Annotated in this window: 49 protein-coding genes, 1 other RNA gene and 1 pseudogene (1 of these 51 running past the window's edge); 30 read left to right on the top strand and 21 right to left on the bottom strand. The window is 40.9% G+C overall.

Annotated features, from left to right (window positions below; genetic code table 11):
* Positions 1 to 1675 carry the 5' portion of a fatty acid oxidation complex subunit alpha FadJ gene (fadJ, locus tag NE535_RS15615; protein WP_261299530.1) on the bottom strand. Its footprint begins 452 nt before the window's first position, so 1675 of the gene's 2127 nt are visible here — the first part of the coding sequence; its start codon is at positions 1673 to 1675; the stop codon falls past the left edge of the window.
* Positions 1676 to 1680: 5 nt separating this feature from the next.
* On the bottom strand, positions 1681 to 2991 hold the full coding sequence (gene fadI, locus NE535_RS15610) for an acetyl-CoA C-acyltransferase FadI (RefSeq protein ID WP_261299529.1): 1311 nt from the start codon (positions 2989 to 2991) through the stop codon (positions 1681 to 1683).
* Between the two features lie 536 nt (positions 2992 to 3527).
* Here fadI and NE535_RS15605 point away from each other — a divergent pair.
* The 14 genes from NE535_RS15605 (at position 3528) to NE535_RS15540 (ending at position 20550) form a co-directional block, all read left to right on the top strand.
* Positions 3528 to 4484: an AAA family ATPase gene (locus tag NE535_RS15605; protein ID WP_261299528.1), complete on the top strand. Its 957-nt coding sequence runs from the start codon at positions 3528 to 3530 to the stop codon at positions 4482 to 4484.
* A gap of 3 nt (positions 4485 to 4487) precedes the next feature.
* The gene (locus NE535_RS15600; protein ID WP_261299527.1) at positions 4488 to 5423 is read left to right on the top strand and encodes a DUF58 domain-containing protein; all 936 of its coding nucleotides are present in this window, start codon (positions 4488 to 4490) and stop codon (positions 5421 to 5423) included.
* Complete coding sequence (locus tag NE535_RS15595; protein WP_261299526.1) at positions 5424 to 6005, top strand: DUF4381 domain-containing protein; 582 nt, start codon at positions 5424 to 5426, stop codon at positions 6003 to 6005.
* Positions 5999 to 7003, top strand: coding sequence for a vWA domain-containing protein (locus tag NE535_RS15590; RefSeq protein WP_261299525.1), 1005 nt, complete (start codon positions 5999 to 6001; stop codon positions 7001 to 7003). Before NE535_RS15595 ends, NE535_RS15590 begins: the two co-directional genes overlap by 7 nt.
* The gene (locus tag NE535_RS15585) at positions 7000 to 9078 is read left to right on the top strand and encodes a vWA domain-containing protein (protein ID WP_261299524.1); all 2079 of its coding nucleotides are present in this window, start codon (positions 7000 to 7002) and stop codon (positions 9076 to 9078) included. Before NE535_RS15590 ends, NE535_RS15585 begins: the two co-directional genes overlap by 4 nt.
* Positions 9072 to 10691, top strand: a complete 1620-nt coding sequence (locus NE535_RS15580) for a BatD family protein (protein ID WP_261299523.1) — start codon at positions 9072 to 9074, stop codon at positions 10689 to 10691. Before NE535_RS15585 ends, NE535_RS15580 begins: the two co-directional genes overlap by 7 nt.
* A 122-nt stretch (positions 10692 to 10813) precedes the next feature.
* On the top strand, positions 10814 to 11377 hold the full coding sequence (locus NE535_RS15575) for a sigma-70 family RNA polymerase sigma factor (RefSeq protein WP_261299522.1): 564 nt from the start codon (positions 10814 to 10816) through the stop codon (positions 11375 to 11377).
* Positions 11370 to 12077 carry a DUF3379 domain-containing protein gene (locus tag NE535_RS15570; RefSeq protein ID WP_261299521.1) on the top strand — a complete coding sequence of 236 codons (708 nt, stop codon included), beginning with the start codon at positions 11370 to 11372 and terminating at the stop codon, positions 12075 to 12077. Before NE535_RS15575 ends, NE535_RS15570 begins: the two co-directional genes overlap by 8 nt.
* Before the next feature lie 148 nt (positions 12078 to 12225).
* On the top strand, positions 12226 to 13689 hold the full coding sequence (putP, locus tag NE535_RS15565; protein ID WP_261299520.1) for a sodium/proline symporter PutP: 1464 nt from the start codon (positions 12226 to 12228) through the stop codon (positions 13687 to 13689).
* 380 nt (positions 13690 to 14069) lie between these two features.
* A complete protein-coding gene (locus NE535_RS15560; RefSeq protein WP_261299519.1) occupies positions 14070 to 15332 on the top strand; it encodes an OmpP1/FadL family transporter in 1263 nt (420 codons plus the stop codon).
* 203 nt (positions 15333 to 15535) lie between these two features.
* A complete protein-coding gene (locus NE535_RS15555) occupies positions 15536 to 16612 on the top strand; it encodes an efflux RND transporter periplasmic adaptor subunit (protein WP_261299518.1) in 1077 nt (358 codons plus the stop codon).
* 15 nt (positions 16613 to 16627) lie between these two features.
* A complete protein-coding gene (locus NE535_RS15550) occupies positions 16628 to 19882 on the top strand; it encodes an efflux RND transporter permease subunit (protein WP_261299517.1) in 3255 nt (1084 codons plus the stop codon).
* Positions 19883 to 19905: 23 nt separating this feature from the next.
* Positions 19906 to 20118, top strand: coding sequence for a YgaP family membrane protein (locus tag NE535_RS15545; RefSeq protein WP_188840697.1), 213 nt, complete (start codon positions 19906 to 19908; stop codon positions 20116 to 20118).
* Between the two features lie 48 nt (positions 20119 to 20166).
* On the top strand, positions 20167 to 20550 hold the full coding sequence (locus tag NE535_RS15540; RefSeq protein ID WP_261299516.1) for a rhodanese-like domain-containing protein: 384 nt from the start codon (positions 20167 to 20169) through the stop codon (positions 20548 to 20550).
* 51 nt (positions 20551 to 20601) lie between these two features.
* Here the strand turns inward: NE535_RS15540 and NE535_RS15535 are convergent, their stop codons facing one another.
* A complete protein-coding gene (locus NE535_RS15535) occupies positions 20602 to 20988 on the bottom strand; it encodes a GNAT family N-acetyltransferase (protein WP_261299515.1) in 387 nt (128 codons plus the stop codon).
* A gap of 461 nt (positions 20989 to 21449) precedes the next feature.
* On the opposite strand from NE535_RS15535, the gene NE535_RS15530 reads away from it, so the two are divergent.
* Positions 21450 to 23882: a S8 family serine peptidase gene (locus NE535_RS15530; RefSeq protein WP_261299514.1), complete on the top strand. Its 2433-nt coding sequence runs from the start codon at positions 21450 to 21452 to the stop codon at positions 23880 to 23882.
* 694 nt (positions 23883 to 24576) lie between these two features.
* Here the strand turns inward: NE535_RS15530 and der are convergent.
* From der to rlmN, 8 genes are all read right to left on the bottom strand, one after another.
* Positions 24577 to 26043: a ribosome biogenesis GTPase Der gene (gene der / locus NE535_RS15525; protein ID WP_188840694.1), complete on the bottom strand. Its 1467-nt coding sequence runs from the start codon at positions 26041 to 26043 to the stop codon at positions 24577 to 24579.
* 101 nt (positions 26044 to 26144) lie between these two features.
* The gene (gene bamB, locus NE535_RS15520) at positions 26145 to 27377 is read right to left on the bottom strand and encodes an outer membrane protein assembly factor BamB (protein ID WP_261299513.1); all 1233 of its coding nucleotides are present in this window, start codon (positions 27375 to 27377) and stop codon (positions 26145 to 26147) included.
* Positions 27378 to 27388: 11 nt separating this feature from the next.
* A complete protein-coding gene (locus NE535_RS15515; protein WP_261299512.1) occupies positions 27389 to 28009 on the bottom strand; it encodes a tetratricopeptide repeat protein in 621 nt (206 codons plus the stop codon).
* Between the two features lie 15 nt (positions 28010 to 28024).
* Positions 28025 to 29299 (bottom strand): histidine--tRNA ligase, encoded by a 1275-nt coding sequence (gene hisS / locus NE535_RS15510; protein WP_261299511.1) that lies wholly within the window; start codon positions 29297 to 29299, stop codon positions 28025 to 28027.
* Between the two features lie 112 nt (positions 29300 to 29411).
* Complete coding sequence (ispG, locus tag NE535_RS15505; protein ID WP_261299510.1) at positions 29412 to 30527, bottom strand: flavodoxin-dependent (E)-4-hydroxy-3-methylbut-2-enyl-diphosphate synthase; 1116 nt, start codon at positions 30525 to 30527, stop codon at positions 29412 to 29414.
* A gap of 91 nt (positions 30528 to 30618) precedes the next feature.
* Complete coding sequence (locus NE535_RS15500) at positions 30619 to 31665, bottom strand: RodZ domain-containing protein (protein ID WP_261299509.1); 1047 nt, start codon at positions 31663 to 31665, stop codon at positions 30619 to 30621.
* Positions 31666 to 32451, bottom strand: a complete 786-nt coding sequence (gene pilW / locus NE535_RS15495) for a type IV pilus biogenesis/stability protein PilW (protein ID WP_261299508.1) — start codon at positions 32449 to 32451, stop codon at positions 31666 to 31668.
* Positions 32452 to 32482: 31 nt separating this feature from the next.
* Positions 32483 to 33604, bottom strand: a complete 1122-nt coding sequence (rlmN, locus tag NE535_RS15490) for a dual-specificity RNA methyltransferase RlmN (protein WP_261299507.1) — start codon at positions 33602 to 33604, stop codon at positions 32483 to 32485.
* Between the two features lie 148 nt (positions 33605 to 33752).
* Between rlmN and NE535_RS15485 the strand changes: the two genes are divergently transcribed.
* From NE535_RS15485 to NE535_RS15470, 4 genes are all read left to right on the top strand, one after another.
* A complete protein-coding gene (locus tag NE535_RS15485) occupies positions 33753 to 34811 on the top strand; it encodes a CNNM domain-containing protein (RefSeq protein ID WP_261299506.1) in 1059 nt (352 codons plus the stop codon).
* Between the two features lie 142 nt (positions 34812 to 34953).
* Positions 34954 to 36687 carry a bifunctional metallophosphatase/5'-nucleotidase gene (locus NE535_RS15480; RefSeq protein ID WP_261299505.1) on the top strand — a complete coding sequence of 578 codons (1734 nt, stop codon included), beginning with the start codon at positions 34954 to 34956 and terminating at the stop codon, positions 36685 to 36687.
* Between the two features lie 79 nt (positions 36688 to 36766).
* Positions 36767 to 37069, top strand: coding sequence for an NrfJ (locus NE535_RS15475; RefSeq protein WP_261299504.1), 303 nt, complete (start codon positions 36767 to 36769; stop codon positions 37067 to 37069).
* Between the two features lie 109 nt (positions 37070 to 37178).
* A complete protein-coding gene (locus NE535_RS15470) occupies positions 37179 to 37664 on the top strand; it encodes a GNAT family N-acetyltransferase (protein WP_261299503.1) in 486 nt (161 codons plus the stop codon).
* Here the strand turns inward: NE535_RS15470 and NE535_RS15465 are convergent.
* The gene (locus tag NE535_RS15465; protein WP_261299502.1) at positions 37643 to 37876 is read right to left on the bottom strand and encodes a DUF3820 family protein; all 234 of its coding nucleotides are present in this window, start codon (positions 37874 to 37876) and stop codon (positions 37643 to 37645) included. The two genes, NE535_RS15470 and NE535_RS15465, sit on opposite strands and share 22 nt — an antisense overlap.
* A 598-nt stretch (positions 37877 to 38474) precedes the next feature.
* On the opposite strand from NE535_RS15465, the gene NE535_RS15460 reads away from it, so the two are divergent.
* From NE535_RS15460 to NE535_RS15445, 4 genes are all read left to right on the top strand, one after another.
* Positions 38475 to 39221: an AAA family ATPase gene (locus NE535_RS15460; RefSeq protein ID WP_261299501.1), complete on the top strand. Its 747-nt coding sequence runs from the start codon at positions 38475 to 38477 to the stop codon at positions 39219 to 39221.
* On the top strand, positions 39181 to 39600 hold the full coding sequence (locus NE535_RS15455; protein ID WP_261299500.1) for a CopG family transcriptional regulator: 420 nt from the start codon (positions 39181 to 39183) through the stop codon (positions 39598 to 39600). Before NE535_RS15460 ends, NE535_RS15455 begins: the two co-directional genes overlap by 41 nt.
* Positions 39601 to 39777: 177 nt before the next feature.
* Entirely contained in the window at positions 39778 to 40602 is an 825-nt protein-coding gene (locus NE535_RS15450) for a M90 family metallopeptidase (RefSeq protein WP_261299499.1), read from the top strand.
* Between the two features lie 91 nt (positions 40603 to 40693).
* Positions 40694 to 41329 carry a nuclear transport factor 2 family protein gene (locus tag NE535_RS15445; protein WP_261299498.1) on the top strand — a complete coding sequence of 212 codons (636 nt, stop codon included), beginning with the start codon at positions 40694 to 40696 and terminating at the stop codon, positions 41327 to 41329.
* Positions 41330 to 41388: 59 nt separating this feature from the next.
* Here NE535_RS15445 and NE535_RS15440 read toward each other — a convergent pair.
* The 7 genes and pseudogenes from NE535_RS15440 to NE535_RS15410 all read right to left on the bottom strand — a co-directional run.
* Positions 41389 to 41682 (bottom strand): annotated as a pseudogene (locus NE535_RS15440) (IS66 family transposase); the annotation flags it as partial.
* A gap of 41 nt (positions 41683 to 41723) precedes the next feature.
* The gene (locus tag NE535_RS15435) at positions 41724 to 43187 is read right to left on the bottom strand and encodes an HDOD domain-containing protein (RefSeq protein WP_261299497.1); all 1464 of its coding nucleotides are present in this window, start codon (positions 43185 to 43187) and stop codon (positions 41724 to 41726) included.
* A gap of 310 nt (positions 43188 to 43497) precedes the next feature.
* Positions 43498 to 44820, bottom strand: a complete 1323-nt coding sequence (aceA, locus tag NE535_RS15430) for an isocitrate lyase (RefSeq protein ID WP_261299496.1) — start codon at positions 44818 to 44820, stop codon at positions 43498 to 43500.
* A 91-nt stretch (positions 44821 to 44911) separates the two neighbouring features.
* A complete protein-coding gene (gene aceB / locus NE535_RS15425; RefSeq protein WP_261299495.1) occupies positions 44912 to 46570 on the bottom strand; it encodes a malate synthase A in 1659 nt (552 codons plus the stop codon).
* A gap of 1695 nt (positions 46571 to 48265) precedes the next feature.
* Positions 48266 to 49867: a tetratricopeptide repeat-containing diguanylate cyclase gene (locus NE535_RS15420; RefSeq protein WP_261299494.1), complete on the bottom strand. Its 1602-nt coding sequence runs from the start codon at positions 49865 to 49867 to the stop codon at positions 48266 to 48268.
* Between the two features lie 145 nt (positions 49868 to 50012).
* Entirely contained in the window at positions 50013 to 50225 is a 213-nt protein-coding gene (locus NE535_RS15415; RefSeq protein WP_261299493.1) for a hypothetical protein, read from the bottom strand.
* Between the two features lie 29 nt (positions 50226 to 50254).
* Positions 50255 to 51097: an SAM-dependent methyltransferase gene (locus NE535_RS15410; RefSeq protein ID WP_261299492.1), complete on the bottom strand. Its 843-nt coding sequence runs from the start codon at positions 51095 to 51097 to the stop codon at positions 50255 to 50257.
* A 265-nt stretch (positions 51098 to 51362) separates the two neighbouring features.
* On the opposite strand from NE535_RS15410, the gene NE535_RS15405 reads away from it, so the two are divergent.
* On the top strand, positions 51363 to 51854 hold the full coding sequence (locus NE535_RS15405; protein ID WP_261299491.1) for an outer membrane protein assembly factor BamE: 492 nt from the start codon (positions 51363 to 51365) through the stop codon (positions 51852 to 51854).
* A 409-nt stretch (positions 51855 to 52263) separates the two neighbouring features.
* On the opposite strand, the gene NE535_RS15400 is transcribed toward NE535_RS15405, so the two are convergent.
* On the bottom strand, positions 52264 to 52599 hold the full coding sequence (locus NE535_RS15400; RefSeq protein ID WP_261299490.1) for an RnfH family protein: 336 nt from the start codon (positions 52597 to 52599) through the stop codon (positions 52264 to 52266).
* Positions 52589 to 53026, bottom strand: coding sequence for an SRPBCC family protein (locus NE535_RS15395; RefSeq protein ID WP_261299489.1), 438 nt, complete (start codon positions 53024 to 53026; stop codon positions 52589 to 52591). Before NE535_RS15395 ends, NE535_RS15400 begins: the two co-directional genes overlap by 11 nt.
* A 217-nt stretch (positions 53027 to 53243) precedes the next feature.
* Here NE535_RS15395 and smpB point away from each other — a divergent pair, with 217 nt between their 5' ends.
* The 6 genes from smpB (at position 53244) to NE535_RS15365 (ending at position 57666) form a co-directional block, all read left to right on the top strand.
* Entirely contained in the window at positions 53244 to 53741 is a 498-nt protein-coding gene (gene smpB, locus NE535_RS15390; RefSeq protein ID WP_261299488.1) for an SsrA-binding protein SmpB, read from the top strand.
* Positions 53742 to 53812: 71 nt separating this feature from the next.
* Positions 53813 to 54168: a transfer-messenger RNA gene (gene ssrA, locus NE535_RS15385) on the top strand.
* Between the two features lie 277 nt (positions 54169 to 54445).
* Positions 54446 to 55693 carry an integrase domain-containing protein gene (locus NE535_RS15380; protein WP_261299487.1) on the top strand — a complete coding sequence of 416 codons (1248 nt, stop codon included), beginning with the start codon at positions 54446 to 54448 and terminating at the stop codon, positions 55691 to 55693.
* A 53-nt stretch (positions 55694 to 55746) separates the two neighbouring features.
* On the top strand, positions 55747 to 56421 hold the full coding sequence (locus NE535_RS15375) for a hypothetical protein (protein WP_261299486.1): 675 nt from the start codon (positions 55747 to 55749) through the stop codon (positions 56419 to 56421).
* Positions 56422 to 56607: 186 nt separating this feature from the next.
* Complete coding sequence (locus NE535_RS15370) at positions 56608 to 56790, top strand: helix-turn-helix transcriptional regulator (protein ID WP_261299485.1); 183 nt, start codon at positions 56608 to 56610, stop codon at positions 56788 to 56790.
* Positions 56791 to 57012: 222 nt separating this feature from the next.
* Positions 57013 to 57666: an inovirus Gp2 family protein gene (locus NE535_RS15365; RefSeq protein ID WP_261299484.1), complete on the top strand. Its 654-nt coding sequence runs from the start codon at positions 57013 to 57015 to the stop codon at positions 57664 to 57666.
* Positions 57667 to 57671: the final 5 nt, after the last annotated feature.

The raw sequence follows: 57671 nt of genomic DNA, 5'->3' as shown, positions 1-57671 counted from the left end.
CGCCTAGCTCTTTTTCTAGAATAGGCGAAATTTTCGCGCCAACATCAATACCTACTTCATCCAGCAACGTCATAGGCCCTACAGGAAAACCAAACTTGATTAATGAACTATCAAGGTGTTCAACACGCTGACCTTCGAGCAGTAATTGCGCCGCTTCATTCATATATAAAGCAAGAATACGGTTAACATAAAATCCTGCGCCGTCTTGAACAACAATCGGTGTTTTGCCTTGCTTACGCGCAAAGGCAACTGTGGTTGCGATAGTTTCTGCTGACGTTGTTTTGTGGGCAATCACTTCGACTAAAGGCATTTTTTCAACGGGTGAAAAATAATGCAGGCCAATCACATTTTCAGGGCGAGTTGCAGCTTCTGCAATTTGGCCAATTGGCAATGAAGACGTATTAGATGCAAAAATAGTGTGTTCACCGCATTCACGCTCAACATCTTTAACCATTTGATGCTTCAAAGCTAAATCTTCAAACACCGCCTCAACAACGATATCAGCATCTTTGATGCCTTTATAATCGGTAGTGGTGGTCATCAAAGACATAATGTTGTCACGAACCGCGGGGGTCATATGACGGCGTTTGACACCTTTATCTAATAGTTTGTAAGCATAAGCTAGGGCGTTACTCAGCCCTTGCTCAGAAATATCTTTAACTCGTACCGGGATTTTGGCTTTGGTGGTTGTGACCGAAGCGATACCGCCCCCCATTAACCCCCCGCCTAACACCATGGCTTTTTTAACTTTACGAGGCTCAGCACCTGCTGCACCCGTTTCTTTTTTCATTTCAGTCGTGGCAAAGAAAATACTGCGTAACGCCGCGGATTCTTTAGACATCACAAGATTGCCAAAGTGAGTCGCCTCAACTTCTAAACCTTTAGCCATACCTTTATTTAGGCCCTGGCGAACACAATCAATAATCTTAGCCGGTGCCGGATAATTGCCTGCAGTTTTCTTGTCGACCTGTTTACGCGCTTGATCAAACATGATGTCACGAGTAAATGAAGTTGACTCTAAGAATTGATTTAACTTTGACTGTTTAACCGGTTTGGCAGCACTTTTGCCTTTTTTAGCTAGCTCAATTGCGGTCGTAAGCAAAATTGAGTTGGGAACAACGTCATTCACTAACCCCATTTTTAATGCTTGTTTTGGGCGCACTTGTTTGCCCGTTAACATTAAATCTAAGGCCGTTGCTACACCCACTAAACGAGGTAAACGCTGGGTTCCACCGCCGCCAGGTAACAAGCCTAATTGTACTTCAGGTACACCAAGAACCGTTTTATTGTCATCACTACATACACGTAAGTGACAGGCTAAAGCAAACTCTAACCCCCCACCTAAACAAGCACCATTAATGGCTGCTACCACGGGGATATTCATGTTTTCAAGCGCATTAAATACCACATGACCTTGCTGTGATAAATCTTTAGCATGTTGTTCGCTGGTACAAGCCGCTAACATGCTGATATCCGCACCGGCGATAAACGAGTCTTTTTTACCAGAAACAACCACTATGCCTTTAATGCTAGTATCACCTTTTACTTCAGCAATAATTTGCGACACTTCAGGGCCAAACTCAGGCTTTAAGGTGTTCATGGTTTCACCAGGAACATCCATAGTCAGGATTGCAATACCGTCTTCGCGACGTTGTAAGCTAAATGTCTTTTCCATTGTAATTACTCCACTTCCACGATCATTGCTGCACCTAAACCACCTGCGGCACACGCTGTTGCTAAACCAGTACCTCCGCCGCGACGCTTAAGTTCTTGACACACCTGAGTGATTAAACGCGTGCCTGTTGCAGCAAAAGGATGACCATAAGCCAAAGACCCACCTAAAACGTTAAACTTACTCATATCGATTTCACCGATTGCGCGATTACGGCCTAGCTTTTCTTCAGCAAACTTTTTCGAGCCAAACATCTGCATGTTCGCTAAGGTTTGTGCAGCAAAGGCTTCATGCATTTCAACTAAGGTAAGATCTTCTAATTCCATACCAGCACGCTTCAGCGCGAGTGGTGTCGCGTAAGAAGGACCCATTAGCATGTCTTGCCATACGTCAATTGCGGTAAAGGCGTAACTCTTAATGTAACCAATAGGCTGATAACCTAATGCTTTCGCTCTGCCTTCACTCATTAAAATAATGGCAGACGCGCCATCGGTTAATGGTGTGCTGTTTGCTGCCGTTACCGTGCCGTGCTTACGATCAAACGCAGGACGAAGCTTAGCGTAAGACTCAAGTACTGAATTTTCACGAATATTGTTATCACGGTCGATAAACTGTTTGTAGGGAGGAATGTGTGCAGCCATGACTTCTTGCTGTAACACACCTGAATTCCAAGTTTGAGTCGCAAGCGTATGTGAACGATGCGCTAATGCATCTTGATCGGCACGGCTAATACCATAGGTTTTGGCCATTTGCTCTGCGGTTTGTCCCATCGACAACCCCGTTGAATACTCAGCAACGGCTGGCGGAACAGGCATAAGATCTTTTAAACCTAAACGGCGCATAATCGCAAATTTTTGCTGGAATGTACGCGCTTTATTTAAATCCACTAATGCATGGGCCAGTTTTTTAGAAACGCCAATGGGTAACACTGATGAAGAGTCAGCACCACCAGCAATACCAATTTCAACATTGCCAGTCATGATTGATTCAGCAACGTTTACCGCCGATTGGAAAGATGTAGCACAAGCACGCGTCACACTGTAGGCATCGGTAGACACATCCATACCTGTACCTAAGACGATTTCACGGGCAATGTTTGGCGCGGCAGGCATCTGTACAACTTGACCATACACCAATTGTTCGATGGTTTTAGGGTCTAACTCTGAGCGAGACAACAACTCATTTACCACCATTTTGCCCATGTCTAGCGCTGATACGCCATGGAATGCTGTAGCCTGCTTTGCAAAAGGCGTTCTTAAACCTGCGACGATAGCTATACGCTCACCGCGGGCATTTGTTACTTGTTGTCTATCACTCATTTTTCACCCTCTTCTTATCGTTAACCTGGCGATACAAGCTCAAGTTGTAAATATCCGTTTCTGCCTAACCAGTGGTCAGACCATCAAAAATGTGATCTGATTCTAACTTTTTATTTGCTGGTTTTAAACACCTGTTTAGATATATCTTTAAATGTGCCATTTAAGACATAAAGGCATTGGCTAAAAATAGCAATAATTCAATTACTTTAATCTTGTTTAACCAGATCTTCTAATCACAGATAAAATTATTTTTTTGCTAAAAAGAATCAACTGAAGAGTTATTTTATCTCTCGTCCAATTCTCAAGGCGGCGTAAAAGTTAACGTTCAGATGAGCCTTAATCTCAACTGATAATCTCAAATGTCAGCCCCCTTAAATTCATAAAATGGCAATGCGAAATACATTAACGCCTCCGTATTAAAGGTTATTGGTTTCATTGAGGGTTAAAATCTGTTAATCCTACTAGCCAAATCCATAGAGAATTCATAACATAAGCGTCATCATGTTTATGTTGTTAGCAAATTATTGAGTAACCGTATGCCTTTAAGCCGATTTCATTCTTTAAGAACTTATCTCGACACAGTCATTTTAGGCCAACCCGTATTGACTGAAAATCTATTAATTGCATTGGTCGCTGATGGTCACTTACTCGTTGAGGGACCACCAGGTTTAGCCAAAACACGGGCAGTAAAAGCCTTGTGCGATGGCGTTGAGGGCGAGTTTCATCGTATTCAATTTACCCCTGATTTACTGCCTGCGGATTTAACTGGCACAGATATTTATCGCCAGCAAACCGGGACATTTGAATTTGAAGCTGGTCCAATATTTCATAATTTGATTTTAGCGGATGAGATTAACCGTGCTCCCGCAAAAGTACAGTCAGCATTATTAGAAGCGATGGCTGAAGGACAGGTCACGGTTGGCAAAACCAGTTACCCGTTACCGAAACTGTTTTTAGTTATGGCGACACAAAATCCGTTAGAAAATGAAGGGACATATCCATTACCTGAAGCACAGTTAGACCGTTTCTTAATGCACCTGAATCTCGATTACCCGAGTGCTGAAACTGAATGCCTTATTTTACGCCAGTCACGCAAAGAAGCGATTAGCCATCAACTGCCCACCATTGAACCTGTAGCGCAATCTGATGTGTTTGCTGCGCGTGATGAAGCATTAGAAATTTATCTTGCTGAGCCGCTAGAGCAATATATTGTTGAAATTGTCATGGCCACGCGTCAACCTGAGCGTTACAGCCCAGAATTAGCCAAGTGGTTAGAATATGGCGTGAGTCCTCGCGCAACGATTTCGCTTGAACGATGCGCACGTGCCAGAGCTTGGTTACAAGGCCGTGATTTTGTTTCTCCGGAAGATATCCAAGCTGTCGCGCCAAATGTTTTACGTCATCGTTTGTTATTGAGTTACCAAGCGCAAGCAGAAGGCGTTAGCGCGGAACGCGTTATCAGCAGTATTCTATCTCAAGTCGCAGTACCTTAATCTATGAGCTTAGCAGCATTATCACTGCCATTATTTAGCGATGGCATGAACTTAAATGAGCAGGAGTTAATTGCCTGCCAAAGCTTGTCTCATGTTATTGCTGATAGAAAAACACGAGCAAAAGCATCGATGTCAGGCCACAGGGCTAGCTTAGTTAAAGGCCGAGGCATGGAGTTTGCTGAAGTCCGTCATTATCAAAATGGTGATGACGTGCGCTCTATTGACTGGCGAGTGACGGCTAGAACAGGTGTGGCGCATACCAAGCTGTTTATCGAGGAGCGCGAACGCCCTATTCTACTATTAGTGGATTTAAGCCACAGCTTATATTTTGGTTCGCAGCTGTTATTGCAAGCGGTACAAGCCGCCCATGTTTGTGCCACTCTTGCCTGGAGCGCGGTGCAACATGGCGATAAAATCGGCGCACTGATCGCCAGTGAAACCAATCACCTAGAATTAAAACCGCGAAGTCGTAGACAAGGTATGCTGCAATTATCATCAGGGCTGATTGACGTTCATCAAAAGCAACTGAATCAATTTGATAATCTGCCTCAAGATCCAGACCATATTTTCAAAGCCTGTCAGCGACTGCAACGTATTGCCAAGCCCGGTTCATTGGTATGGATCATTACCGATGGACATCATTTCAATCAGCGGTGTCTGGCACCATTAACCCAACTTAAGCGTCATTGCGATATTGGTGCATTTGTTATCACAGATCCTCTTAGACAAGGTACCTTAGCTTTGCCAAAGCAATTTAGTTTTCCGGTAAGAGATGGCAAACAACAGCTAACATTAACCCGTGACAGTTATCAAAAATGGTTGGATGAGCAACAGGCGTCGCAACATGAATTTACCCAGTTAATGAAACAACTTAACGTACAGCCCAAATTTATTGATGCGGGTAAGCCTCTTTGTGATCAATTGGAATTATTACGCTAAATGTTATCCCTTTTATTTAACTCATTAATGGCATCAGCAACCTCAAATGTGCCACTTCCAGAAGTTAATCAGGCTTCATCGCCTTTAGCGCAGATGCATGACATTGCATTACCAGAAAAAGTGTCATCATTACCGATCGCACCAGGTTACTGGATTTTATTACTGCTGATCATATTATCGCTAAGCTGGATAGTAAAAAAAGTTCTTAAAAAATACCGCTATCATGCACCTCGAAGAACAGCACTAGTTATGCTTAATGCAATGGACAGCAATGCCAACACATTCGCATCGGAAGTGAACAGTTTATTAAAGCGCACCGCAATGACATATTTACCAAGACAATCATTAGCCCATTTAAATGGCCAACCCTGGTTTAATTGGTTAGATAAAAGACTGCCACATAAGCATCAGGGCGTGATCGGTCCATTACTATTTAAACGTCATCAACAAAAAGGACTTACCAGCGAAGATAATCAGCAATTGCTTGCTTTAGCGCGACTCTGGCTAGCTAATTCAGCCCCTTTTGAGCAAGTGAATATTGCAAATAACAACCAACAACAGATACCGGAGGCGCAATGTTAAGTTTAACTTGGCCTTTAGTGTTCCTATTACTGCCATTACCATTCCTTTTTAGGCAAACTAAAAATGTCGAACAGGGCGGTCATCTGCAGCTTCCTGGTGTCAGTCATGCCATCAAAAATCAAAGCAAACAGAATATAAAACACTCTCGTAAATTGTATTGGCTGATGTGGCTGTTTTTATTATGCGCCGTTGCCAGACCTCAATGGCTAGGCGAACCTATAGAGTTACCCTCTAAAGGACGTGACTTAATGATGGCTGTAGACTTATCAGGCAGTATGCAAATTGAAGACATGGTGATTGAGGGGCGAACCGTTGACCGATTTACCCTGATCCAACATGTATTGGCTAATTTCATTGAACGCCGAAATGGCGATCGACTCGGATTGATTTTATTTGCCGACCATGCTTATTTACAAGCCCCACTAACCCAAGATAGGCGGTCTGTAGCCAAGTTTTTAACCGATGCACAAATCGGCTTAGTCGGCAAACAAACAGCCATTGGTGAAGCTATTGCCCTAGCGGTAAAACGCTTTGATATGGTTGAAGAAAGCAACCGGGTATTAGTGTTACTTACCGATGGCTCTAATAACGCTGGCAGTATTGAACCTGAAGCCGCTGCTGAAATTGCGGCAAAACGTAATATCACCATTTACACCGTGGGCGTTGGTGCAGAGCTGCTTGAACGGCGTACCATTTTTGGTAAAGAGCGCATCAACCCATCGATGGATTTAGATGAAACACAACTACAAAAGTTAGCCGATATGACCAAGGGTCAATATTTTCGCGCTCGCAGCAGTGAAGATCTTGAAAAGATTTATCAAACCATAGATAAATTAGAGCCTGTCACCCGTGACCAATTGAGCTATCGCCCTAAAAAAGAATTGTTTTATTGGCCTTTATTGATGTCTTTATTATTGAGCATGTTAATTAGTTGTCGACAACATTTTCAAGCAGGAATGGTGTTACCTTCACTCAAACGTGGAGCTAAAACACTATGATCCATTTTATTCGCCCAGAATGGTTATTCGGTTTGATACCGCTAATCCTATTAAGTACGTTGTTTTGGCGCCGCCATCAACAACAATCGGCTTGGAAACAGTATATCGCACCACATTTAAGTTCAATGTTGATAAGTGACAACGTAGAACAAGGGCGCAAGCCTAAATGGATGCTCGCGTTTTGCTGGATAATTGCCGTATTGGCGTTATCAGGCCCGGCGATAACCAAGCAAAACCTACCCGTTTTTGCCACTGAACAAGGGCGTGTGCTGGTGATGGACATGTCTTACTCCATGTTCGCTACCGATCTTAGCCCCAACCGTTTATCGCATGCGCGCTTTCGCGCAACCGACTTGTTATCCGAAATAAAAGAAGGTGAAACAGGCCTTATCGCCTATGCAGGTGATGCATACACCATCAGCCCACTCACCCGAGATAACGCCACATTACTAAACTTATTACCCACATTAAGCCCGGACATCATGCCGTCAAGAGGCTCTAACTTAGCCGCAGCAATCTCGCTGGCTGAGCAGTTATTAGCCCAAGGTGGGCACATCACTGGTGACATTATTTTAATGACAGATGGTGTTTCTGATAATCAATTTAATCAAGTATATAGCCAACTTAAAAACAGCCGTTATCGATTATCCATTTTAGCGTTTGGGAGTCAAAATGGTGCGCCAATTAAGTTAGCTGACGGCCAATTAATGCGCGACAGCAGCAACGAAGTGGTCGTGGCTAAAACAGATATTGGTTTATTGCAAAAACTTGCCAAACGTGGGGCTGGAATAGTGATCCCCACCCAGGCAGATGGCAGTGATATAAAGCAATTAACCCAATGGTTAGCAGAAGATGGCAAGGCAAAAGCCACAGAGCTTGAAGGTGAATCATGGCAGGATTTAGGTCCTTACATCGCGATGTTGTTACTTTTACCTATGCTATTTAGCTTTAAACATGGGATATTGCCCAACTTTGTATTGCCTACAACATGGTTACCTTTAGCCGGATTGCTAGGCCTATTAACCTTGGGGAGTGCTTACAGCCCTAGTGTTGATGCTAGCGTGTGGGATGATTTGTGGCTGACGAAAGATCAACAAGCTCAGCAAGATTTTGAGCAAGGTGATTATGAACAGGCAGCTAAAAAATTTAGTGCTTCAAATTGGCAAGCTTCAGCTCATTATAAAGCCCAGGATTATCAAAAAGCCCTTGAAGGTTTTGAACAAGATGACACTGCTGAAGGCTTATACAATCAAGCTAATAGTCTGATGCAGCTTTCTAATTTATCTGAAGCGATTAAGCGATATCAAAAAGCCTTATCATTACGACCTGACTTTCCTGAGGCCCAAGAAAATTTAGCTCTGGCTGAAGAGCTGCTTAAACAGCAGTCACAAGATAAGCAACAAAATGGTCAACAAGGCGATCAGCAAAGTAATGATCAACAAAATAGTGATCAAAACAGTGACGAGCAACAAGGACAGCAGGATCAACAGCAATCAGGCTCAAATACAGATCCTAATGGTCAGCAAAGTAAAGATCAGCAACAGCAAACCCAGCAACAAAATGAACAATCACCTGATAACGCTGATCAGAGTCAAAATCCTAAAACAGATGAGCAAGAACAAAGCGCTGACACCAATAACCAATCAACAAGTGATCAGCAATCATCTACTAATGAATCAGATGGTCAATCTAAGCAACAAGCAGATGAAGAACAGTCTCAAGCCAGTGCTTCAGCTGACTCAAAAGCGTTAGATGAACAATCACCGGAAAATGAAGCTAGTATGCAAGCTAATACAGAATCAAAGGACCAAGAGCCAACCCAGGGTGAAAAGCAGCAAAGTGCAACATCGCAAGCATTAAAAACAACCGACGATGCAACTGACAAAGACGCTAAGCCAGTTGAGCAGGCAATAAGCCCTACTCAGTTAGGTCAGGAGCCATTACCAGAAAATATGGAACGAGCATTACGTGCAATAAGTGAAGATCCACAAGTATTAATACGCAATAAAATGCAGTTGGAATATCAAAAACGCCGTCAACAAAATCAACAGGTGAAGGAAACAGAGCAGTGGTAATTCGAATTTTATTAAGCCTGATACTGATTATTATTGCCCCTTCAGTCATGGCACTTAGCCAAGTAGAAGCGAGTATTGAAAAAAATCCTGTCATTGAGGGTGAATACTTTGTCTTGAACATCACTGCCGATGACGATCTTAATGCTGGAGCATTAAACACGTCGGCACTATTGGAAAACTTTATTGTTGGCCGAACCAGTGTTGGCAGAAGTACCCAGATGGTCAATTTCAATACCACTAAAGAAACTCGTTGGCAGGTCTTAATCGCGGCTAAATCTTCGGGAAACATCACCATTCCCGCATTTAATATTGAGGGTGTGAGTTCATCTGAGATTGTTTTGCAAGTTGCTCCCGCGGGAAGCAAGCCGCAAGAAAGCCAAAATCTGTACATTGAAGCGAGCACTAACGTTGATGAGGCTTATGTAGGGCAACTGATTAACTATAAAGTTAAATTGTATTTAGCCGTTGAGCTACAACGTGGTGTCCTTAGTGCACCTGTGGTGAAAGGCGCACAAATAAAACAAATTGGTGAAGACACCGACAGCACTGAAATTGTTAATGGTCGTCGCTTTAGAGTGATCGAGCGTAATTACGGAATTGTTGCGGGTTTACCCGGTGAAATTATTATCGATGGCGCTACTTTTTCCGGCGATGTGTTAATTGAAACTCAACGTCGTGGCGGCATGTTTGGTTTTAATGAAAGCATTCCAATGCAAACCGAAGCCGACCGCAAAGTTATTCAAATCAATAGCTATCCCCCAAGTTATCAGGGCGAATGGTTGGTCAGTGATTTAGTCTCACTACGTGAAGTGTGGCCTGATACTCAAACCACTTTTGAAGCGGGCAGTCCGATCACCCGAACCATTAGTTTAATTGCCATGAATGTGGATGAAAATAGCCTACCAGAATTGGCAATGCCCACGACGGAAGGGTTAAGAGTTTATCCTGAAAAACCACTGCGTCAAACCGGTATTCGTGATGGACAGGTAATATCACAATACAGTTTAACGGCCGCAATTGTTCCAACAAAACCTGGCACTTATACTCTTCCAGAATTAAAAGTACCTTGGTGGAATACGCAATTGAAGCAACAGGAATATGCCATTTTACCAGCCAAAACGATTACAGTTGTCGCAGGCGAAATGGCGGAAAACGCATTAACTATCACGCCGCAACAGCCGTCATATCAGTATGCGAGTTACTGGCCTTGGTTAACGGGTGTGTTTGCCACCTTGTGGTTAATCACGCTGATAATGTGGCGTAAAGCTGTTTCACAACAACACCGTCTGGTTACTACAAAAACCACTCAACGCCCTGTCGCAGATGTTGCCAGCCTGGCGACGATTACAGAGGCATGTGACCGCAATAATGTCAGCGATGTGATTAGCGCATTACAAGGATATTTTTCAGCATTATTAAACCGTCAGGTCACATTGGCTGAAATCAGTAAATTATCTGAGCCACTTAGCCAAGCCGTAACCGATTTACAACAAGATCGTTATAGCCAACACACCAAAGCGGTGAACAAGCAACAGTTAATGAGTGCGGTTAAGTCTTACCACCCTAACATTAATACCCCATCAAACTCAGTAATTGCCAAGTTAAACCCCTAGCCTTATCAACCTCCACCTGACAGTTTTGTCCCTCAAAACTGTCAGGTGGAAACCACAATTTGTGGTTGCGGTATTCTTTTGAACAAGTAAGCTGTTGGTAACAATTCTAAGAAATTTTTAAAATGTTTGAAATTCTACGAAAGAAAAAGACTGACACTGCGGTCTTATCTGACATGGTAAATAAACAACGACGCTACGATAGCCTTGTCAGGGCACTTCATACCGACATTTTCCGCTATGCCTTTTGGTTATGCGGCGATAAACATGTGGCTGAAGATATCACTCAAGAAACCTTTCTACGGGCATGGCGGGCTTTGGATTCTTTAAATGATGACAAAGCGGCTAAAGCGTGGTTAATCACTATTTTGCGTCGTGAAAATGCACGAAGATTTGAGCGCAAGCAATTTGATTACAGTGATATTGAGCAAGAACAACTTGAAGATGTGTTCTCCAGTAGCACTGAAGATGAAACCGAACATTATTGGTTACGCAGGCAAATTGGTAAGCTTGATATTGAATATCGTGAGCCTTTATTGCTGCAACTGATTGGTGGATTTAGCGGCGATGAAATTGCAGACATGTTGGAATTGAATAGAAACACGGTAATGACAAGATTATTTCGCGCCAGAAACCAGCTAAAAGACGCATTAGACACACCAGAAGTAAGAGGTCAATCAAATGGATGATCTACAATTTCGTCGCCAAGCCTATGGCGACCCCAATAATCAATCAGATGACTTTTTGCAACATATGGCAAGCCACCCGGATGACGCTAAATTGGTTAAAGAGTTAAAGGCCCTTGATACTCAATTAACTCAGGCACTGAACATTGCTGTACCGGATGATTTGGCGGAAAAGTTACTGTTACGTCAACAGTTGAATCAGCACCGCCAATCACAAAAGCGGACACGCTATTTAATGGCAATGGCTGCATCTATCGCTTTTATCGTAGGTGTAAGCTTCAGTATGTTACGTTTTACCCCTATTGATTTATCTGAGCACGCGTTAGCCCATGTGTACCATGAAACAAAAGCGCTTCAAATAGAGCAAGATATTGGTTTCAATGATGTTAACTTTAAGCTTGCCAGCATGTCAGGCTTGCAACAGTCTAAATTTATCCAACAGCCAGGTCGGGTATTTTATACTGCTTACTGTGATTTCCAGGGCGTGAAGTCACTTCACCTGGTAATGCAAGATGAAAATGGCCAAAAAGTGACCCTGTTTATTGTGCCAGCCGAAGAGCGTTTAAAGTTAGACACCGCTTTTGCTGACGCAAAATATAAGGGCCAAGGTTTTCAATCTGCAGACGCTTATATGTTACTTGTTGGTGAACAAAAGGCTGACCTTAATTACGTTAAACGTGAAATTGAGCAAACTTTTATTTAAGCCTTCAACCCTAGCTTAACAAGCTTGAAAAAGCTGCCACACTTTACAGTGTGGCTGAATTTTTTTTAACCAAGCTCCACTGCTAAAGTGTGAACTACCTCAAACTTCTGCTAGCATTGTCCCAGAATTATAATTAGATGGGATATTCATGGAAATTCAAGCACCAATTTTAATCACTTTTATTGGCTATTTAGCCGTAATGATGGGCATAGGTTTTTGGGCCTATAAAAAGACGGACTCCGTTGATGATTATATTCTCGGCGGCCGAAAAATGGGCCCTGCGGTAACGGCACTCAGTGTTGGCGCATCAGACATGTCAGGCTGGTTGTTACTTGGTCTTCCCGGCGCTGTCTACTTAGGCGGGATAGGCGAAGCCTGGATTGGCGTTGGATTAGTTTTCGGGGCGTGGCTAAATTGGCTTTTTGTCGCCAAGCGATTACGCATTTATACTGAAATGGCAGATAATTCGCTTACCCTTCCTGACTTTTTTGAACATAGATTTAATGATAATCATGGCTTATTAAAATTAGTCTCTGCGGTAACTATTTTGATCTTTTTTACCTTCTACGCTTCATCGGGCATGGTAGGTGGCGCGATCTTATTTGAAAAAGTATTCGGCCTAGATTACACCTTAGCGCTCGTCATAGGCTCGGTTATCATTGTATCTTATACTTTTGTTGGCGGATTTTTCGCCGTGAGTTGGACAGACTTTTTCCAAGGCTGTTTAATGCTAATTGCCTTAATTATTGTACCGATTGCCATTTTTAACGACACCGAAACACAGGCAAACATCAATACGTTAGATCCTGCTATGCTGACCTTTATTGGCGAGAATACAACTATCATAGGTTTGGTATCTCTACTTGCATGGGGATTAGGTTATTTTGGCCAACCGCATATTTTATCGCGTTTTATGGCCATAGGTAGTGCGAAAGATTTACGCTTATCGCGTCGTATCGCAATGAGTTGGATGGTACTTGCATTAATTGGGGCATTGGCCACTGGTATTGCAGGCACGTTATATTTTGCCTCCGCGCCACTTGATAATCCTGAAACGGTATTTATCCACCTTGCTCATGCCGCTTTTAACCCTTGGGTTGGTGGTTTACTGATTGCCGCTATTTTATCTGCCATTATGAGCACCATTGATTCACAGTTATTGGTTTGTTCAAGCGTTATTACAGAAGACTTCTATCGTAAATGGTTACGTCCTAAGGCAAGCAGCAAAGAGTTAATGCTAGTGGGTCGAATAGGGGTGATTGCAATTGCCCTAATTGCCGGCGTAATTGCGCTTAACCCACAAAGTAGCGTACTAGGTTTGGTCAGTTATGCATGGGCCGGATTTGGTGCAGCATTTGGTCCTGTGGTTATTTTGTCGCTATTTTGGCGTGGATATAGCCGTAATGGTGCTATTGCAACGATTGTTGTTGGTGCAGTTACGGTTGTAGTGTGGAAACAATTAAGCGGCGGTTTATTTGATCTATATGAAATAGTACCAGGCTTCTTGTTTGCAACAATCGTTGGTGTGGCTTTCAGCAAACTCTCTCCCCCAAGAGCGGAAGTTAAAATGCAGTTTAGTGAGTTCGAACAAAGTTTATTGAGCCAAAAGTAATCACTCAATAAATTAACAGCTTAGCCACTGAAGTAGAACAAAAAATCTACTTCATCATAAAAAAGCGTACAGGTGTACGCTTTTTTATATTTTACAGTTCACATCACCCCTGTTTGAAAATAACATCCCCCTAACAAGCGTTGCGACTAAAAACTACCATAACATCATGCTAAATAAGCATTTTTATGGATAATCATGTTTGCCGCACGAACATGCGAAAAAAAACGCCTTTTGAATTAACTCAATATTAACAATAACTAACATGTGGTCGGAGTTGTTGCATTCGTTCGGCTTACCTAAGATGCCTGCAAATTTAAAGCTGAAACGATGCCACGCTATATTCGGCATTAATAAAATAACAGCACATAATAGGTAAAATCATGACCAAATTTAACAAGACTCTTCTCGCTATCGCTGTCACCTTGGCAAGCACTCAAGCTTCAGCTGCGGGTTTTCAACTTAACAGCCAGTCAGCAACAGGCCTAGGCCGCGCAATGGCCGGTGATGCCATTATTGCTGATAATGCCTCGGTGCTTTCTCGCAACCCCGCTGCAATGGCGTTATTTGATAAAGCCGAACTTTCTGTTGCAGGTGCATATGCAGACGTCAATGTAGAAGTTAGTGATGTTATGGTAGGCGACAATAACTTAGGTGGCTTAGATAATGCCGCTTCAGGTAAGGCTATTCCAAGTTTTTACTACATTAACCCAATCAGCGACAAATGGGCTTTTGGTATCGCTGCATTCAGTAACTATGGTACTGGCACTGATTTATCGCCATTAAATACAGGCAATGACTTCAATACCCCAATCGATTTATTGGGTAATACAGAAGTGACCACCATAAACTTTAACGCAAGTATGTCATACCGTATTAATGACTCATTAAGTCTTGGTCTTGGTATTGATGCTATTAAAGGTATGGGTACACTGACCCGCTCTGGTGACTTCACTATTCCAATTGTTGGTGAAGTACCGCTTAACCTTGTTGATATTGACGCTGATGGCTGGGGTTTTGGTGCTATCGTTGGTTTAGCTTATGAAATCAATGAAAATAACAGAATCGGCTTAAGCTATCGTAAAAGCCCAAATATGAAAGCTTCTGGCGATATTAGCTTTAATCAAAACCCACTCACACCAGCCGAAAACTTTGGTGAAATTGATATTCCTATGGCGGATATCGCTCAGTTTGCTGGTTTCCACCAAATCACTGAAAAATTTGCGCTTCACTACACTGCGCAGTGGACTAACTGGAGCAACTTCGACAACATCGAATTAACTGACGGAGATAATGGTTCAGATAGTTATATTCTTAAGCATTACAATTGGGAAGATTCTTGGTTCTTAAGCTTAGGTGCGACTTACGATATTAACGATAAGTGGACAGTTAGAGCGGGTATCGGACGCGATCAAGGTGTTGTTGGTGAAGTGTCTTCTTTATCAATTCCTGATTCGGATCGCACATGGTATTCAGCAGGTTTCACTTACAACATCAATCAAAAATCAAGCATTGATGTTGGCTACACATTAGTGGCTGGCGAGAAAGTACATGTTATTGAAGATAGTTTGTTAACACCTCAAATTGGTGCATACACTGAGTCAGGCGCTAACTACTTCTCATTACAGTACAACTACCGCTTCTAATCGGTAATATACTGTAAGAAATTAAAGCCATACTCATCAATAAGTATGGCTTTTTTTTACATTTTTCCCTCTATAACCCTTCTGTCTCAACTATAGTTAACTGTCCACCAAGCCTACTATATGAATTTTTACTAATAAATAGATTGTAGTTTTCTCACACATCCATTAGAATTTTCTTATAGACTTTTGTGAGGTTCCAAATAATGCATTCAACAACTCAATCTTCGCTGAATTTACTTAGCCGAAATTTCATTATTTTATCTGCCTATTTGGTGTCAAGCTTTGCCTTTGCGACTGAAATCCCACTTGAAACGATAACGGCTAAAAGCAGCTCTCAAACACTGTACCTGCAGCTTGACGCCAAAGTTGAGCCAATAAAATCAGCAACAGTAGCGGCACAAACCTCTGGTCGGGTTTTAGCAATTCATTACGATGTGAATGATATGGTGCCAGAAGGTGCTCCTTTATTAGAGATTACCAGCAAAGAACAAGGCGCTGGACTCGCTGGTGCTGAGGCAGAACTTGCCAAGGCTCAAGCGCAAAATATTGAGGCTCAAGCCCAATTTGAACGTTATAAAGCGCTATTCCCACAAGGGGCGATATCCAAAGGGGCCATGGACGAGGCAACATCTTATGCAAAATCAAGTAAACAGGCTGTTAGTGCAGCTAAAGCAAAACTCATCAGCGCAAAAGAGAACGTCAATTACACGATTGTGAGCGCGCCATTTACCGGCAGAGTCACGGGGAAGTGGGTTGAACAAGGTGAAACCATCAGTTATGGACAAGCATTATTATCAGGTTATGCCACTGATAAATTACGTGCCGTGTTTTATGTACCACAACAATATCGTCAACAGTTAGCTGACCTGACAAGTATCACCTTATCCGATGATGTGTCAACGTACCAAAGTGATGCCATTAATAAGTTCAATTTCAGCACCCAAGCCGATCAAAGTATTGAAGTGCGTGTACAGCTCGAGAATCAACAACAAACGTTACAAGTCGGTCAGTGGCTTAAAGCGGCGCTACCTGTTGATCAGGTTGACACTATTTACCTGCCTAAATCAGCTATTTTTCAAGTGGGCGAGTTGACAGCGGTTTATCGTAAGCAAGGTGATAAATACCTGCAAACCCAGGTTCGTTTAGGTAAACAGGTCACTTCAGCAGAAATCACCCAAGTTGAGATATTATCTGGAGTGATGGATGGCGACAGTATCATTAATGACGCAGCTAGCTATGTCTTACTCTTAAATCAAACTCAATCTGACAATGTCCAATAATAGGAGAGTTGCAAGATGAATCATTCAGACTCTCCAGAACTAGGGTTATCAGGCAGAATTGCTAAAACCTTTCAGGCCAGCGCTATCACTCCCCTGCTTGCACTTGTTGGGCTGTTGTTAGGTATTTTTGCGGTCATTATTACCCCCAAAGAAGAAGACCCACAAATTGATGTTACGTTTGCCGATGTCTTTATTCCTTTTCCGGGGGCGACGCCAAGTGAAGTGCAAAGCTTAGTGACACTTCCTGCTGAGCAAATTATCTCTGAAATCAAAGGTGTGGATACTTTATATTCATTTTCTCAGCCTGATGGTGCATTAATCATCACCATTTTTGAGGTTGGCGTTCCACGCGATGAAGCTGTGGTCAATATTTACAATCAACTGTTCACTAATCGCGATAAATTCAATCAAGCTGCTGGTATTGGTGAGCCATTAATTAAACCTCGGGGCATCGACGATGTGCCTATTGTCAGCTTAACTTTATATTCTGAGTCAACCGATACCGACGCAGAAGCCTTAACCCATGTTGCCGCTAATTTAGAAACCGAATTAAAGCGTATTCCTGGAACCAGAGAAATATACACCCAAGGTCGTCATGACATGGTGTTAAATATAAGATTAGACACAGCTAAAATGAATGCGTTTGGTGTGACGGTCGATCAAATAGAGCAACGTTTACAGGACAATAATCAAGTATCTATGCTTAACTCATGGGTGCAAAACAACCAACAAATTAAAGTGCGTGCAGGCCAATTTATCAATTCGATTGATGATGTAAAATCGTTATTGATTAAGGTCATTCCAGCTGAGGTTCAGCAACAGCAAAATATTCCCCCTTTAGCAAAAGCGGTTTACCTTGCTGATGTGGCAGAAATTACCCTTAAAAGTGATATCCCAAGTCAACATGTACGCCATGTCGATCAACAAGGTGATTATCCCGCTGTAACAATCGCTATTGGCAAACAAGCTGGGCAGAATGCTGTTGATATTGCCGACAAAATATTGAACCGCATAAATGAAGTCCAAAATGTGCTAATCCCGGATAATGTTAAAGTGGCAATCTCACGCAATTATGGTCAAACGGCAGGAGACAAAGCCAACACTTTGATATTTAAACTAATATTTGCCACCTCTGCAGTCGTTTTATTAGTGTTTTTTACCATGGGATTACGTGAGTCAGCGGTGGTCGGTATTGCCATCATTATCACCTTAGCCATGACCTTATTTGCCTCATGGGCATGGGGATTTAGTCTAAACCGTATTTCATTATTCGCACTTATCTTTTCCATCGGGATTTTAGTCGACGATGCCATTGTGGTGGTTGAGAACATCCATCGCCATATGGCACTGAGCAATAAGCCATTACTTGAAATCATCCCTGTCGCAGTTGATGAAGTTGGCGGGCCAACCATTTTAGCCACATTCACTGTGATAGCCGCCCTATTACCCATGGCGTTTGTTTCTGGGCTAATGGGCCCTTACATGAGCCCAATCCCAATCAATGCCAGCATGGGTATGCTTTTATCGTTAGTGATTGCCTTTATGATGACCCCTTGGTTATCAAATAAACTATTGCATCGACATATTAGTAAAAATACTAATACTGGATCTCATGCCCATATTGACGACAATTCAAATGATAAGTTAAGTGTTTTTTTCAATCGTTTAATGACACCATTTCTCATTGGGAATAATGCAGGTAAAGCCCGTAAGGGATTAGCTGTAGGGATTGTGGGGCTCATTTTATTCGCGGTTGCCTTGCCAGCAATGCAAGCGGTGGTGTTAAAAATGCTGCCATTTGACAACAAATCTGAATTTCAGGTGATGGTTGATTTACCTGAGGGAACCCCTGTAGAGCAAACACAAAGAGTGTTACAGGAAATGAGCCAATACCTTGCTACTGTTGAAGAAATAGATCATCAACAATGGTATGCAGGCACACATTCACCAATGAACTTTAATGGCTTGGTGCGTCATTATTTTTTACGTAGCAGCCAGGAGTTGGGCGACATTCAGGTCAATCTTGTTGATAAATCTCATCGTCATCGCGATAGTCATTCTATTGCCTTAGCCGTACGTGGACCACTTAATGATATTGCTAAGCCCTATAACGCAAAGGTCAAAGTTGTAGAAGTACCGCCTGGGCCTCCAGTTTGGTCACCTATAGTGGCTGAAGTGTATGGCCCGACAACAGCACTGAGAGAGCAAGCTGCGTTAGCGCTTGAAACACGCTTTAACAACACAGAACATGTTGTCGATGTTGATATCTTTTTACCCCAATCTCAACAGCAATGGCAAGTCAGCATTGATCGCACAAAGGCCAGCTTATTGGGCTTATCTTATGGGCAAATCATCAATGCTATTTCCACAGCTGTAGGAGGGAAAGATGTCAGCTATTTACATCTCGATTCAAACAAGCGACCTACGCCAATACGTTTACAGGTTAATGAAGGTGAAAAGGTTAATTTAGCTCAAATCCTGAATCTTAAATTAACCAATAATCTTGGTGAGCAAATCAGTTTAGCTGCGGTAACAAGCATACAAGAAGGTCATATCAATTCAGCCATCGTCCATAAAAATATGGTCCCAATGGTTATGGTTGTGGCCGATATGGCAGGGCCTACGGATAGCCCCTTATATGGTATGTTCGATATCGCCGGTCAAATAAATGATGCCAATAACAACAAGCAATTTCCCATTGCACAACATTACGTTGAGCAACCTGATGGCATTTCTGAAGTGGCCATATTATGGGACGGCGAATGGAAAATAACCTATGAAACCTTCCGTGATATGGGCATTGCTTACGCGGTTGGGATGATCGCTATTTATCTGTTAGTGGTTGGCCAATTTAAGTCTTATCTTGTGCCATTAGTCATCATGGCACCCATCCCGTTAACTGTAATTGGTGTTATGCCAGGACATGCGATTTTAGGCGCACAATTTACCGCGACCTCGATGATCGGCATGATTGCCTTAGCAGGGATCATCGTTCGTAACTCCATACTACTGGTTGACTTTATTAATCACCTTTTAGCTAGTGGTATGTCATTAGAAAAAGCCGTCATTAAATCTGCCGCTGTGCGAGCTAAACCCATTATGTTGACGGCGCTAGCTGCGATGATTGGTGCCCTCTTTATTATCGATGACCCAATTTTTAATGGCTTAGCAATCAGCTTAATTTTCGGCATCTTTATCTCAACCATTTTAACCCTACTTGTCATCCCTGTACTGTACTTCTCAGTGATGAAGAATCGACAAATAATTTAATCGCTTATTTAAGGAGTTCTACTATGTCTATCGAACGCACAATTATGGCTTTTGCTGGTTTTATGGTGTTGTTATCCTTAGTACTGACCGCAACAGTTAGCCATCATTTTATCTGGCTGACGGTGTTTGTTGGTGCTAATCTATTTCAAAGCGCCTTTACTGGTTTTTGTCCCGCAGCTATGGTGATGAAAAAACTGGGCTTAAAATCAGAGGCGGAAATAGCCAAAGCTAAATAAGCCTTAACTCAGGTTAGGGAATAATCATTATAAGGAATATTGCGGTTTATGAAATCTTCAAAACGCGTCAGTAAACATGTTAGTTTTCTCAGTATCCTAGCTGCAGGCTTGATGTTGTTTAATCAGGTAAGTGTTGCCAAAGATGTTTCAACACAAGAAGCCTGGGATATTATAAAAACGGGTACCACCATTATTGATGTGCGTACTGCTGAAGAATTTGCTGCTGGCCATATTGAAGGGGCAATTAATATTCCGTTTGATCAAATTGTTGCTGGCGTTGAAAAATTCGGTCTAAAAAATGATGCTAGCATAGTGTTATATTGCCGTAGTGGACGAAGAAGTCGTCTTGCTGATGAATCGTTATTACAGGCTGGTTTTACAGATTCTGTTAACGCCGGTGGTTATGAGTCCCTTGCGGCATCCAAACCATAATACAATAGCGTAACCTCATAACATGCCTTTGTTTCATCAACAAAGGCATTTTTATATCAGCTTTTTATACATGACAACACAGGCTAAATTAAAGCCTCTTGGCGATTGGTAAACACTTATACCCTCACCTTCGAAGCCACATTTACGATAAAATTCAGCCGCGTTTAGCGTAGACTCCAGTTTGGTCGAAACCAGACCGGCCTCTTTAGCAAGTCCTTCAAGATAAGCTAACATTTGTTTACCTGCCCCTGAGCCCATGTATTGCGGAGCAACAAAAATAGCATCGATAAAACCATTTTGTAAATCGATCATTCCTGTGGCGATTATCTCTCGATGTGTTTTATCGTTGAGATTAACTTCAACCTCTGCCACATATCCATCGGTCACCAATTTATCTACAAAAGGCGTAGGCATTTCACCTTCAGTCCATTTCAACATTACATCAATAGTATAAAAATCAATACATTGAGCCAATATCGCCTGATTACGAATATTAAAAGCACGTGGGGCATCATAACTAACAGCACGTCTTATTGTTAAATTTATTATAAGTTATTCCTTTTATGAATATAAAACTAAAGACGTATATCAATAGCAATTAAAATGCATAAATTATCGATTATAGCAAATTACCATGACCACAATAATAAAAACAAATGCCTGATTTAATATCAGTAATATCTAATATCCTATCAAAAAACATTTCTATTTAAAGCATTATTATGAATAAAAATTCAACCTAATCACCTGAATAAAACATTATACCAAACAGCAAACGGTAACATCCTGTTTACAAATGTAACTGCGATGTTACATTTCAAAAAGTTGGACGTAGTTCACCTTTGAGTTTTTCTGTGAGTCTGACATCAAAAATAATATAAATAACATGGAAGATAAACATGCAAAATAAACGACCTTTAGTTTTATTAAGCCTCTCAGGTATCGCATTAGCTGTATCATCAAGCCTATATGCAGCGCCACAAGCAGTTAATTTAACCTCACAAAATGGTATTTCTGTTGCAAGCCTGAATGCGGCTTCACCGTTACCAAAGCGATACATTGTTAAATTTAGAAATGCCGCTGCTGCGCAATCTAATTTACAACAATTTGATACCCAATCTGATTCTACAGCGGATTATCAGCCACGCTCCCACGAGATTTTTGCGCAATTTAGAGCCTTAAATGGTGTTCAAGCGAAAGAAATGAAACGTATTGCACGTGGTAATAGTTACTCAGTGAAGCTAGACCAACAATCATTAAAATCACTTCGCTTACGTGCTGATGTTGAATATATTGAAGAAGATTTACCAAGAAAACTCTTGGCTGAAACAACGCCATGGGGACAAACTTATGTTGGCGCCACCTCTTTAAGTGACAGCCAATCAGGTAATCGTACTATCTGTATTATCGACTCAGGCTACGACCGCAGCCACAACGATTTAAGTGGTAATAATGTCACAGGTACCAATAACTCAGGTACGGGTAACTGGTATCAGCCTGGCAATAATAACGCCCATGGTACCCATGTTGCTGGTACCATTGCAGCCATTGCCAATAATGAAGGTGTGGTTGGTGTAATGCCAAACCAAAATGCCAATATTCATGTTGTTAAAGTGTTCAACGAAGCTGGTTGGGGATACTCTTCATCACTCGTTTCGGCCATTGATACCTGTGTAAGCAATGGCGCTAATGTAGTCACCATGAGCTTAGGTGGTAGCGGTTCAAGCACCACTGAACGCAACGCAATGACCGCACATCAAAATAACGGTATTCTGTTAATTGCTGCTGCGGGTAATGATGGCGATAGCACCCACAGCTACCCTGCATCATATGATGCTGTGATGTCTGTTGCTGCCGTTGATAGCAATCGTGATCATGCTGCATTCTCGCAATATACTAATCAAGTTGAAATATCAGGTCCTGGTGAAGCGATTTTATCAACAGTTACTGTCGGTGAAGGACGTCTTGCAGACATCACTATTAATGGCCAATCATATTTTAACAATGGTGTTGTGCCACATAATCGTTTAACCCCTTCTGGCACAAGTTACGCCGCTAACCCAACTAACGGTCAAGCAACGGCTGTATTAGCTGAATGTACTGTGAGTGGTACTAGCTTTAACTGTGGCAACATGAGCAACAAAGTATGTTTAGTTGAACGAGTTGGAAACCAAGGTTCTGGCTACCCAGAAATTAATGCGGTAAAAGCCTGTAAAACAGCGGGTGCAGTAGCGGCAATTGTGTACAGTAATACTGCATTACCCGGGTTACAAAACCCATTCTTAGTTGATGCCAATAGCGAGATTACGATCCCATCGGTATCTGTTGATAGAGCAACAGGTTTAGCATTACATAATCAATTAGGTGCCACCACTACTGTCGCAAACCAAGGCAATAAAGATTACGCTTATTACAATGGTACTTCTATGGCAACACCGCATGTATCAGGTGTTGCTACCTTGGTGTGGAGTTATCATCCACAATGTTCAGCAAATCAAATTCGTGCTGCTTTAAACGCAACAGCTGATGATTTGAATGTAGCAGGTCGAGACAATAAAACCGGATACGGCATGGTGAACGCTACAGCAGCGAAAGCCTATTTAGATGAATCTTGTGATGGTCCGACAGATCCTGGCACAGGTGCAGGTGATTTAGTGCTTGAAAATGGTGTCACTAAAACAGGTCTTGCTGGCGCAAAAAGCGATGAACTTCATTTCTCGTTAGATGTACCAGCAGGTGCAACAAACTTAAGCTTTATCATGAGTGGCGGCACGGGTGATGCGGATCTTTACGTTCAGTATGGTGCAGCGCCGTCAACAACCAGCTATGATTGTCGCCCTTGGAAAGGCGGTAACAGCGAATCATGCCCGATTACCAACGTTCAGTCTGGTACTTACTATGTCATGATTCAAGGTTACAGCGACTTTAGCGGTGTCAATCTTGTAGCTAACTATACCGCTGGAAGCACGGGTGGCAATACTGGCGGTCCAGCAAGCTACACTAATACAACGAACTTCAACATTCCTGATAACAACACTACGGGGATTACTAGCCCAATCAATGTAACTCGTACTGGCGATGCTGGCACTGTGTCGGTTAACCTTGGTGTGATCCACACTTACATCGGTGATTTGAAAGTAGAACTTATTAGCCCAACGGGCCAAAAAGTAACATTACACAACAATTCTGGTGGTGGCACAGACAATATCAACCAAACTTATAGTGCAAACTTCACTGGTGTTGAATCTAGTGGTACTTGGTTGCTAAAAGCTGTTGATAATGCACGACGTGATACAGGTTATATCGATACTTGGACATTAAGCTTCCAATAATCGGAAATGCTAAATAGCTAAACTAAAGCCTCGCAACCCATTAATGGATTGCGAGGCTTTTTTATTCAGGAAATTAAGCAACAATTGAATGTGTCACTTTCGAAATAACTTCAAATATACTCGCAAAGCTTGTCGGTGTACTGACGTCGATATCTAATTTTAATCATTTTGCGATATCATTTGCTGATAACACGCCACGTATAGTGTGATGTTCACGGTCAACCACTAAGCAATGCTGTTGACCTGCAGCTTTCAATGTTGTTTTTGCAGCGAATTGTTGGTCATTTGTACTAGGCAGAGACCTTGTGGTTTAGTTATTCTACTTAAGAAGTCGATAACGCCGTAAATGACCCACAAACGCTACCTGGAGGGTTCGGCTAAAAACGTTCATGTTTTTTGTTTAGATGACTAAGCATCAATCCACTCGCCTCAATTAAAACGTTTTTAACTCGAACAAAACTCAACCCGCAATGAACTGCAGACCCAAGGGAATGTTAAAGGTTGTTGAACAATATCGTAGAAACTAAAATAATCACTTATATAAGTGAAATATCTGCGAAGCAGATATCCAATTTTTGTTCTAATTGGCGAGGCTAAACACAGATCATTTTTAAAAACCAACAAAAATGCCAGTAAACATAATTTACTGGCATTTTTGATTATTGCGAAAAGTATATCGCTAAATTAGCAAAGGTTACTTTTTGCGGTCACGTATATGGCTTGTAGCGCGTTTACGGCGACGTTCTTGACTTAACGTTAACTTCTCACCGCGACCTTCAAACGGGTTAGCACCTTCATGGAAACGTAATTGAATAGGCGTACCCACTACATTTAATGAACGACGGAAATAGTTCATCATATAACGCTTGTATGAATCTGGCAGCTTAGTGACCTGGTTACCATGAACAACCACGATTGGCGGGTTATAACCACCGGCATGGGCATACTTAAGCTTAACGCGACGGCCGTTCACCAACGGTGGCTGATGATCGTCCTGAGACATCTGCATAATACGGGTTAGCATTGAGGTACTCACACGACGTGTTGCACTGTCGTATGCTTCTTCAATTGACTCATATAAATGACCAACACCAGTACCGTGTAAAGCAGAAATAAAATGTATTCGAGCAAAATCGATAAAACCTAAGCGGCGATCTAACTCGCTCTTAACACGGTCTTTGATATTTTGATCTATGCCATCCCACTTGTTAACAGCAATAACTAATGCTCGGCCAGCATTCAATGCAAAACCGAGTAAACCTAAATCTTGTTCGGCAATACCTTCACGGGCATCAATAATTAATAACACAACGTTCGAATCTTCTACCGCTTTAAGGGTTTTGATCACCGAGAATTTTTCGATCACTTCATGTACTTTGCTGCGGCGACGAACCCCAGCAGTATCAATCAAAATATACTCACGACCTTCACGTTCCATTGGAATGTAAATACTGTCACGTGTTGTCCCAGGCTCGTCGTAAACCACAACCCTTTCTTCACCCAAAATACGGTTGGTTAGGGTTGATTTACCCACATTAGGTTTACCAATGATGGCTAACTTAATGGGTAAGCTTTGTAAGCGAGCTTGTTCCGCTTCAGCTTCTTCTTCGGTATATTCGCGCTCGACAACATCGCCTTGCTCTTCTTCATCACGCACAATGCCCATGGCTTCTGCATAAGGCGTCAAAGCGTAATCGATCATGTTGGTTACACCACGACCTTGAGCGGCTGCCATTTGATAAACTTCGCCTAAACCAAGTGACCAAAACTCAGCACAAGCAGAGTCGGCATCAATACCATCAACTTTGTTAGCAACAACAAAGGTCACTTTGTCGCGACTGCGTAAATGCTGTGCAATAGCCAAATCAGCGGCTGTTAAACCGGCACGAGCATCCGTTAAAAATAACACCACATCCGCTTCTTCAATCGCAGCCAAAGACTGCTCAGCCATTTTGGTTTCGATCCCTTCTTCAGTGCCATCAATACCGCCAGTATCAACCACAATAAATTCATAACCAGCTAAATAAGCACGGCCATATTTACGGTCACGGGTTAAGCCTGGAAAGTCAGCGACTAATGCATCACGGGTACGTGTTAGACGATTAAATAATGTCGATTTTCCGACATTGGGTCGCCCAACAAGGGCCACTACAGGGATCATGATTTTGCCTCTAAAATACGTCTCAATAAAAAGCCCCCAGAAAGCTTCCAGGGGCTCTAATAAGGTACATTATACCCTATTTGTTAGAAATTGCTTTGCTGTTATTCGTCAGCGGCGACTTCTTCGTTTGTCGCTACGCTGCCATCACCATTTAAGGTAACAATAGCAAGCTTACCACTTCGACCTTGAAGGTAAATTTTATCATCTACCACTAAAGGTTGGCCATATAAGCCATCACTATCAACTTCAACACGTCCAACAACAACGCCATCGTCGCGGTTTAATACATGTAAATAACCTTCAAAATCACCTACTACCAAATAGTCACCAATCACCGCTGGAGAGGTTAAATCACGGATTTTAAGTGTGGTATTTGACCATAGCTCTAAACCATTACGGCGATCAACTGAGTAAATACCACTACGGTCATCAACTAAATATAAACTTAATCCGGCTGCGGCTAACTCATTAAAGCTAGAGTATTTACGCGACCAGACGATTCTGCCGGTTCGTAGCTCCATTGAAACAAGGTTACCATTGTAACTCGCCACAAATAGATTATCGCCAAGTATCAATGGGGTCATGTCAACGTCGGCCATACGGGTAAACTCATTGCCACCTGTTGGAGTGTAAATAGATTGTTCCCATGCAACTTGACCATTGTTTTTAACAACAACCGCAACTTTACCGTCAGCGGTTCCTAAAAAGAAACCACCCGCTTCATAAGCCGCAGAACCTGTACCGCGAAGGGTCAAGTTAGGAAGCTGCATTTCATAGGTCCAAAGCTTTTTGCCGTCATCAATATCAAAGGCTTCAAACAAGCCTTTGCTAGAATTAACAGTAACAACATCTTCGGCAACCGTTGGTGCAGATAAGAGTTCACCATTAACCTGTGCAAACCAAAGCACATCGCCAGTTGCTTCATCTAACGCAGCTAATAAACCGGTTTCGCCACCCACAAACACTTTGTTACGCGCAGCGGTAACACCTGCTGCTAAACGAATGCCTTTGGTTTTAATGTTAAGTTGTTCGCTAAACTCGTCGTTAAAGTCTTTGCTCCATACGAGTTCAAGTGTTTGTTGATCATAAGCTCGAACTTCACCATCGCGATCAGCAACAAAAATTTTACCGTAGCGCACAGTAGGACGTAGTTGTGAATAATAATCACCCACGCCATTACCTATGCTTTTACTCCAGATAACTTCAGGAAATACTGAAGCTTGAATTTCAACTAATTCACTGACAGGTTCTTCTTCGACATCGCTAGAAGAACAGCCAGTAATAAGGGCCATACCTAAACCAGCCGCAAGTAGATTTTTATACCATAACTTCATTGGCTAATTCCTTATGCCTTGTTTAGGTTATCTAACTTTATCGTTAATGCTGGATTAGTTAATGCACCGCCATTATCAATTGCTGTTTGGTAAGCTTGTTTCGCAGAAACAAGGTCACCTTGGCGAACTAAGAAATCGCCTTTTAACTCTTCACGTTGCGAAACATAAGCCGCATCAGTGACTGATTCTAATGTTTGTAACGCAGTGCCAACATTGCCTTGCTCTGCTTGTAAACGTGCTAAACGAATGGTAGCGACCATATCAATACTCGCACCAGGCTTAGCCACAATAATACGCTTGTAGGCATCTTCAGCTTTAGCTAAATCACCTGCATCAACAGCTGCTTTAGCTGTCATTAATTCAATCAATGCCTGGTAGCCTTTTTGATCATGCTCTTTAGCAAAGTTACCAGCACCTTCGATAAATGCTGCTGGATTAGTTGCATTATTTGCTAATTGTTCAAAAGACTCAGAAGCTTGCTCAGCAGACTTCACTTTCATGTCAGAATAAGTATTCCAACCAAATAAACCACCTAATCCTACTACGGCACCAATAGCAATTGATGAACCGTAATCTTTCCAGAACTGCTTGATAGCATCTACTTGTTGTTCTTCTGTGCTATAAATTTCCACGCGCACTTCCCCTTTCTAAATCAGTTCTGCAAGTTTAGCTACCAGCTCACTGCGGGTAACTAATTGTTGTTCGTTGTTGTTTCTTAGCGGCTTGATGGCAACCTGATTATTAGCAATTTCATTTTCACCAATAATTAAAGCAAACTGAGCACCGCTTTTATCGGCACGCTTCATCTGCTTTTTAAAGTTTCCACCACCACAATGACTCATGACTTTAAGCGTTGGCAGTTGTTGACGCAACTCTTGTGCAACTTTAATTGCTTCTACCACACAGTTATCACCCATAGCGGTAACGTAAATGTCTACTTCAGGGGCGATATCATTATTAAGTTCTAACGTCTCAAGTAACAGTACAATACGTTCTAGTCCCATGGCAAAGCCAACTGCTGGGGTATCTTTACCACCCAGCTGACCAACCAAGCCATCATAGCGACCACCGGCAAGCACTGTACCTTGAGATCCAAGGCTACTTGTTACCCACTCAAAAACGGTACGATTGTAGTAGTCTAATCCACGCACTAAACGAGAATTAATGGTGTATTGGATGCCAACGGCGTCTAAGAGTTCACACAAGGTTGAAAAATGTGTTTTCGACTCTTCACCTAAATAGTCATTTAATGCTGGAGCATCTGCTAATAATGCCTGAACGTTTTGATCTTTAGAGTCCAAAACACGCAGCGGATTACTATACATACGACGCTTACTGTCTTCATCTAACTTCTCTTTGTGTTGCTCTAAAAATGCTATCAAAGCCTCACGATAAGCAGCACGTTCAGCTGGATCACCTAAGGTGTTTAACTCTAGAGAAACATGCTCTTCAATGCCTAACTGTTGCCATAAACGGGCCGATAACATTAATACTTCGGCATCAATGTCTGCAGTGCCAATACCATAAATTTCAACACCAAATTGGTGGAATTGACGGTAGCGACCTTTTTGAGGACGTTCATGACGGAACATAGGTCCCATGTACCATAAGCGCTGCTCTTGATTATACAGTAAGCCGTGTTCATTACCCGCGCGAACCGTCGACGCTGTCCCTTCTGGGCGCAATGTTAAACTGTCGCCATTGCGGTCCTCAAAGGTATACATTTCTTTTTCAACGATATCGGTTACTTCACCAATTGAACGTTTAAAAAGATCGGTACTTTCAACTATAGGTGTACGAATTTCGCTATAACCAAAAGCGCTGACAGATGAGCGAATAATCGACTCTACCTTCTGCCATACAGGGCTTTGAGTTGGCAGAAGATCATTCATGCCGCGAATTGCTTGGATTTGTTTTGCCACAGGTAACTCGTCCGTAAAATTGCTAGGCTAAACCAATAATCTTGGTTAACCAATAAAAACATCACCCATGCCTTTTAACCAAAAAGTAGCTGATTAAGGCACAGGCACAAAATTATTCAGTTGTATCGCTGATATCGATGCGGTTTGCCATCATGCTGGCTTTTGCGCGAATTTTCGCTTCCAAAGAATCAACGATATTATCATTGTCAAAACGCTCTTTTTGACGCTCGCCATCATCATAATAACCACTTTTACGATGTCCCCCTGTTAAGCCAATATGTGAAACTAACGCTTCACCAGGACCATTAACAACACAGCCAATAATGGATACATCCATAGCTGTGGTGACATCTTCAAGACGACGTTCTAACTCATTCACCGTGGAAATAACATCAAACTCTTGACGCGAACAAGATGGACAGGCAATAAAGTTAATGCCGCGACTACGAATGCGCAGTGATTTTAAAATATCAAAACCGACTTTGATTTCTTCAACCGGATCTGCTGCCAAAGAAATACGTAACGTATCGCCAATACCTTCAGCCAATAACATCCCTAGCCCCACGGCAGATTTTACTGAACCTGAGCGCATACCACCCGCTTCAGTAATGCCCAAATGCAATGGTTGTTTGATTTGTTTTGCCAGTAAACGATAAGACTCTACAGCTAAGAAAACATCCGATGCTTTCACGCTGACCTTAAATTGGTCGAAATTCAACCTGTCTAATATATCGACATGGCGCATTGCGGATTCAAGCAAAGCCTCAGGAGTCGGCTCGCGGTACTTGTCCATTAGATCTTTTTCTAATGAACCACCATTAACCCCAATTCGGATAGGAATATTTCTATCGCGAGCACATTCAACTACACTGCGAATGCGCTCTTCATTACCGATGTTACCAGGGTTGATACGCAAGCAATCAGCGCCGTACTCAGCCACTTTTAATGCAATACGATAATCAAAATGAATATCTGCAACTAAAGGTACATTCACTTGTTGTTTGATTAACTTAAACGCTTCAGCAGAATCCATTGTTGGAACAGATACGCGCACAATATCAGCCCCCACTTTTTCAAGTGCACGAATTTGCGCAACCGTAGCGGCAACATCATCAGTTTTTGTGTTAGTCATTGACTGTACGGCAATGGGCGCCCCATCACCAATCGGAACATTTCCAACATAAATACGTGTGGAAGGTCGGCGGATAATTGGAGATTCGTTATACATGCAATGTTGCTCTACTAAAATTTATTAAATTGGCGATTTGCATCATACCAATGAATTCAATTCAATAATAAACCCTAAGGTCTAAATATTATTAATTAGGTTGAGTTAACGTGATGCGAGCCACACGGCCATTATCGTATTCAGATAAATCAACCTTGTTGCCATCAAGTGTCAACAACACAGCTTGCGGTGCACCTAAAATCAATTTAAATGGCGCTTTACCTGAAACATTAACTTGATGACCGGCGGTTTTCACACCATCAACTAACACTTTGCCATTAACATCAACCAGATTAATCCAGCAATCTGCCGTTAACGAAATAGTCACAACTGACAGTCCATCCGCAACTACAGCATTGTTATTAGTCGCTATTTGGTTTGGTGTCGCTACTTGGGGTGTAACAACATAAGCAGAAGCCGCTTCATCAGGCGCGCTTAAATCACTGGCAGCTGAACCGTTAACATTAGCGCTTTCTGTATTGGTAACATTAACCGCTTCAGTAGATACGGATGCTGGGGGCTGAGCACTTTCAGATTGAGCTGAAACTATCTCTGAATTAGCGTCATTTGAGCCTGCATCAACAGGAGCGACTAAAGAGCTATTCACTCGTTCTGTTGGTTCCAACAAACTAGTATAATCATCGCCAGGGATTGTTGCTTCAGCCTGTAATTCTTCTACAGTTGGCAACGCAAAATTTGATTGGGTAATCAAATCAGACTTTTGCACCCACCATAACACCAACATCGCCAGCAAAATAATCACAATGGCATAAGTCACTAAATTAAGCCTACTGTCTCTAGCTTCGCGCGATGTTTTACGCGAAAAACTTTGCATGGTTGGAGGGACATGTTCAGGGATTTGTTGATTTAGACATGATTTGATTGCATCGATGTCGGCTTCAATAAAACGCGCATAATTTTTGATATAACCTCGAGCATAGGTATTCGAGGCGATATTATCAAAATTGTCCGCTTCAATATCCGTCAAAATCTTAGGACGCAGATGCAGTTGTAATGCAGCAGCTTCAATGGTGATGCCTTTATTTTCACGCGCAGTTTTAAGAATTGCTCCAACGGTAGCAATATCACTTACGGTTTCAACTGCGTCGATAGTTTCGTCTAATTTTTCTATTGTCATTTAATGCAAGTTAGCTCTATATTCTTTTGCTTGAGGAGATGCAGGGAATTTAGCAATTAATGTAATGCCAAATCGCTTCATGGCATCTGAATCGCCAAGCCCTTGCTCTATTTTTATCCCTAACGCTAAACTTTCAGCAGTTTCATTCGCAACCTGGTGATATCGAGCCAAAGTATTGCGAGCACTTGCATAGTCGGATGCTTCCATGTCCAACTCTGTTAATCCAATTAATGTGTTTCCACGGCGCGGATCATATTTTAATGCCATCATAAAATATTTACGCGCTTTTGCTAGCTTACCATCACTTTTACTACATACACCTAAGTTTTCATAGCTAGATGCTGTACGGGTATATTTAGGCGTGTCAATCGCCTCTAAAAACATTGTCTCTGCACGGGCGAATTTCTTCTGCTGACATAGAAACACCCCAAAATTGTTTTTAGCATCCCCAGATGCATCGCTTGCTGCGATAGCATCATTATATGCACTCTCGGTACGCGCTAAGTCACCAACAGTTTGATAGTAATAAGCCATTGCAACGTGCACTTCACTCATTTGTGGTGCAAATTCAACGGCTCTATCTAAATTATATTTTGCTTGTTCACTGTTACCACGGCGTAAATAGGTTAACCCTAATTGCATCCGTTCACGTGCTGCTGCCACTTTATCGATCTGACGTTCAGCAACAGGTATATCTGTTCCACTGTAGGTCCGTTCGGTTACACATCCACCAAGGGATAAACCTAACAAACCTACTAACACTATTTTTTGCATTCTGAGCTTCATTTATAAGCCTATTTATTGTGCAAACAAAGAGTTAATCCATTGTGACTGAAATCTGGTTTTGTTGCATTTGTTTTTTTGCTAAACGTTTGGTGCGGTCACGGATATCACCGGCTAGTTGTCCGCAAGCTGCATCAATATCATCACCACGTGTTTTACGTACTATAACAGTTAATCCGTATTCCATAAGAACTTTAGAGAAACGATCAATTCTTGAATTAGAAGAACGCCCATATGGCGAGCCTGGGTAAGGATTAAATGGAATTAAGTTAATCTTACACGGCGTATCTTTCATGACTTTAGCTAACTCATGCGCTTGATCAGTGCTGTCATTAATATGATCCAGCATAACGTACTCAACCGTAACTCGACCACGGTTAGCATTAGATTTAGCTAAATAACGACGAATGCCGGCTAAAAATTCTTCTAAAGGATACTTTTTGTTTACCGGCACTAATACATCACGAAGTGCATCATTTGGCGCGTGAATACTAACAGCAAGTGCAACATCGATAGCATCGCCTAATTTATCAAGTGCAGGAACAATACCTGAAGTAGATAAGGTCACACGGCGTTTTGATAAACTAAAACCAAAGTCATCTAACATGATATCCATTGCAGGAATCACGTTCGCTAAATTGAGTAATGGCTCTCCCATTCCCATCATCACGACGTTAGAAATCGGACGATCACCCGTGTCTTTATGAAATCCTAAAAACTGTGATACACGCCAAACCTGACCGACTATTTCTGACACGGTCAAATTACGATTAAAACCTTGCTGACCGGTTGAACAGAAAGTACATTCAAGGGCACATCCCACTTGAGATGACACGCATAGGGTTGCACGGTCTTCCTCAGGAATATATACCGTTTCAACTTCTTGGCCTTGGCCAACGTCGATAGCAAATTTAATAGTGCCATCATTAGACTTTTGATAACTGGCAATTTCAGGTGCAACAATCTCACACTTAGCCGCAAGCTTTGCTCGCAAGACTTTGTTTATATTGTTCATTTCCTCGAAGTCACTGACACCAAAGTGATAAATCCACTTCATTAATTGATCGGCACGGAACGGTTTTTCACCCATTTCGCTGAACAACGCTCGCAGTCCTTTACGATCAAGATTTAATAAATTGATTTTCTTTTCACTCATCTGCCTAACCTCAAACACCTAAAACCTGTAACAGGGCGGCGAATTATACAGGCCGTATCACGTTTTAGCCAGTATATCCGAGTTTGATAATATGATAATATCGTCGCGGGCAATAATGCCTGATACGAGGAAGTTTTTACTTACATATATGTTAACTTTGTTTGTTATTGTGTTTGTTGCTATTGCCGTTTCTTTTTTATGTAGTGTTTTTGAAGCGGTGCTTTTATCAGTCACGCCAAGTTATATTGCCAACTTGAGAGAATCTAATCCGAAAATTGCTGACTTATTACATAAGCAAAAGCAAAATGTCGAATCGCCTTTAGTATCGATTCTAACGTTAAATACCATTTCCCATACTGTAGGTGCTGCAGTTGCTGGTGCACAAGCTGCTGTGGTTTTTGGCAGTGAAATGTTAGGTGTTTTCTCTGCGGTACTGACGTTCTTAATTTTATTCCTCTCAGAAATTATTCCTAAAACATTAGGTGCTAATCATTGGCGAAAACTCGCGCCTACGGTTTCCGTCTGTTTGTACTGGATGGAAAGATTAACCGCACCACTCATCTGGATGTCGCAAAAGGTCACTAATTTATTAGGCAAAGGCGAAGAAGGTCAATACATTCGCCAGGAATTAAGTGCCATGACCAAAATGGGCAAAGACAGTGGCGAATTAGGTGAACAAGAGTCACAAATTTTGACGCAAATTTTATCGGTAAAAGACATGGTGGTTACCGACATCATGACGCCTCGAACCGTGATATTTAAATTGCCTACCCACATTAGTCATAATGATTTTATCGACAAGCATTTATCAAGCCCGTTTACCCGAGTGCCAGTATATGAAGGTGAACGAGACAATGTCATTGGTTATGTCAATCGTAATGACATCCTCTTGAATGTTCGCCAAACACCCGATGCAGAAATCAGTGAGCATTTAAAAAGTTTATTTGTTATTCCGTCATCGGTAAAAGTGTTGCCGCTTTTTCAAATGATGATTAAACGTAATGCAAAAATGGCATTAGTGGTTGACGAATACGGTTCAAGCGAAGGCATAGTCACCATCGAAGATATTATTGAGACATTAATTGGCTTAGAAATTGTTGACTCAAAAGACCTCGCGCCAGACATGCAAGCGCTTGCCCGAAAATTATGGCAACGCCGTGTAAAAAATAAAGGCCTGGTATTATCTGATGATGGTGAAACCCACTAATCTGTTTTCTCGTCACACTCGCTTTAGTTTCTAATACGACCAAGCTCAACTTGTATTGAACTTTGATTCAAGTTGAGCCGTATAAATTAGTATATGCTTATTTTAAAATGCTAAGATAAAAGGCATTCAGTTGAGGAAAAACATGCCTAATATTTATCGCCTATCTATTGCTCACATAAATGACACCCACTCTAACTTTGAACCAAGTCAGGTTAAATTTACCTTACAGCACCAGCAACAAAGCTATCATTTAACGGCCAACACTGGTGGCTATGCTCGCTTGGGATATCACATTCAGCAAGCCCGTCAACAAGCAGAAACTAAACATCAGCCATTTTTGTTTCTGCATGGCGGAGATAGCTTTCAGGGAACATTGTATTTTCGTGAGTTTCAAGGTGCTGCTAATGCACATCTTTTAAATTTGCTAAAACCCGATGCGATGGTGTTAGGAAATCATGAAATTGACGCAGGTAATAGTCCAGTTCAAGCTTTTTTAAATCGAATTGAATTTCCGTTAATGGCCGGCAATATGGATCTGAGCCAAGAAGATATTCATAAAGCAGGTAAGCTACGTGATCACCCACAATTATTAGATTATGACGTTAGCCAAGGTATCGCCAAGGTTTTACTTAAGCCATTTTATGATACCCAAATTGCCATAGTGGGCATTACATTAGATCAAATGCCACTAATAGCTAGGCCGGATCCAGACACCTTATTTGTTAACGCCATAGACACAACAAGACGCACAATACAGGCTCTGCACCAGCAAAATATTCAGCATATCGTCATATTAAGTCATCTTGGCATAGATCAAGATCGCGAGCTGGCAAAACAAGTTAACGGTATCAGCTTAATCATTGGCGGACATTCTCATACACTTCAGGGCGATTTCAGCTGCGTTGGCATGTCGAACATGCCCTATGGTGAAACCGTTAATCAAACCCCCATTTTCCATGCTGGAAAATATGCCGAAACCTTAGGCTTAGTTGATCTTTGTTTTGATGCCAATGGTAATGTTTGCCAGTTTGAGGGCAATAACTTCTTTATGCTCGGTGATGATATCAACATTAGCCAAAGCTCAGATAACTCCATCCCTGAAGATATTCAACACGTATTAATTGAGCAGTTACGGCAACACCCTAATATGCTAAATGGTGCTCAAGATGACCAAATAGATAATGTCATTCAAACGCAATATCGCCCTGCGCTTGCTGCGCTAGAGCAACAAATTTTAGCCCATATTCCTAAAGATTTTGTTCATACACGTTTGCCTAGCAAGCACTTTCCACATGGCAGTGAAATAGCCCCCTGGGTAAGCCGTAGTATGTTTAAAGCGACCCAATTAGTTGAGCCGAAGTTAGATTTTGCATTACACAATGCTGGCGGAGTGAGACAATCGCTCAGTAATGGACAACTTTCTGTAGCCGATGTATTCGGGCGCATCCTGCCCTTTGAGTTGCCTTTAGTCACATACCAAATTAAAGGCCAATACATCATTGAGGTGTTAGAGTCGACCATCAATGCCGCCACCAATAACGGCATAATCGGCACGGGTGCAGGTAGTTTTCCTTACCCCTACGGCATTCGCTATAGTTATGATGGTAAAAAACCCTCTGGCGAACGTATAACATCCGTTGAAGTTTACCGTGATGAATTATGGCAACCTTTACTTAATGATGCTTTGTATATTGGTGTATCAAGCTCATATACCGCATCAGGACGAGAAGGTTACGGGGCTCTCCTTAAAGCGCTATGGCAACAACCCGTAGACAACAAAACGCTTCCTGAGGCATTTATTGACTTCGTTTGCCAATATGGATACAAAATAGGCCAACAACACATTGTAAATATAAATTACATTAGCCATCGATGATTTTAGGCTTTGATCACAGACGGAAACAGACTTGCGTGTTTTAATGACGTCATTACCGAGTAAAATCAAGGAAACATTAATGAAAACAAAACTGATCAAAATTTTCGCCGCGGCAACGCTTGCTTTAGGTGTTTCTTCAGCTTGGGCTCAAGGTGTTATCCATCAAGGTGAAGTTATCGACACCATGAATGGTGGTGGTTACACATATGTACAAGTTAAAGAAGCAGACAAAACCTACTGGGCAGCGGGTCCTCAAGTTGAAGTCGTTAAAGGCGATAATGTTGAAATGTCTGAACAAATGTGGATGACTGACTTTAAAAGCTCTAGCTTAGATCGCACATTTGATGAAATTATGTTTGTTGGCCATATCATCAAAAAATAATCGTTTACACGTTGTTCTGCTCAATATCGGTTAATCTCAACAGGTTTTTAATGTCCTGAAAGAGTTAGCCGATTTTTTATACCTTACACATCTCAAATAGATAAAACCTATGACCGCTTTTACTATTGTTGATTTTCATCCTTGCCATGCCCCCGCAATTAGCCTGTTGTATCATCAAGCAATACAAGCTATTCAGCACCCAAGATACAACTCAGCCAAAAAGCTCGCATGGTCTAGGGCACCACGTTCAACAAAGCACTGGCAGCTTAGATATAAACTCAACAAGGCTTGGCTGGTACAAAATGCCCAGCAACAAATTGTCGGCTTTATTGGTATAGAAACCCAGTTCCACCAACGTGGCTACATTGATTGCCTGTATGTCGATCCACATTTTCAACACCAAGGCATTGCCAGCCTGTTGATTGAACATCTGCAATGCTGGGCTAAATCGCAACATTATCAACGGTTATCGGTTGATGCGTCCTACCTTTCTAAACCGCTGTTTGAAAGACACAACTTTAGACTCATCAAATCAAATTTAAGAGTCAAAAACAACCAAACATTGGCCGCCTTTTATTTAGAAAAAGTATTATGATGTGGTTTCACTAACGGTTGAAGCATCTCTTCTAAACCGTTCAACTTCACTTCATACATCAGCGCCAGTTGCTGACCTAATTTCCCTTCAGGGAATCCTTTAGCGTGAAACCAAACTAAATAGGGTTCAGGCAAGTGTATCAACTTGCGCCCTGCATATTTACCAAAAGGCATGGTTTGGTTAACCGCCTCTAATAAAGCTTGTTCATTCATTTAGGTTGTACTCATTTTTATTTAACAGAACCACTACAAACCTCTCACGGCATCGAATGTATCCACTAAAACCGAAATTTATCTTGTTCTGAGTTATCTAGGCCTTAAAGCTACTTTGCCACAGGATGTTGACCATAACTTAATGATGACAACAAGTTCGATAGTTGATGATGGAGTGATTCTATATAAAAAATCGATAGTAGAGTAAAAATAGATACCAATAAAAAAATGGCGTAATGTTAGAAACGCCCCCGCCAGCCTCAGAGCAGCAATAACAGACTAAAACATTTATACCATTTTGGAATACAAAAGCAGTAATATCACGATAATGGTTATATAAAGCAAAATATTGATCGATGTAACTGGCATAACAATAACTATAAACCTCTCATAATGCAGCCAAGTGATTCATTAAATTAACCTTTTATCAACATCTGCTTATCAGTGAATAAACGTCAATTTTTTGCCAAACTTCAAAATAGCGTCAACAAAAAAGCAGTGTGACAATATATAAAAAACGTCAAAAATCAGCTAATTGACTAAGTATTAACATCCAGACTACATTACAGCTATATCACTCAATAATGAGGTGTAGATAATGATTATTTTAGTTGGTGGCGAAAAAGGCGGCAGTGGCAAAAGCTGTCTAGCACAAAATATTGCAGTGTTTCTCACAAAAGAAACCGAAGCCAGTGTCATCATGGTGGATTGCGACCCCCAAAGAACCACATCAGATTGGATCCAGGCTCGAAACAATAACCCTGACTTACCTGCAATCAATTGTGTGCAGCTTTATGGCAAAATTCGTAACGACTTACTCAGTTTAGAGCAACACTATGACTATGTTATCGTCGATTGTGGAGGACAAGACAACCTTGCACTGCGTGCAACCATGTCGGTAGCATCACATGTATTGATGCCATTAAGACCTAAACGTCGCGATCTTAAAACGGTTAGTCACATGGATGATATCGTTGCCACTTGTATGATGATTAACCCTAAAATGCGCGCCTCATTTGTGATCACTCAATGCCCCAACTTACCGAATCAGGTTGGCAGAATATTAGAAGCAAAAGATGTTTGCCGCACCTATGATATTAATGTGTTAGATGCGGTAAATTACAGTCGTAACATTTACGATGACAGTGAAGAGTCTGGCTTGTCGGTAATTGAAATCGAACCAAATGGCAAAGCCGCTGAAGAGATGCGCGCTATTGCATGTGAATTACTGCAAGCAGAAAACGCCAAACAAATTATGGAGCAGCGTTTATCGCCGCGTAATGTCACCACACTAAGGGGAAATTATGGGACTGGCCGATCTCAAGAAAAACGCCTCGTCATGTAAAGCTGCGTTTTCCAAGCAAATGTCTATTGAAGAGTTTATCGATAACGCAAGTCTTTATGCGTTAGGTCAAACTCATGAATTTACTCAACATACTAATGTGGTTGACTTTTTACAGCGCCGAGACAATAAGCAAGCAACTCAATCACAACAGCTAGTTAATCAAACGGAACAGGTAAAAAAACCGTTTCGACGTGCCACATTTACATTAAGTGAACAAGCAATTAGCGATTTAACTGCGTTAAGCCACGCAAGTAAAATGGCTAAATCAAAATTAATTCGTCACTTAATTGCTGAACACAGCTTGTTATCAGACAAAGATAAACAAGCTCTTTATCAGCAATTTGAACATGATACTCAGCTCAAATCGTTATCCAAATAACAATAATAAGCCAAGAATGTAATGTGTTAATCGCTCTCTAACACTCAGGTTTATTGGTTTAGTTTTTCTCCCCGCACTCTTTTTCTGGCATCATTTATTGTTGCCAGTTTTTTTTTGCTTGAAAAGCAACCATTCTTGCCCCATCTCTTTAAGACCTCCTTTAATTAGAGTCTGTTTATGATAGCGATTGTAATTGTTTGCATTATTGCCACATCGGCCATCTGTTGGATTGCTAGCGCGCGATTAAGACGTGAACGTCACCGCCATCAAGTGTGCTTGCAGGCGTTCCCAAAAACATGGCGTAGCATATTGCGTAAACGCTTTCCATATTATCAAAGCATGCCTACCGACCTGCAATTACAATTAAAAAAGCACATTCAAATATTCATTGATGAAAAGCAATTTGTTGGCTGTGATGGACTGACTATCACAGATGAAATTAAAGTCACTGTAGCAGCACAAGCCTGTTTACTGTTGTTAAATCGTAAAACAGACTATTACCCTAATTTAAAACAGATCCTTATTTATCCGCATGCATTTATCGTAGAGCAACAAAAAATAGATTTCGCAGGGGTGGCATCGCATCACAGAAGTGTTTTGCTTGGAGAATCATGGGGAAATGGCAAGGTCATATTATCTTGGCAAAATACCCTCCATGGTGCAGCAGAGCCCTTTGATGGCCAAAATGTTGTCATCCATGAGTTTGCGCATCAGTTAGATCAGGAAAATGGCCCGGCAAATGGTGCTCCAACTTTAAGACAAATTAAAGATTATGCCGATTGGTCATCAACCTTAGGTAAAGAATTTAAACAGTTACAGTATTGCGCATCTCAACAAATACCGTCATTATTCAACTATTACGGTGCCACTAATCCTGCTGAATTTTTTGCCGTAATAAGTGAAACCTTTTTTGAAAAACCTAACGCTTTTTCTCAACAGCATCCAGAATTATATAGTGAGTTAAGCCAGTTTTATCAATTGAACCCAATACATTGGCATTAGTAATAAAATTGCAAAGAAATATCATCTTCATTGCCAGTGCATTTCTCAACAAATACTTGTCTTATTAAGTGCTACCTAGCAAGGAAAAATTATGCAATCCATTATTCACCGATTAGGATTTATCGCAGTATTAATCACTACGGTAACAGCCTTTGACATCAATGCTAACCCATTACAGCATTTTGATAATGAAAACGCAGCGGCAGAACAAGCTGAAAATACCACCAAAGCAGCCGAAGTTCAGCAAGTGATTAGCAGTCAGCAAAGTAGTGCTGAATCTGAAGCCGTGATCACGAATATTAATCAAGCAGATCACACCATAGACAGCCAAGGATTAACTGAAGAAGATAGCCATCAAGTCAATGGATTATTGAACCAGCTACATGAAAGTGCAATATCGGCAGACTGGGAAACGTATTTTAATTTATATCACCCAGATGCGATTTTTATTGGCACCGATGCCACCGAGCGCTGGAACATGGTGCAGTTTAGAGCCTATGCGACACCGACTAAAGGCTGGCGCTATGATCTGCAAGCACGTCATTTACTTCAAATAGGCGACATCATCGTATTTGATGAGCAATTATTCAGTCCAGCCTATGGCATAAGCCGTGGAACTGGGGCATTAATTCAAACAGCACAGGGCTGGAAAATTGCACAATATCATCTAAGCTTCCCTATTCCGAATGATAAAGCTAAGCGTATTACCAGCTTGATAATGCAATAAAACTTTGGTTTTCAAGTAAATCAAAACGCCCTTACTACTCAACGTAAGCGTCCGGCGAACTACACCTTGGCTAGATTAACCTGCCAGGGTAATAGGCTGTTGAAATCACTGTTAGGGTAAGATAATTGCGCTAGGCAGTGTTCGATGTAATCGAACGGTATTAAGCCGTTGGCTTTGGCCGTTTCTATGATGCTGTACAAAATTGCACTCGCCTCAGCACCACGATGGTTGTGGTTAAATAGCCAGTTTTTTCGCCCTATCACAAATGGCTTTACTGCACGCTCGGCACGGTTGTTGTCGATATTGAGTCGACTGTCTTCTGTGTAACGGCTCAGCTTTGACCATTGATTGATACACTCAACGTATTAAGGGCGTTTTGCTATTCAATGACCTGTTATGTCATTGACACACTAAAACAAACATTTGCAAGCTGTGAAAAATGCGTAAAAGCATCAAAATCTGCTTGTTCAAACTTTCTGAAGGATGCATGCCTATCAGCATAGAACACCCCTAACACCTTGGTATTCACCATTAACGGCGCAATTAAAAAGCCTTCTCGAGATAAATGCTCTACTGCATTGCTGGCTGTTAATTTAGACGACTCCGATGTTGGTGTTTGATGCACCCATTGAGGTTTTTTCTGCTCAATACATTGTGCAAAAATGGATTGGTGATCGGTAAGTTCAATAACAAAAGTAGTTTTCATGGTTTCAGCGTCATCACCCATAACGACTCTAGGCTGGAGCATTTTTCGATTTGGTGTTAACAATAACACACCACATCGGTCAACACCCACGCCGCTGAAAACCCCTTCCAAAGCAGTTTGCATTACTTGATTAAAATCAGTTTTATTAATCGCAAAACCCGTGAGCTCACGTAGCTTATTTAGCTGCACAGTTAAATTCGCTTCACGTAACATGGCTTCTGGTTGTGGCGCATCTAATTTTTCAAATACTTTTTCAGTATTCGGAATATAATCCACTAAAGCCTTAGCTCCATAGTCAATAGCTAACTTATGAGTCACTTGATTACAACGAATTAAACGCTGATTGAACTCCTCAACCTTAATATCAAGCATATCGGCAGCTTGTTGCAGGCGCTTTTGAAAACCTTGTGGGTCCAGGTGTGGTTGGGCGATAGATTCTGCCAATTTATCGGCTAAAAAAATACAACGTATTTCTGGCATGCGCTCGTCTGGATTATTCAGCGCTTTAAGTAAGGTGTCACCCAAGCCCCAACTTCTGGCTATGCCTTGCGTTAACTGGTTAAACGAAGTACCAAGCTCAGAACGGATCAGGTTTAATTGATCGACGCTGTTTTCAGTATTGAGTAACTTAGCATCTAAAGCATCGGCTAAATCCCCGCCCATGCTCCAAAAGGCACTTTCACCGATGCGATAAAGTAATGTCGCAATAAAAACCTCCTCTCGTAGGCTTTCATCACGCTCATTCAACATCATCCGCGCAATCATAGCGGCGTGAAATGATTGTCCCATAAGCTTTAATAGACGCAGAAAGACATTGTCAGAGAGATTATGATTTTCAAGTAAACTGGATAATAAGCGCGCAGTCAGACAAATATTTCTTATTGTGTCAAAACCAAGCACTACGGCGGCTCGGCTCACGGTAGAAACTTGATTAATCCCTTTATTGTAAGTAGCACTGTTTGCTACCCGTAAAATACGCGAGGTTAATGCATTGTCATGCATCACACTGCGACCGAGTAACGATAAAGAGGAGACGTCATCCTTGGCAAGCTTCTCTAAATCTCGAACTGTTGAACATAGGGCTGGCATTTCTTGCTCACTAATGCGTTTAGTCCAGTATTCAACTCCTTTATGAGATGGATTAGCTGTCATAATTGTTCTTTTTATTAAATTAATTTTACATATTTACTAACAAGTATACCCAAGATGGCTAGTTCAGCGAGACATTATTACTAAATGAAGGAGGACAAAATAAAAAAATCGGCCCATTAAGGGCCGTAACACAAGCGAGTTGGTTAAAAACTTACGGGTAGGAAGTAAATCCAACAATAAGAATCAACATCAAAGCTTGTCGGCTTTTGATCCATCAAATTGGATAAAAGTCCCGTGCGGCCTGTAGGAGAACCGCACGGGGTTACAACAGTCGCAAAGCGACTAAACTGTAAAACGGTATATCTAAATCTTAAAACTGCTCTTCTTCAGTCGAACCTGTTAACGCTGTAACTGAAGACTTACCACCTTGAATACAGGTCGTCACTTGGTCAAAGTAACCTGTACCCACTTCTTGCTGGTGAGATACGAACGTATAACCTTTCTCTGCTGCAGCAAATTCAACTTCTTGAACTTTTTCAACATAGTGCTTCATACCTTCTCCACGTGCATAGTCATAAGCTAAATCAAACATGTTGTACCACATGTTATGAATGCCCGCTAAAGTGATGAATTGGTACTTGTAACCCATGTTTGAAAGCTCTTGTTGGAACTTAGCAATCGTTGCATCGTCCAAGTTTTTCTTCCAGTTGAATGAAGGTGAACAGTTATAGGCAAGTAACTGGTCTGGGTATTGCGCATGAATCGCATCAGCAAACTTCTTAGCTTCTTCTAAACAAGGTTTAGCCGTTTCACACCAGATTAAATCAGCATAAGGTGCATAAGCTAAGCCACGAGAAATTGCTTGGTCAAGACCCGCTTTAACACGGTAGAAACCTTCGCTAGTACGCTCACCAGTAACAAAGTCACGGTCGTAAGCATCACAATCTGATGTCATTAAATCAGCCGCGTTAGCATCTGTACGTGCAATAACCAGGGTTTCTACACCGCTTACGTCTGCCGCTAAACGCGCTGCAACAAGTTTTTGAACTGCTTCTTGAGTTGGAACAAGCACTTTTCCGCCCATGTGACCACATTTTTTAACTGAGGCTAATTGGTCTTCAAAGTGAACACCTGCTGCACCAGCATCAATCATTGACTTCATTAATTCAAATGCGTTTAGCACACCACCAAAACCCGCTTCAGCATCAGCAACAATTGGTAAATAGTAGTCAGTGTAATTTTTGTCACCTGGATTAACTTCTTTGCTCCACTGAATTTGATCAGCGCGGCGGAAAGAGTTGTTAATACGGCTAACAACCGCTGGTACAGAGTTAGCTGGATAGAGTGATTGATCTGGATACATAGTGCCAGCTAAGTTAGCATCTGCAGCCACCTGCCAACCTGAAAGATAAATAGCTTCAATACCCGCTTTAGCTTGTTGAACCGCTTGACCGCCTGTTAATGCACCCAGTGAGTTAACATAGCCTTTTTTAGCGCCGCCGTTAACAAGGTCCCATAACTTTGCGGCCCCTAATTTAGCAATAGTATTTTCAGGAACTATTGAACCACGTAAGGCGACCACTTCTTCTGCAGTAAATGGACGCTTAACCCCTTTCCAACGTGGATTTTCAGCCCAATCTTTTTTGATTGCATCGATTTGTTGTTGACGAGTTAGTTGTGTTGCCTTAGTCATAATGTGACTCCTTCCTGTTTGACTGCTAGTCAGTTAACACGGCTGCACAATACAGCACGTGAGATTCTTATAATGAATAAAATTGGTTTTACTATTTAGCGGTTAAAAGCTCGTATCCAGGTAGTGTTAAAAAGTCTACCAATTCATCTGAGGTGGTAATTTGTTCAAGTAACTCAGCCGCTTTAGCAAACTGACCTGACTCGTAACGTGCATCACCCAACTCTTGCTGCACATTAATTAACTCTTCTGCCAGCATGGTTCTGAATAAATCTTTAGTCACTAATTTGTCATTAGATAAGGTTTTACCGTGTTGGATCCATTGCCATATTGAAGTGCGCGATATTTCAGCTGTTGCCGCATCTTCCATTAGGCCGTAAATCGGTACACAACCGTTGCCCTGGATCCAAGCTTCAATGTATTGAACCGCAATGCGAATGTTCAAACGCATACCCGATTCAGTTCGCTCACCCTCACATGGCATTAGCAGTTCTGATGCTAAAATGGGCGCATCAACATCGCGAGTAATATGCAATTGATTGGTTCTATCACCGCCAATATAGTCGTTGAAGATACTCATGGCTGTATCCGCTAATCCTGGATGCGCAACCCAAGTGCCATCGTGACCATTTCGCGCTTCTAGTTCTTTATCACCGCGAACTTTTGTTAACACTTGCAAGTTTGTGGCTTCGTCTTTAGCTGGAATAAATGCCGCCATTCCCCCCATCGCTAATGCACCACGCTTGTGACAGGTTTTAATTAATAAACGTGAATAAGCACTTAAAAACTTGGTGTCCATTGTGACTGCTTGGCGATCAGGTAATACTCTATCGGCATGGCGTTTAAGCGTTTTGATATAACTAAAAATGTAATCCCAACGTCCGCAATTCAGCGCCACAATATTTGACCGTAGCTCATATAAAATTTCGTCCATTTCAAATACGGCAGGTAATGTCTCAATTAAACAAGTACATTTAATCGTGCCAGGCTTTAAGCAAAAACGTTCTTCAACAAACGCGAAAACCTTTGCCCACCATCGCGCTTCAATATGACTTTCAAGTTTTGGGATATAAAAATATGGTCCTGAATTTTTAGCTAATAACTGGTGGTAGTTATGGTAAAAATACAGTGCAAAATCCATCAAACCACCAGGGATCGCCTGGCCTTTGTATTCAACGTGCTTTTCTTTTAAATGCAAACCACGAACGCGAGCAATTAACACTGCTGGATCGGGATTCAACTTGTACTGTTTGCCTGTTTCTGGTGCGGTGAACTCAATATCACCACGAACCGCATCACGTAAGTTGATTTGACCTTCAACCACTTTTTGCCAGCTTGGGGCAAGTGAGTCTTCAAAATCAGCCATAAACACTTTAACGTTGGCATTTAACGCGTTAATGATCATCTTGCGATCTACTGGACCGGTAATTTCAACACGACGGTCAGTTAAATCTTGTGGTATACCACGGATAGACCAATCACCATCACGAATCGCACGGGTTTCAGGTAAAAAGTCTGGTAATTCGCCAACATCAATACGTGCTTGTTTTTGTTTACGTTTTTCAAGTAACTGTGGTACTTCTGCGGCAAAACGGCTACATAAGCTGTCAAGTAATGCTATCGCGCCAGAATTAAACACCTCTTCTTGTCCGGCTATCGCAGGACCAACAATGACTAAATCTGAAGTGCTTACAGAATTTGACTGTTCAGATGTTGTCTTACTGTACTGTGCTACTAATTGCTCTGCCGTCATAACCTGACTCCCTTGGTGCGACCATCATTCACATTGTTTATTGAACATATTCACTAGTGAGTGTTTAAAAACGAAAGTTAAGCATTACAGATAGACGGTTCAGAATATTTAACGTTGCTTGCTTAACACACTGCAAATGAATCCGGGCAATCTATCTAACCACTTCTACTTAACTCTCACACTCAATCAAACTATCAAATGTTCGTTTCGCATTAAAAACTACGCAAAAACAGTTGTATTTGCAACAGTTCAAACCTTACCAATCTTGTCAAAAAACATCAAAAAAACACCTTTCAAAATGGTATTACCAATACAAAAAATACCACTTAAGAAACTGATTAAAATGAAATTAATAAAATTACACCTTGTAAAATTAACACTGTAAAATTAAAAGGTCTTACCTTATTACCAACAAAAAACAACGAAAACATAATCCGTAATATTATTACTAACTGGAATATATTTATTACACAACTTTAGTCGAATTTGATATTTAGAATAAATTAAGCCTGTTTTGAACTCACCTTGAGGTAATGAATTATTTTTCATAAAATACAGAGGCTTAACATTTTTAAAACAAAGCAGAATTTCAAACGGCCGTTTTAAATTAACGCTTACGTAAAGGTAATAATTTGCATGGGTGATTTGAGGTATTTTCAGATGCGCGTTATCAGATCATCAATCTATTCACGTGTGGTATTAATGAAAAAAAAATTAATTTATTTGCATTTTTAATGATTTATTTACATTTGAACGGTAAAAAAAGGCTTAAATAGTCATTTATGGCGAGTAGAGGCTGTTTTTAACTATTTAAAATCAGGCTAAAGCAGCGACGTGTTGTCTTCTTATATCCTCAAAAAAGCAAAGCAATATTTATCAAACAGTTTAAGCAAGCGGTTTGCCAAGATAAAACACTCAAAACAGGGAGATCAGTAATAAATGATACCGCCTCCCTTGATCGAGATAGTCAATGTGATTCAAAGCACCATAGCCACGTTAAATATATTCAACTCGAACACAACACAGCTTGAATAGGCAAATGATTGATATGTGAATTCGTCTTGTTATCCGAACAAAACTCAAGTTTGACGATGAAGAATTGAATGTGAACAGCTTCATACTGGCTTATTTATAGACTAGGCCAACTTAAGGTTACCTCGAAAATGAAGTGGTCACTTTAGAATTAGGATTTGATATGAAAAAGAAGTATATGAAGGCGAATAGATTTAACCTCTGGAGGGTGTAACAGCTGCCTCCTCCCCCCCCCTTTGCAAAGTTATCAGTGTTATGTCTAACACGAGACAAGTTGCAATTACTTTGATATTGACGGGCATCTACTTGGTATTTAAATGGTGCCTGTCAGTTTAAATTGAAGCTAGTACTAGTAAACTCATCTTATTTTCAATATCGACGCAAAGTTGATGTTTGATGTTTGATGTTTGATGTTTGATTTTTGATTTTTGATTTTTTGATTTTGGGCATCTGAATATTCACTATTACAACATTATTTGTTTATCTCTGAACTTGATTTGAGGTTAACTTAGCTTGAGATAAACAAATAAAGGAGGAAAGTAAAAGATCGGGAAGTGACAGCCCATCACATTAACCATAGTGGCAGCGTTAAATCTCAACTATTGGAATGAAGTTATACAAAGTAGTAAAGAAGATGTTAAGCACTTAAAAAACCAAAATAGCTTATGCAAAGCTAGGCTGATAGATGAGGACTTTATTTCGACCTTGACGTTTACACTCATATAACGCGATATCTGCGCGATTCAAAAATGGATCAAGGCTTAAATCACCGTCATCAAGTGAGCTAATACCAATACTGATACTAATTGAAAAATTATGCCCAGAATACTTGGTATTAATACTTTCAACTTCAGAACGAATAATTTCTGCTAATTGCAATGCCGCTTGCGGATCGGTATTGGGTAAGTACAACACAAACTCTTCGCCCCCCATTCGGCAAAATATATCCGTTGGTCGAATGATATCTTGAATGACATGGGTAACTTTTTTAAGGGTCCAATCCCCTGTTGCATGGCCAAAACGATCATTGATTGATTTAAACAAATCTAAATCTAAAATCATCACTGAAAAATGACTATGATTAGCCAGCACTTGTACCAGCTCATCTTCAGCTAAATCTTGTCCTGTTTGGCGGTTATAAATCCCCGTTAGCCCATCTCGCTGGGCTTGACGCCTAAATTGATTGCGCTGCAGCCAAGCGGTTAATAGTAATAACACTAATCCGATACACACCCCAAAAAGCAATGTAGAAAACATCATCGATGAACTTTTTTCTTTCAACATCAGATCTTTTTGTTGCATCATTAACATGCGCTCTTGCTGCAGACTTTTATTTTCTCTATTGGTCTCGGCATTATTAAAACGCGCCATCTGATAAGCGTTTTGTTTATTCGTTTTATCTTCTAAATATTGTAAATCTAAAGTATGCGCAATAAGTTGATATTGGTATGCCTTTGCGTAATCGCCGTCTTTACTTGCCAACATGGCTAACACCTCGTTAGCTTGCTTCTTTGCATGTTGGTTAACTTTATCATCATTAAGCTTACTCAGTTCATCTGCGTATTGTGCTGCTCTTTCGTATTCCTTTTGATAGAAATAAATTTTACTTAAATAGGCTTTAACATCATTAATTTCAAGTTGAAAACGAAACTCCTGATAACCTATTAATGCAGTTTCAAACATGGTTCTGGCAAGTACTAATTGGCCTAGTTCAAAGTAACTCTGTGCTTGCCCTTTAATGGACATATTAGCAATTAATGGTTGTTCATTAGTGGCACAATAGATTTGTGAGTCTTTGAATAACTCGTTGGCCTGCGAATATTGCGTCAGTTTCAAAGTGGCGACGGCTAAATATAATTTCGCGTAACATTCATGTTTAGTGTCTTTACCTTGATTGATATTAAGCACAAGATTAGCCGTGTCTCGCATTTCATCGTACGCATTTAAATCTAAGAAGATATTTAACAAACGCACATACGAAGCCACTTTTAAACGGTTATCCTGATAACTTTCAATTCTTGATAAGTTCATCTCCAACATAGAAAAAGCGGCTTCATAGTTTCGCTGCAATAAATATATGGTGACTTTGTAAAGGTATATTCGAGTCAATAGTTCTTCTGAAGGCTCAAAAGATAACGCCATGTCAAGTGATTGATTAGCCTGTTCTAATTCGGACAAATACAACTGCTTGATGCTCGACAACGTATGGTAGGTGGCTAACTGAGAAGGAGTGAATTGAGAAACAGAGGGTGCTAATTCAGCCAATATGATTTCTGCTTGAGGTAAGTCTGTTTGTAATAACTTATCTAGTGTAGTCAGACGCTCATCAAAATTTGGCGACGCAAAAACACAACAGGCAAAAACCAATTGAATAAAAAAACAATATACAAGCCTCTTTAGGGGCATTTTATTATTCAGTAGGGGTCGCAATAACTACATAAGCTTGCATTAAGCTGTCACCTAATAGCGCTTTTAAGCCACCGATATCACCGGATAAAACTAACTCCACTTCCTGCTTAGTGAGTCCATTAGCAAGCATTACCCCTTTCGGGTCAGCTTTGTAAGCTTCTAATAATCCAGCATCTGCTGATAATGCTTGGGCAAATTGTTGTAATTTTGACATATTATCTCCGTAAAACGTCACGCTTATTGCTAACCAATATTAGCCGCAGTGATCCCTAATTGTTGTAATACTTGATGGTTAAGTGATAATGCTTTTGCTGGCGGTATCATCAAGGTACTAATTGCATTCAGCTTTATATATGGTAATTGAGCAAGGGTAATAGATTCTATCCTTGGTTGTTGAAAAGGCAAGGTCGCCGCTTCATAAATTATAACGGGGTGTGTTAAGGGATACCATTGATTTAAATGCGCTACCAGTATATTTAGCTTATCCACCGTTGTAGAAAATTGAGTTAGCGTATGCTCCCCCGCTAATGCTATCTGCCAAAGTAATAAATGGGTACAAGTATTAGGTATGTGGTTATAAAGCAAAAATTGCGTTGCTTCAAAACTCTGATGTCCCACATTACCAGGATCTATGCCTAAATCAGCCCATAAACACGCTTCAGCAGAAATACCAGGTAACATACTAGCTTCAAAACCCTCACCACGCGCCAATGCTATTGCTCGATGCGCAACACAGGCAAATACCCCAGGGTGGCCATAAAAGGCACATACAACTAATTTACCTAAACGAACTTGAGCTAAAATCTCATCAACCATCTGCGCATAGGTTTCACGGCGATTTTTAAACTCGCCCTCATTTGCGTAAAAAGACTGTAAAGACTGTACATTATCGTTTAACGAATCTAACCAGCGCTGTGAAAAACCATCGGTAACTAAAGAAAACACTACATCAGCAATTTCAATATAGCTTTTACTTAACAGACTTATTTGACCACTTAATTGCATCCCTGTGCCAACACAAATTAAACGTCCCTCATGCTTAACAGGTTTATTATCATCGTGCTCAAATGGGTTAGTTTCATTCATCTTGGGGCCATTGCGCATTACACAAATCATTCTAAGTTTTATAATTAATGATACTGCAGCGCAGAACTTAATAACATATGTCTTACATCACAAGTTAAACAATTTGAGTAAAGATTCCAATGGTTTTATTACTAAGAATCACAATTAAACTCGTGAACTTATAGCCATAAAATGAATCAAATGACCTGCAAGTCACATCCCCCCTTGTCAGGATAGGGCTTGCTTGGGTATGATGGCCGACAGAATTTGGGAAGTAGCACAGACAATGATTAACAAAAAACAAAGTCTTACTCTGTTAAGCGCAGTAGCATTATCTATCTCTTTAAGTGGTTGTGGCGTATTCGATTGGCTAGTTTATAAGCCAGATGTTCCACAAGGTAACTATATGGAGTCGCAAGAAGTCCATAAGTTACGTATTGAGATGACCAAAGAACAAACTGAATACATTTTAGGCCGTCCTGTTTTACGTGACAGTTTTGCTGATGACACTTGGTACTACGTCTATCACTTTAAAAGTGGTCGTGATGCTAGCATCATCCACAAAGAATTAGTGATCCACTTTATTGACGGAAAAATCAGCCGTGTAGAGGGCGATTATGATCTCAGTGAAGAATTTAATACGCCATTGAATCAAAGCAAGTTACCTTCTATTAACCAGCCAGAAGATGATCCGCTCAATCCAGAAACTCGCCCGGATTCAAAGCCACTTGTTGAAGAAGAACGTGGATTAAATACATCGAACATTGATGATAAGTAAATAATTTACCTAATTCAGCAGCAAATAATAAAAAGCAGAGCCTAATCGCTCTGCTTTTTTGTACACAAGAATTGTGCTCATATTCGCATAGCTTGAAACGGGTGAATAAATCAATCTTCAGCGCCGACGTTCAACACTAACTATGTTAGATTAACTTGCAATAGACCGACGAATGACGGGTAAACTCGCCTTGTTATCACTAAAGCTCTCCGGCTGAAGAGGTAGCGTATATATTTATTGAATAACATTGATGAGTGAGCAAATCTCTTAATCAGAGTTAAGATCAACTAACATATTTTATCAACAACTTACTTAGTAACAGTTAAGTTTTGCTAGCGCTAAACGTGTTTTAATTTAAACGAATACGTTGCAGTTATACTGCCCTATACCTAACCCCAACTAAGGCTAGTTAGCTAACCTTAGCCCCAGTAATTTTATTAATTCGCCCTTCATCTTTAGCTTTTTCTGCTCGTTTACGACGTACATCTTTTGGATCGGCAATGAGAGGACGATAAATTTCGACCCTTTGTCCAGGCAAAAGTACTTCATCATGCTTAGCTTGTCGGCTAAACACGCCCAGCTTAACCGTTGCTAAATCAATTTGCGGAAAAAAAGCACAAATATCACTTTGCTTAACAGCCTCAATAAAAGTACAACCAGGCTTTACCATCACACTAATAATTTTTTGCTGTTTAGGTAAAGCATAAATAACATCAACCGCAAAAGGCTCTTGTTCAGTTGTCACGATAAATCACCTTTGCTCTTTCAGTAAATGCTGTCACCATAGACGACATTAATTGTTTAAATACTCGTCCAAAAGCCAAATCAGAGAGTGGATTTGAAAACTCAAAATCTAAATCAAACTCAACTTTACAGGCATCGTCCGTCAACTCGGTAAAAACCCATAAACCATTCAAACGTTTAAACGGCCCGTTTTCTAATGCCAAAGCAATACGCTTACCAGCTTCAACTTGATTACGTGTGGTAAAAGTCTTTTTGATACCAGCCTTGCTAACATCAACCGATGCAACCATAGTTTTACCATCAAATTCAAGTACTTTCCCACCAACACAACCAGGTAAAAAAGCATGGTAAGATTCAACGTCATTGACTAATTCATACATTTGCATGGCACTAAAGCGTACCAATACACTTTTGGAAATTTTAGGCATTCGTACTCACTTTTACGACATAATGATTAGATTTTATCACGATAAATAAAAAAGGCATCTGTTGCGGCATAACATAGACGTACACAAACCAATAATTTAGGTATAATCGTTGAATTATTAATACTCTCCCCCATATCTGTTATAAGGTAAGCCTTATAAATAGCGCTTTTCAAATGGGCAAATTGCAGGCGATATAACGCCTAGATGGTAAATAAGCATGGTAAAAAAGAATTCAAAATCAGCAAAAAATGCCCCTGCAACAATAGCACGTAATAAACGGGCCACTTTTGAATACCGTATTGAAGACAAAATCGAAGCGGGTTTAGAGTTAATGGGATGGGAAGTAAAATCCATTCGTATGGGTAAAGTTAACCTATCTGATTGTTATGTCTACATCAAAAATGATGAAGCATTTATGCACGGTTGTACTATTCAACCCTTAAATACAGCTTCAACACATGTGGTATGTGACCCTATCAGAACCAAAAAGCTACTCTTAAAACGTAGCGAGATTGATAAACTTGCTGGCTTAATTGAACGTCAAGGCTATACCTTAATCCCACTATCTATGTACTGGCGCAAAGGTGCGTGGGTGAAAGTAGAGATTGGTTTAGGTAAAGGTAAAAAAGATCACGATAAACGTGAAGATACCAAAGAACGTGAATGGAAAGTTGAGCAGTCTCGAGTCATGAAAAAAGACCGACTGAACGGATAATAACCAAACGATGATATTTTGTTAATCGTCGCTAGGTATTCGCCAAACAACACGTTACACTATTACTAATTGGGGGCGATTCTGGATTCGACAGGATTCACGAAACCCAAGGAGCATGTCGAGGGGCGGTTGGCCTCGTAAAAAGCCGCACCGTTATAGTTGCAAACGACTCTAACTACTCTCTAGCAGCTTAGGCTAGCTAGCCATCAACCACACGTTTCGCACGTGGGCAGTGGATTTTGATGGTCATATTACAGTGTGCTAGCGAGGGAACTCCGTCCGGGGGTGAACCGCGAAACAGTACCGGACTCACCAAGTAGCATCCTGTCTTTCGGAGACTAATTGGTTAAATAAAAGAGAGACTAAACATGTAGTGCCGAGGATGTAGGCTTTCTGGACGCGGGTTCAAGTCCCGCCGCCTCCACCAATTAAAGAAACGAAGACGTCTTAGGACGTCTTTTTTTCTGTCTGCAAAACACTAAAATCAATGACTTAAGCATAAATCAGCTCCATTTATGTACAATAACGTTTGTTAGAAACCAAAACTTTTAGTAACATCGGAAGTAACATCGGTAAATACATAGCCGTTTCGATGTTACTAAAACCATAATTTAGGCCTATAACTGTCAATAATTTATAGGTTTACATTTATTAGTAACATCGCTTTAATCACTCAGGTCAGTGTTACTAAGGATGGTGTTACTATGGCAAGACTCGCAAAGCCCCTTTCAGAAACAGAAATCAAAAATGCTAAAGCAAAAGACAAAGAATATAACCTGGCAGATGGTGCTGGTTTACAGTTAAGGGTAAAACCTCACGGGTCTAAGCTTTGGCTTCTTAACTACGTGAATCCTATCACCAAGAAAAGACAGAATTTGAGCATTGGTGCATATCCTGATATATCACTTGCTGATGCACGAAAGCTATCCCAAGAAGCAAGAACGCTCGTAGCACTAGATATCGACCCCAAACAACATAAAGCTGAACAACTAGCAGCAAAAGCTGCGCTCACAGAACATACTTTCGAAAAAGTAGCCATACAGTGGTTCGAAACCAAGAAAGAATCGATTACTAAAAATCATGCTGATTCAACGTGGCGATCTTTTAAACTTCATCTACTGCCAGCATTAGGCAAAACACCAATAAGCCAAATGACTGCGCCAATGGTGATAAAAATACTCCGACCAGTTGAAGCAAAAGGAAGTCTTGAAACAGTTAAGCGATTAAGCCAACGCATTAACGAGGTGATGATATATGCGGTTAATACCGGCCTTATTCATGCAAACCCAATATCTGGCATTAAGTCGGTATTTAAAAAACCACGTAAAGAACACCTTGCGGCACTAAAACCAAACGAACTATCTGAATTAATGCAGGCAATCGCTAACGCCAGTATCAAAAAAGTCACCCGCTTTTTAATTGAATGGCAATTACATACCATGACTCGGCCAAATGAAGCTGCAGCAGCGCGATGGGATGAAATTAATTTTGATGACCGGTTATGGTTGATCCCAGCAGAAAAAATGAAAATGCGCCGTGATCATGTTATTCCCCTAACCGACCAAACGATTGCACTACTCGAAGCAATTAAGCCCCTTACTGGGCACAGAGAATATATTTTCCCTGCAGATAGAAACCCTAAAACACACTGTAATGTACAAACAGCAAATGCAGCATTAAATCGCATGGGTTTAAAAGGTCGCACCACAGCGCATGGTCTTCGTTCGCTTGCTAGTACGACTCTCAACGAACAAGGTTTTGATGCTGACCTTATCGAAACAGCATTAGCACATATCGACAAAAATCAAATACGTAGTGCTTATAACAGAACCGATTATCTACAGCGCCGTAGAGTAATGATGAGTTGGTGGAGTGAGTACATCATGGATGCATCAAGCGGTAATTTTAGTTTGGCTAATAACTTAAAACACTTAAAAGTCGTAGGAGAATAGCGATAAAATTTTGATTAATTGTATAAACAATATTACTACAGGGAGTTTAGATTGTGGCGCTTACCAAATTATTTTTTTCATTAGATGAAATAGCATTAAATTTAGCCGATATGTCATTTTACGATATAGGTTCAGTACACAGGGCCGAAAGTGGGAATTGGAGTGGATGGGAAGAGGCCAAACAATATCTTGAAATTTTATGTGACCATGTAGAAGATCTTCAACTTAGGACAAAGAATGATTCTGTTTTTTTATTCGAACCTATCGATAACTTTGTAAGTAATCGAAGTGTCATACACACAATTTCAGACGACCCTTTGGAGCAATTTCCACCATTTCCTATAGATACTAAAAATACTAAAATTGGACTAGATGAAATCAAAAATTGGTGTTTAAAGCATAATCTAAGGCCTTCATTTCTGTTTAGTGATTCCCCTAACCCTAATTCTGAACTCCAGTCATTTGAACCTCATAATGACTTAATATCTGAATTAGCATTGTTACTCAAAGGTGAACATCAGCATCAAGCAGAAGAGCTAAAAATTGCAATTAATGCATGGTATCAAGCTTCACTTCTTATCCGAAATAGCGAAGGAAGTAAAAGTTACCTAAAACTAATTTCGACTCAAATTGAAAAAATATCGCCAAAATTAAGCAAAGCAACACTAGATAGGATAGCAAAGGTAAGCAACTGGAATAAAAAAGGCAATGGCATAGAAAATAATTAGGTGATCCATTTTAAAAAAGGGATCACCATTTTAGCGCACTCAATCTCACAAAAAGCATAAGCCCATGTAATTAAATAATTATTTTATAACAAAAGGTCTTATATGGGTAGTGCTAGCTATTTTATTAAGAATTTAACTTTTAATCTTGCCCCGTCCACACAAAACTTAATATGTACGGGGAACACCATGAAAGTACTAAGATTGAAAGAAGTAATGCGCTTAACCGGTTTAGCTAGATCAACCGTTTACGACTACATAGCTAAAAAGCAATTCCCAAAACCTATCATTTTAGGGCAGAGAGCCGTTGGCTGGCTCGAACACGAAATTCAAGATTGGATAAACGAACGCATCGCCGCTCGTGACGCCTAAATCAATATCGGCACCATAACCATGGTGCCGGCTTTCCATAGCAATTACACCGATGTTATGTGCAGTACTTGCGTGACATTACCGTATCAAGATACAAGTTAATGGAATATTTCAGATGATTTCGTACAACAGCTATAGGTTTTTTACCCCTACTTTTTTAAAACACATATTGCTAAAAGCTTTACGCGGCGCTTACTTCGTGCAGCAAAGCAAATGGTGTTTATGGGGGATATTGATAATATCTTATCTATTACCTTTCTTACCTGCTTTCATTTTTTGAAGTCGGTAGATATGTACATTACCAAATCCAAATACTACGAGTATCAAGGCTGCTTCTGGCAAATCAACAGTTCGCCCTCTGGCTGCTACACACCAATGTTAAAATCAATGTACGAACAATTATTCAATATGCATAGCTACCATGCACGGCTTTTAGTGGTGAGGTTTGATTTACATCAGAAGCTATATACTCCAGATAATAAGAGAATAACCAAATTTATCAGGCGGGCAATTAAACAGCTATCCTCAAAGTATAGAGTTAAGCACATAGGTTATTCTTGGGTAAGAGAGCAAAAGATTGCAGAAGCCCAACATTATCATTTTGTGCTATTCATCGATGGTAAAAAAGTAAATTACCCAATCAAATTAAATGCAATATTAGAATCTATCTGGGGTGAAATGAGTGGTGGTTTTCGTAGGCCGGATAACTGTTTTTATATGTGTCATAGGGATGATGATGATACGATAAATGATGTTATATATCGCATTAGTTACTTTGCAAAAGCCGTTGATAAAGATAAAAAACCACCACAAACTAAAAATTATAATTCAAGCAGGATAAAGCCAAACCCTGAGGCCTTAAACTTAGGCAACTAAGGCTT

Source organism: Shewanella holmiensis, from assembly GCF_025370255.1.
Classification (GTDB): domain Bacteria; phylum Pseudomonadota; class Gammaproteobacteria; order Enterobacterales; family Shewanellaceae; genus Shewanella; species Shewanella holmiensis.
This window is presented reverse-complemented; position numbering and strand designations above follow the sequence as displayed.

Coding starts and splice junctions, on each gene's coding strand:
- fadI (WP_261299529.1), bottom strand. CDS start 2,991: ATGAGTGATAGACAACAAGTAACAAATGCCCGCGGTGAGCGTATAGCT.
- NE535_RS15605 (WP_261299528.1), top strand. CDS start 3,528: ATGCCTTTAAGCCGATTTCATTCTTTAAGAACTTATCTCGACACAGTC.
- NE535_RS15600 (WP_261299527.1), top strand. CDS start 4,488: ATGAGCTTAGCAGCATTATCACTGCCATTATTTAGCGATGGCATGAAC.
- NE535_RS15595 (WP_261299526.1), top strand. CDS start 5,424: ATGTTATCCCTTTTATTTAACTCATTAATGGCATCAGCAACCTCAAAT.
- NE535_RS15590 (WP_261299525.1), top strand. CDS start 5,999: ATGTTAAGTTTAACTTGGCCTTTAGTGTTCCTATTACTGCCATTACCA.
- NE535_RS15585 (WP_261299524.1), top strand. CDS start 7,000: ATGATCCATTTTATTCGCCCAGAATGGTTATTCGGTTTGATACCGCTA.
- NE535_RS15575 (WP_261299522.1), top strand. CDS start 10,814: ATGTTTGAAATTCTACGAAAGAAAAAGACTGACACTGCGGTCTTATCT.
- NE535_RS15570 (WP_261299521.1), top strand. CDS start 11,370: ATGGATGATCTACAATTTCGTCGCCAAGCCTATGGCGACCCCAATAAT.
- putP (WP_261299520.1), top strand. CDS start 12,226: ATGGAAATTCAAGCACCAATTTTAATCACTTTTATTGGCTATTTAGCC.
- NE535_RS15560 (WP_261299519.1), top strand. CDS start 14,070: ATGACCAAATTTAACAAGACTCTTCTCGCTATCGCTGTCACCTTGGCA.
- NE535_RS15555 (WP_261299518.1), top strand. CDS start 15,536: ATGCATTCAACAACTCAATCTTCGCTGAATTTACTTAGCCGAAATTTC.
- NE535_RS15550 (WP_261299517.1), top strand. CDS start 16,628: ATGAATCATTCAGACTCTCCAGAACTAGGGTTATCAGGCAGAATTGCT.
- NE535_RS15545 (WP_188840697.1), top strand. CDS start 19,906: ATGTCTATCGAACGCACAATTATGGCTTTTGCTGGTTTTATGGTGTTG.
- NE535_RS15540 (WP_261299516.1), top strand. CDS start 20,167: ATGAAATCTTCAAAACGCGTCAGTAAACATGTTAGTTTTCTCAGTATC.
- NE535_RS15535 (WP_261299515.1), bottom strand. CDS start 20,988: ATGTTGAAATGGACTGAAGGTGAAATGCCTACGCCTTTTGTAGATAAA.
- NE535_RS15530 (WP_261299514.1), top strand. CDS start 21,450: ATGCAAAATAAACGACCTTTAGTTTTATTAAGCCTCTCAGGTATCGCA.
- der (WP_188840694.1), bottom strand. CDS start 26,043: ATGATCCCTGTAGTGGCCCTTGTTGGGCGACCCAATGTCGGAAAATCG.
- bamB (WP_261299513.1), bottom strand. CDS start 27,377: ATGAAGTTATGGTATAAAAATCTACTTGCGGCTGGTTTAGGTATGGCC.
- ispG (WP_261299510.1), bottom strand. CDS start 30,527: ATGTATAACGAATCTCCAATTATCCGCCGACCTTCCACACGTATTTAT.
- NE535_RS15500 (WP_261299509.1), bottom strand. CDS start 31,665: ATGACAATAGAAAAATTAGACGAAACTATCGACGCAGTTGAAACCGTA.
- pilW (WP_261299508.1), bottom strand. CDS start 32,451: ATGAAGCTCAGAATGCAAAAAATAGTGTTAGTAGGTTTGTTAGGTTTA.
- rlmN (WP_261299507.1), bottom strand. CDS start 33,604: ATGAGTGAAAAGAAAATCAATTTATTAAATCTTGATCGTAAAGGACTG.
- NE535_RS15485 (WP_261299506.1), top strand. CDS start 33,753: ATGTTAACTTTGTTTGTTATTGTGTTTGTTGCTATTGCCGTTTCTTTT.
- NE535_RS15480 (WP_261299505.1), top strand. CDS start 34,954: ATGCCTAATATTTATCGCCTATCTATTGCTCACATAAATGACACCCAC.
- NE535_RS15475 (WP_261299504.1), top strand. CDS start 36,767: ATGAAAACAAAACTGATCAAAATTTTCGCCGCGGCAACGCTTGCTTTA.
- NE535_RS15470 (WP_261299503.1), top strand. CDS start 37,179: ATGACCGCTTTTACTATTGTTGATTTTCATCCTTGCCATGCCCCCGCA.
- NE535_RS15465 (WP_261299502.1), bottom strand. CDS start 37,876: ATGAATGAACAAGCTTTATTAGAGGCGGTTAACCAAACCATGCCTTTT.
- NE535_RS15460 (WP_261299501.1), top strand. CDS start 38,475: ATGATTATTTTAGTTGGTGGCGAAAAAGGCGGCAGTGGCAAAAGCTGT.
- NE535_RS15455 (WP_261299500.1), top strand. CDS start 39,181: ATGGGACTGGCCGATCTCAAGAAAAACGCCTCGTCATGTAAAGCTGCG.
- NE535_RS15450 (WP_261299499.1), top strand. CDS start 39,778: ATGATAGCGATTGTAATTGTTTGCATTATTGCCACATCGGCCATCTGT.
- NE535_RS15445 (WP_261299498.1), top strand. CDS start 40,694: ATGCAATCCATTATTCACCGATTAGGATTTATCGCAGTATTAATCACT.
- NE535_RS15435 (WP_261299497.1), bottom strand. CDS start 43,187: ATGACAGCTAATCCATCTCATAAAGGAGTTGAATACTGGACTAAACGC.
- aceA (WP_261299496.1), bottom strand. CDS start 44,820: ATGACTAAGGCAACACAACTAACTCGTCAACAACAAATCGATGCAATC.
- aceB (WP_261299495.1), bottom strand. CDS start 46,570: ATGACGGCAGAGCAATTAGTAGCACAGTACAGTAAGACAACATCTGAA.
- NE535_RS15415 (WP_261299493.1), bottom strand. CDS start 50,225: ATGTCAAAATTACAACAATTTGCCCAAGCATTATCAGCAGATGCTGGA.
- NE535_RS15410 (WP_261299492.1), bottom strand. CDS start 51,097: ATGAATGAAACTAACCCATTTGAGCACGATGATAATAAACCTGTTAAG.
- NE535_RS15405 (WP_261299491.1), top strand. CDS start 51,363: ATGATTAACAAAAAACAAAGTCTTACTCTGTTAAGCGCAGTAGCATTA.
- NE535_RS15395 (WP_261299489.1), bottom strand. CDS start 53,026: ATGCCTAAAATTTCCAAAAGTGTATTGGTACGCTTTAGTGCCATGCAA.
- smpB (WP_261299488.1), top strand. CDS start 53,244: ATGGTAAAAAAGAATTCAAAATCAGCAAAAAATGCCCCTGCAACAATA.
- NE535_RS15380 (WP_261299487.1), top strand. CDS start 54,446: ATGGCAAGACTCGCAAAGCCCCTTTCAGAAACAGAAATCAAAAATGCT.
- NE535_RS15370 (WP_261299485.1), top strand. CDS start 56,608: ATGAAAGTACTAAGATTGAAAGAAGTAATGCGCTTAACCGGTTTAGCT.
- NE535_RS15365 (WP_261299484.1), top strand. CDS start 57,013: ATGGGGGATATTGATAATATCTTATCTATTACCTTTCTTACCTGCTTT.